Here is a 40688-nt window from a genome sequence, read left to right as displayed (position 1 = left end):
GCCCCCGCAACCGGACCCACCCCGCCTTCGACAGATTTCCGCGATCTGTCGGAACGGCATGGACCGCTGTTGGTAGGTGTCGACCTTGGTCGACACAGTAGATCCACGCCATGCGTGGATGCTTTTCGAGCTCGATTCGAAATATTCGATTCCGATGAAGATTCATCCACGCATGACGTGGATCCATCAGATCGCGAGAATCTGTCAGGGGTGGGGCGATGTCGGAGTGCGGGGTGTCAGCCGCATGGATGCGGCTGCCAAGCCTACATGGACGTACTTGCGGCGTCCCCGCACTCCGACATCGCCCCGCCACCCCGCGGAATGCGTGCTGTTGCTGTTGTTCCGGCCGTTGCTTCGGCAGGTGCAGGGCGCAGCCCTGCCGAAAAACACACATAAAAAAACAGCAGGCCGGGGCCTGCTGTTTCGGTGTAATGGTGCGCCCGGAGAGATTCGAACTCCCGACCGCCTGGTTCGTAGCCAGGTACTCTATCCAACTGAGCTACGGGCGCCAATTACATAAACTTGTTGTGCTGACTGTGTATGGTGCGCCCGGAGAGATTCGAACTCCCGACCGCCTGGTTCGTAGCCAGGTACTCTATCCAACTGAGCTACGGGCGCGCGGTACACAATCAAATTTTAAAACATTTCCAGCGGCGGATGCTGAAAACCTGTCGAGTGGTGCGCCCGGAGAGATTCGAACTCCCGACCGCCTGGTTCGTAGCCAGGTACTCTATCCAACTGAGCTACGGGCGCCCTGCGACAGGAGCGGAATTATGCGGATGTCGGCGCGAACCGTCAACAGTTTTTGTGAAAATTTTCATCCAACTGAATGAAAAAGCTGTCAGCCACGGCGTCCGGCGCCTTCAGCCACGCGAAATGATCGGCGCGCGTGCCCAGTTCCTGCGCGGACAGCACGCGCAGCTGCGCGTCCACATTCGGCAGCTTCGCCAGCAGCGTCTGCATCGATCCGGTGGGGGCCAACCAGTCGTGTTCCATCAGCACCGCCTGTGCGCTGCCATGCACGCGCGCCATCTGCGCATCGAGGTCTTCGTCCATGCCGGACGCGGCGTAGTGGTTGTTCAGGCCCACGCGCGCCCAGTCGGCAATCAGCCCGCGCGCTTCGGTGCCACCAAAGCCGAGGCGACGGCCATGCAGGACGCCCTGGCGCCGCGCGATCCACGGCAGGAAGCGGTAGACCAGTGGCAGCAGCCAGCCACGCGGTGGCGGGAACCCGCGCCAGAACGGTGAGCCACTGGCGGCCAGCCATAGCCGGTTGAAGTAGTGCGGGTTGCGGCCGGCATGCACGCAAGCCAGCTGCCCACCGAGACTGTGTCCACCGATGATCCAGGGCAGGGCGCCGGCGTCGTCATCCGCTGTGGCCAGGACCGCCTGGCTGGTTGGCAGATCCTGTTCGAGTACCTCGCGATAGCCCCAGTCCTGCGTGCGCGACGGGCGCAGTGAACTGCTGCCGTTGCCGCGCCACTCGTGCAGGTAGACCGCCACGCCCTTCGCCGCCAGCGCCAATGCCAGTGGCAGGTAGTGGCGCGCGGCCACGCCCAGTGCCGGCAGCCACAGCAGGCGCGCGACGGGATGTGCAGGCACGCAGGCGATCACTTCGTAGCGATGGCCGTCGTTGCACTGCACGGCGAGGATGCGTGGCGTCAGGCTCATGCGTGCGGTGCCGCGCCGAAATGGTCGAGCACCAGCACTTCGCTGCGGCCCGGCGCATAGCCTTGCTGCAGCCCACGTGCAACGTAGTCGATGCCGGCTTCGCAGGCATTGGCCAGGCTCAGGCCATTGCACAGCTGCGCAGCAATGGCCGAAGCCAACGTGCAGCCGGTACCGTGCGCGTCCAGTGGCAGGCGCGCATGGATGAATTCTTCGCTGCTGACGCCGTCGAAATAGCGGTCGATCACGCGATTGCCTTCCTGCAGGTGACCGCCCTTGAGCAGCACTGCGCCCGCACCGAGGTCGAGCAGGGCTGAGGCGGCCTGTTCTGCGTCTTCGCCGTTGCTGATCTTCCGGCCGACCAGCAGTTCTGCTTCCGGCGTATTGGGAGTGATCAGCGTGGCCAGCGGGATCAGGCGCTCACGCATGGCCTGCAATGCGCTGTCTTCCAGCAGGCGTGCGCCGCTGGTGGCGACCATCACCGGGTCCAGCACCACGTGGGGCGGACGATGCTTCTCCAGTGCGTCGGCGACGGCATGGATCACTTCGGCGTTGGCCAGCATGCCGAGCTTCACCGCGTGGATGTCGAAGTCGTCGAAGCAGGCGTCCAGCTGCGCGCGCAGGAAGTCGATTGGTGGCACGTGCACGGCGGTCACGCCGCGGGTGTTCTGTGCGGTCAGCGCGGCGATCGCCGAAAGGCCGTGCACACGATGCGCGGCGAAGGCCTTCAGGTCGGCCTGGATGCCGGCGCCGCCGCCGGAGTCGGAGCCGGCGATGGTGAGGGCGGAAACGGGAGTGGTCGGGCTCATCAGGCGATTGTGCCGTGGTCCTGCAGGGGAAGGTAGATCCACGCCATGCGTGGATGCCTTTGATCCGCTAGGCGGGGTCAGATCCCATTTCCGCAGGAAAAGGGATCTGACCCCCAGAGCGCGACCCTCAATGCCGCCAGCGCGCCCACTGCTGGTACAGCACATAGCCCAGCCCGGTCAGGCCGGTCAGCAGGGCGGGGGCGAGCAGGGCGTCGTACTGCCAGCGCATGAACAGCCAGGCGCCGATGATGCCGCCGGCGAGGAAGCCGCTGATGATCAGGCCGCTGAGGGTCAGGCGTCGTACCTGCAGCGGCAGCCCACGCAGCAGGTGGCCCAGGCCGATGCCGAGGTCGGTGAACATGCCGCTGAGGTGGGTGGTGCGTACCACCGCGCCACTGAAGGTGGTGGCCATCGCGTTCTGCAGGCCGCAGGCCATGGCGGCGGCCAGTGCGCCCCAGATCTGGTGCTGTTCGAACAGCGGAATGGCCACCAGCAGCAGCGCCGATTCCAGTGCCAGGGCCACGCCGTAGCGACGGCCCAGCTGCAGGGTGCTGTCCTGGATCAACAGGCCGCTGAGCATCGCGCCCAGCGAGAACGCGATCAGCAGTCCCCACAGGTGGCCGACCGCGCGCCAGTCACCCTGGGCCAGCGCCATGCCCAACTGGCTGGTGCTGCCGGTCATGTGGCTGACGGCCTGGTGTTCGAAACCGAGGAAGCCGACGACATTCACCATGCCGGCCACGCACGACAGCGCGACCGCGCCGATCCAGACCCAGGTGGGCAGGCGAATTCCCATCGGCGGGGCCCCTCAGGGCCCGCCGAAGCCGCCGTTGAACTGCAGCTCGCTGAAGGTGTTGTTGGCCGGGTCGAACACCGCGCCCCAGAACTGCGTGCCGCCGTCACAGACGCGGATCGCTTCCCGTGCCGGATTGATGCCGCTGTCGTCGGGCAGGTGGAAGGCGTTGATGTAGATCAGCCGCTTGCCGGCGCTTTCGATGCCGACGTACTGGCGGTCGAAGTCCAGCACCTTCGGTACCTGTGCCTCCAGCGATGACAGCCGCGCTTCCAGCTGGTCGACCTGCTGCCGGCTGGGCGCCCAGTAGCCGCTGACCCGCCCGGCCTCGCGGCCGGGGCTGGGCCGCGAGCAGGTGTCGAGCACCTGCGCGGCGATGATCGGGCGGGTGACCACCCAGGACTGGCCGGTGCGCTCGGCGGTCGGCACGCTGGCCGGGCCGCGCGTGGTGGTGCAGGCGCCGAGCACGGCTGCGAGGGTGATCGCAGCCGTGGGCAGCAACAGGCGGGTGCAGCGGTTCACAACACCTCCGAAGCGTAATCGGCCAGGCGCGAACGCTCGCCACGGCGCAGGGTGATGTGCGCACTATGCGGCCAGTTCTTGAAGCGGTCCACTGCGTAGGTCAGGCCCGAGGTGGTCTCGGTCAGGTACGGTGTGTCGATCTGCTCGACGTTGCCCAGGCAGACGATCTTGGTGCCGGGGCCGGCACGGGTGATCAGCGTCTTCATCTGCTTCGGGGTGAGGTTCTGCGCCTCGTCCAGGATCAGGTAGCGCGACAGGAAGGTGCGGCCGCGCATGAAGTTCATCGAGCGGATCTTGATGCGGCTGGCGAGCAGGTCGTTGGTGGCCTGGCGGCCCCAGGTGCCGCCTTCCTGGTTGTGCGTGAGCACTTCCAGGTTGTCGGTCAGCGCGCCCATCCACGGCGTCATCTTTTCTTCTTCGGTGCCGGGCAGGAAGCCGATGTCCTCGCCGACGCTGACCGTGGCGCGGGTCATGATGATCTCGCGGTAGCGCTGCTGGTCCATGGTCTGGGCCAGGCCGGCGGCCAGCGCCAGCAGGGTCTTGCCGGTACCGGCGGTACCCAGCAGGGTAACGAAGTCGATCTCCGGGTCCATCAGTGCGTTCAGTGCGAAATTCTGCTCGCGGTTGCGCGCACTGATGCCCCACACGGCGTGGCTGCCGTGGCGGAAATCATCGACCAGCGACAGCACCACCTTGCCATCGCCGACCACGCGGCTGACGCGCAGTTCGACCTCGTCTTCGCCGGGCAGGTAGACGTACTGGTTCGGGTACCATTCCTCGCCGTCCTGCGCGAGGATTTCGTAATGGGTACGACCCTTGTCGCTCCAGCTGCGCAGGTCGTCGCCGTGGCGCTTCCAGAAGTCTTCCGGCAGCTCGGTGGCGCCGGTGTAGAGCAGGCTGAAATCGTCCAGCGCGCGGTCGTTCTCGTAGTCCTCGGACACGATGCCGGCGATGGCGGCCTTGATCCGCAGGTTGATGTCCTTGGAAACGAACACCACCGGCAGATCCGGCGTCTCTTCCTTCAGGGCCAGGATCGCGCCGAGGATGGCATTGTCGGGAATGACCTTGCCAAAGCTCTTGCCCGCGTCGAAATGACTGGTCTGGAAGCGCAGCTTGCCGGCGCTCTGCTTGCCGCGCAGCTGCAGGCCGTTGGGGCGCTGCAGCGGAATGCCGTCGGCCAGGTTGTCCAGGCCGGATTCCTGCACCAGTTCGTTGAGGAAGCGGCTCACCTGGCGGGCATTGCGGCTTGCCTCGGAGGTGCCCTTCTTGCCGTTGTCCAGCTCTTCGATCACCTGCATGGGCAGGTAGACGTCGTGCTCCTCGAATTTGAACAGCGCGGTGGGATCGTGCATCAGCACGTTGGTATCCAGCACGTAGATGCGCTTGCCTCGGGTCATCGTCGATTCCTGGTTACGGACAGGGAAAAACCACCACGGCCTGCTGCGGGGCAGGGTGATGGCAGACACAGTAGGCAGTGGGACTCACTTGGACTGGGAGGCCTTCAGTTCGGCGAGAACGGCATCGGCATGGCCGGCAACCTTGACCTTGCGCCAGGACTGCACGATGCGGCTGTCGGGGGAAATCAGGAAGGTGCTGCGTTCGATGCCACGTACCTGCTTGCCGTACATGTTCTTCATCTTGATCACGTCGAAGGCGCTGCACAGCGCTTCGTCGCCATCGCTGACCAGCGGAAAGTTGAAGCCCTGCTTGGCACAGAAGTTGTCGTGCGACTTCACTGAGTCGCGCGAGACACCGAGTACCACCGCGCCTGCCTTCCTGAACTTCGGCAGCAGCGCGTTGAAGTCGATGCCTTCGGTGGTGCAGCCGGGGGTGCTGTCCTTGGGATAGAAGTACAGCACCAGCCAGTGGCCGGCGTAGTCGCCGAGAGTGGCCTGTTCGCCACCGGACAGCGCCAGCGGCAGGGAGAGGGTGGTGCTGTCCAGGGTATCGCCGTTGTTCATGAGGTCCTTCTGTCGAGCCTGGGTTCTTTCTACGACAATTGCATGAAACGCCACGCGCCCGTGAGAGGCGCGCGAAAAATCCTCACTTCCGATCAGAATTTCATCGGGTCCATGATCGCGTCCAGGTTCAGGTGGTCGCAGAACTCGAGGAAATCGTCGCGCAGCGCGGCGATGTGCATGTTGGCCGGCACGCCGATGGTGACCTGCGCGCTGAACATTTCCGCACCGGTCTGCATGGCGCGGTAGCGCGTGCTCTGCAGGTTCTCGATGGTGATGCCCTGGCGGTCGAAGAAATCGGCCAGCTGGAACAGGATGCCCGGCTTGTCGGCGGCGATCACCTCGACGATGTACGGCAGCAGGTTGGACTGCGCCTGCTTGGCGGCGGTGCGGTACCAGACCAGCTTCAGGCCTTCCTCGCGCTCGAGCCGGGTCAGCATCGCTTCCAGCTTGGCCACCGAGTCCCACGAGCCGGTGGCCAGGGCGGTGACCGAGACATCGCGGCCGACCGTGGCCAGGCGTGCGTCCACCAGATTGCAGCCGCTGTCGGCGATGCGGCGGGTGACGGACAGCAGGGGGGACTCCGGATGCGTCGTATAGGCGTTGATCAGGAGGTGGTTTTCGCTCGGCGCGGGGCGCGGGGTGGTGTCGGTCAAGGCGATTCCGGGTAATGCATGCGTTAGTCTGAATGCCCGCCAGAGGCGGGGATCCACCGGTGTCCAGCATACTTGCCCGTGCTTTCGCGCCGCAAGTAACATTCAAGTCGCCCCCGGCCTTTCGTGGCGGGCGTTTTCCCTTCCCAGCCAAGAGCAGCACGTCCTTGTCCCTTTCCGGCCTCATCACCGCGCTGGCGACCCCGTTCCGGGCCGACGGCGCCCTCGATCCCGACGGTTGGCAGCGCCTGCTGCACCTGCAACTGGAAGGTGGCGTCCATGGCGTTGTCGTAGCCGGCTCGACCGGTGAAGCGGCAACCCTCACCGATGCCGAGTACGACCTGCTGCTGGCCAGCGCGGTCGAGCGCATCGGCGGCCGCATCCCGGTCATGGCCGGTACCGGCCTTTCGGGCACCGCCAAGACCATCGAACAGACCCGCCGTGCCGCCGCGCTCGGCGCCAGCCATGCGCTGGTGGTCACCCCGCCTTACGTGCGGCCGACCCAGGCCGGCCTGATCGCGCACTACCGCGCGGTGGCCGACCAGGGCGGGCTGCCGGTCGTGCTGTACAACGTGCCCGGCCGTACCGGCTGCGACATGCAGCCGGAGACCGTGGCCGAGCTGGCCAGCCATCCCAATATCGTTGGCATCAAGGAAGCGGTGGGTGACACCGGCCGGGTGCAGGCGCTGCTGGCCCTGCGCAGCCCGAAGTTCGCGGTGCTCAGTGGCGACGACGGTACCGCCGCGCGTTCGATCCGGGCCGGCATCGATGGCCTGATCTCGGTCGGTTCCAACGTTCTGCCGGGCGCCTATCGCCGGATGTGCGAGCTGGCCGCCGCGCACGACCACGAAGCTACCGAGTCCTGGGATGCGCGCCTGCAGCCGTTCCATGATTTCTGTGGCGTCGAACCCAACCCGATCCCGGTCAAGGCGCTGCTGCGCCGCATCGGCATCGGTCACGACCTGCGCCTGCCGCTGCTGCCGCTGTCGGCAGCGCATCATCCGGCCGCCGACCATCTTGCCGGCGACATCGCCGCCCTCGAAGCCCTTTCCAGCCACTGACCTTCCGTCTTGGTCTGACCCAGGAGATTCACATGCGTCAATCCGTATCCACCGTCCGCGTGCTGTCCTACGCCCTGCTTGCGGTGGCCGTTGCCGCCGGTACCACCGGCTGCTTCAAGCGTGGCGTCAAGGGCGACTACGCCCTGGCCCCGGAAATGCGTCCGCTGGAAGTGCCGCCGGACCTGAACCTGCCGACCACCACCGGTGACAACAAGGTGCCGACGCTGGCATCGGCGACCAAGCCGGCCGCGCCTGCGGCTGCGGCCCCGGCCGTGGGCAACACCGGTTTCACCATCGCCGGTGGCAAGGACGAGGCTTTCGCCAAGGTCGGCACCGCGCTGGAAGGCGTGGAAGGTGTGACCATTGCCAGCCGCGCGCAGCTGCTGGGCTCGTATGACGTGGCCTACGAAGGCAGCAACTTCCTGGTCCGCGTGGTCGCCGTCGATGCTGGCGCCTACATCTCCGCGGTCGACCCGCGTGGCCTGCCGGCCACCGCCGAAGCGCCGGTGAAGCTGATCGCTGCGCTGAAGGCGAAGCTGGCGCAGTAAGGGCTGGTCGGGTGGGGGCGGGCCTTGGTCCGCACCCGCTCTGGTGGAGGCCGACCTTGGTCGGCGCTTCTGTGCCAACCAAGGTTGGCACCTGCCGGATCGCAAGGTTGGCATGCCGGATCTTGCGCTTGGCGTTTACCGGAAAACAGAAAAGGGCGCCCGTGGGCGCCCTTTTCGTTGCCGCCGTGGGCGCTTCTCAGCGCTCCAGCAGCTTCAGCTTGTCCGGCTTGCCGTCCCATTCGCCGGCATCGGCGGGCGGGTCCTTGCGCACGGTCAGCACCGGCCACTCCTTCGCCAGCTCGGCGTTGAGGGCCACGAAACTTTCCTGGCCGGCAGGAACATCGTCCTCCGGGAAGATCGCGTTGACCGGGCATTCCGGTTCGCAGAGGGTGCAGTCGATGCACTCATCCGGGTCGATCACCAGGAAGTTGGGGCCTTCGTGGAAGCAATCCACGGGGCACACTTCCACGCAATCGGTGTGTTTGCACTTGATGCAGTTTTCGGTGACGACAAAGGGCATGGGCTGGGGGTGGATCGATTCCTGAACCCGCCAATTCTAGAACAGGTTGGCCCCCGGTGTCGGTGCGGGGCGGAAATCGGGCGTCTGGCAGGCGCGGCCGTGGCGGTCATTGGCGGCAGGGCGAGGCCTGTGCGACGCTGCGGGTCAGCCGGCTGCGTCGGATGGCCGGACCCCTTCCCAGCAGGATCGCCCATGTCCCCAGCCCAGTCCAACATCGCCTCCCATGGCGGTGAGAACACTGCATTCATCGTCCTGATCAGCTGCGTGGCCACTCTGGGTGGATTCCTGTTCGGCTTCGACAGTGGTGTCATCAATGGCACGGTCGATGGCCTGCGCCAGGCCTTCAACTCCAGCGAGGCGGCGCTCGGTTTCGAAGTCGCCTCGATGCTGCTGGGCTGCGCGATCGGTGCCTTCCTGGCCGGCTGGCTGGGAGATCGCCTGGGCCGTCGTGGCGTGCTGATCGCCTCGGCGCTGATGTTCCTGGTTTCGGCGCTGGGTGCCGGTGCCGCACACGCCTCCTGGTTGTTCATTGCCGCACGCGTGCTCGGCGGCTTCGCGGTGGGCGCGGCCAGTGTGATGTCGCCGGCCTACATTGCCGAGGTGGCTTCGGCGCGCTATCGCGGGCGTTTGGCCACGGTGCAGCAGATGGCGATCATCTGCGGCCTGTTCGCCGCCTTCCTCAGCAATTACCTGCTGGCCCGTGCCGCTGGGGCGTCGACCGAGCCGCTATGGCTGGGCCATGAGGCCTGGCGCTGGATGTTCTGGATGCAGGCGCTGCCGTCGGGGCTGTTCCTGCTGTTGTTGCTGGTGATTCCGGAAAGCCCGCGCTTTCTGGTCGTGAAAGGGCGTCAGCAGCAGGCGAGGGCGGTACTGTCGCGGCTGTACGGCGAGGCCGCTGCGGCGGCCAAGCAGGCCGAGATCGAAGCCAGCCTGGCGCAGGACCAGCACAAGCCGCGCTTTGCCGACCTGCGCGACACGGTCAGCGGCAAGCTGCGCCCGATCCTCTGGGTGGGCATCGGCCTGGCCATGTTCCAGCAGCTGGTCGGCATCAACGTGGTGTTCTACTACGGCGCGGTGCTGTGGCAGGCGGTGGGCTTCTCGGAAAGCGATGCGCTGCTGATCAACGTGCTGTCCGGCGCGCTGAGCATCGGCGCCTGTCTGCTGACGGTGCTGTTGATCGACCGCATCGGGCGCAAGCCGCTGCTGTGGATCGGTTCGGTCGGCATGTCGGTGGCGCTGGTGCTGATGGTGGTTGCCTTCGCCAGTGGCAGCCTGGCCGACGGTCGCCTGCAGTTGTCCGACGGCATGGGCCGACTGGCGCTGGTGGCAGCCAACGTCTACGTGGTGTTCTTCAACATGTCCTGGGGCCCGGTGATGTGGGTGATGCTGGGCGAGATGTTCCCCAATCAGATCCGTGGCCCGGCGCTGGCGGTGGCCGGCGCCGCGCAATGGACCTCGAACTTCGCGATCACCGTGACCTTCCCGATGCTGCTGGCCGGCATCGGCCTGGCCGGCGCCTACGGCATCTATACGGTGGCGGCCATCCTCTCGATCTTCTTCGTGGTCCGCTACGTGCGCGAGACCAAGGGCAAGGAGCTGGAGCAGATGGAAGGCTGACGGCGACTGGCTTCGGTTGCATTCCGTTGGCGCCTGCCTGTCCAGAGTGTGAGGGGGCAGGCCGCCCTCTCCAGGACACGCAAAAGCCCATCCATGGTGCTCGATGGCGCCATCCATGGCGCCAACGGTCCTGGAGAGGGCGGCCCGCGCCCTCCTGACAGTTTCATGGTGCGTGCGGATGCGGCGAAGCGCTGGTCGGTTGTTGCCGCAGCTCGCGGGAAACCGTCCAGAGTCGGTGGGGTCACCCAGGGCAGGACCGTTGGCGCCAAGGATGGCGCCATCGAGCCCCCATGGATGGGTTCACGGCGTGTCCTGCCCTGGGTGACCCCACCGGCTCAAGCCGATTGCAGGCAGGCGCCAAAGCGACCAAGCCGATCGATGCCATTGCAAACCCCGGAAAACAGAAAAGCCCGCACAAGGCGGGCTTTTTCGGTTCCTGCTGCGGCGACTGGCGCTCCCTAGGGGACTCGAACCCCTGTTTTAGCCTTGAGAGGGCCACGTCCTAACCACTAGACGAAGGGAGCGTAACTGTGTCGCTGCCGAGGCAGGAGCGCTAGTATATGCACCTCGATGCCATTGGGCAATCCCGAAACTTCAACCGGAAGCGCCAACATCATTTCCTCTGCTACATCACCGTTCAGCCTGCGCGTCATCCCGCGCGACCAGCACACGATCTCCCGCAAGGACATCAGCCCGAACGCCCTGCGCGTGCTTTATCGCCTGCGCGATGCCGGCTTCGGCGCCTACCTTGTCGGCGGCGCGGTGCGCGATCTGCTGGTCAATGGCCAACCCAAGGATTTCGACGTGGCCACCGATGCCACGCCCGAACAGGTCAAGCAGCTGTTCCGCAACTGCCGCCTGATCGGTCGTCGGTTCCGCCTCGCCCACGTCGTGTTCGGCCGCGAGATCATCGAAGTCGCCACCTTCCGTGCCAACAGCGATGACGGCAGCGGCGACCGCGAGATGGAAAACGGCATGCTCGTGCGCGACAACGTGTACGGCACCATCGAAGACGACGCCATCCGCCGCGACTTCACCTGCAACGCCCTGTACTACGCCATCGAGGACTTCTCGGTGCGTGATTACACCGGCGGCTTCGAAGACGTCCAGGCGCGCCTGATGAAACTGATCGGCGACCCCGAGCAGCGTTATCGCGAAGACCCGGTGCGCATGCTGCGTGCGGTGCGCCTGGCGGCCAAGCTCGGCTTCCAGATCGAAGAGGGCACCGCCGCGCCGATCCCGCACCTGGCTGGCCTGCTCAACGAAGCCGCACCGGCACGCTTGTTCGAGGAGGTGCTCAAGCTGTTCCTGTCCGGGCACGGCGTGGCCAGCTTCGAAGGCCTTGAGCGTTACGGCCTGCTCGACGTGCTGTTCCCGGAAAGCGCCAAGGCATTGAAGTCCAACCGCACCGGTGCGCTGCGCCGCATGCTGGTCGAGGGCCTGGCCAACACCGATGCGCGCGTGGCCAACGACGAGCCGGTCTCGCCGGCGTTCCTGTTCGCGCTGCTGCTGTGGCCGGCGTTCTGCCGCGCGCAGGCGACCCTGCTCAAGCAGGGCGTGGCACCGGAGGAGGCACAGCGCCGTGCTGCCGACCGTGTGACCGTGCAGCAGCTGAGCACCATCGCATTGCCGCGCCGCTTTTCGCTGCCGATGCAGGAAATCTGGCTGCTGCAGTCGCGCTTCAGTTCGCGCCAGCGCAAGCGCGTGTTCCGTACCCTGACCCACCCGCGCTTCCGCGCCGCGTTCGATTTCCTCAGCCTGCGCCAGGTCGCTTCGTCCGAGCATGCAGTGGATGTCGAGTTCTGGCGCGAAGCACAGGCGCAGTCCGGTCGCGAGCTGGAGTCGTCGCTGGATGCGATGCACAGTGAAGACGGCGATGACGAGAGCGGGGCACCGCGAAAGCGCCGCCGTCGGCGTCGACGTCCCGGTGCTGCTGCGGCGGGCGAGTAAGCGATGACCCTGGCCTGGATCGGCCTCGGCGCCAACCTTGGCGACGCGGCCGCGACCGTGGGCGCGGCGATTGCCGCGCTGGACGGCCTGCCAGGAACGCGCCTGCGACAGGCCTCGCGGCTCTATGCAACCCCGGCCTGGGGCAATGAAGACCAGCCGCCGTTCGTCAACGCGGTGGCCTCGGTCGAAACCACATTGCCGGCCGATGAGCTGCTGCAGGCGATGCTGGCGCTGGAGCGGGGCTTTGGCCGCGTGCGCGATCCGGCGGTGCACTGGGGGCCGCGCGCACTGGACCTGGACCTGCTGCTGTATGGCGCGCAGGTGCTCGACCATCCCGGCCTGCAGGTACCGCATCCCTACATGCACGAGCGTGCCTTCGTGCTGGTGCCGCTGGCCGAAATCGCGCCGGATCTGGCCATTCCCGGCCATGGCCGCGTGCAGGATGCAGTGATGCGGGTGGATGCCTGCGGGATCGCGCCGATAGGGTGATAATGCCCGGGTTATCTCCCCCGGTTATCAGCACATGAGCACCCACGCAGACAGCAAGCCCTGGACCGTTCCCGCCCTGGCCGAGGCCAAGCGCAATGGCCGGAAGCTGGTCATGTTGACCGCCTACGACGCCGGCTTTGCCCGTACCTTCGATGCCAATGGCGTCGACCTGATCCTGATCGGCGATTCGCTGGGCATGGTCGTGCAGGGCCATGATTCGACCCTGCCGGTGACCGTGGCCGACATGGTCTACCACACCCGCGCCGTGGCCCGCGTGCTGCAGCGTGCGCTGCTGGTGGCCGACCTGCCGTTCGGTGCCGATGCCACCCCGGAACGCGCGCTGGATGCATCGCTGCAGCTGCTGCAGGCCGGTGCCGAGATGGTCAAGATCGAAGGTGCCGGCTTCAAGGTCGACATCATCCGTTACCTGGTCGAGCGTGAGATTCCGGTCTGCGCTCACCTGGGCCTGACCCCGCAGTCGGTGCTGCGCCTGGGCGGCTTCAAGATCCAGGGCCGTGGCGATGCCGCGCGCCAGCTGGTGGAAGATGCCAGGGCCGTGGCCGCTGCCGGCGCCAGCATCATGGTGCTCGAATGCGTGCCGACCCCGGTCGCCGCCGAAGTGACCGCGGCGGTGGATGTTCCGACCATCGGCATCGGTGCCGGCCCGCAGTGCGACGGCCAGGTGCTGGTGCTGCACGATTTCCTCGGCCTGGACAGTGGCCATCGCCGTCCCAAGTTCGTCAAGGATTTCCTTGCCGAAGGCGGTTCGGTGGCCGGTGCCACCCGCGCCTATGCCGACGCCGTGCGCGACGGCAGCTTCCCCGACGAACAGCACGCCTACGCCCAATGATCCAGACCTTCAACGAGCTCGGCGCGCTGCGCGAGCAGATCGCCCAGTGGAAGCGCGAGGGCCTGCGCGTGGCGCTGGTGCCGACCATGGGCAACCTGCATGGTGGCCACCATTCGCTGGTGACCCTGGCCCGCCAGTACGCCGACAAGGTGGTGACGAGTATCTTCGTCAACCCGACCCAGTTCGGGCCGAACGAGGACTTCAGCCGTTATCCGCGCACGCCCGAGGCTGACGTGGCCGGGCTGGAGCAGGCCGGCTGCGATGCGGTGTGGCTGCCCAGCGTCGAGGCGATGTATCCGCTGGGCGTGGACAAGACCACGCAGATGCACGCGCCGGGTGTCAGTGAAGTGCTGGAAGGCGCCAGCCGCCCGGGCCACTTCGACGGCGTGTGCACGGTGGTGGCGCGCCTGTTCCTGCAGGTGCAGCCGGATGTGGCCGTGTTCGGCCGCAAGGATTACCAGCAGCTGGCCGTGATCAGGCAGATGGTGGCCGAGCTGTCGTTCCCGATCCAGATTGTCGGTGCCGAGATCGTGCGCGACGAGGATGGCCTGGCCAAGAGTTCGCGCAACCAGTACCTCAACGCCGAACAGCGACCGGTTGCGACGACCATTCACCGCACGCTGCTGGGCATGCGCGAAGGCTACGTGGCCGGGCACACGCGGGTGCAGATCGAGGCCGACGCCACGGCGGCGCTGCAGGCGGCCGGTTTCCAGGTCGACTACGCCGTGCTGCGCACGCCCGAGCTGGCCGAGCCGACCTTCGACGGCGGCGGCCGCGTGGCGCTGATCGCCGCGCGCCTGGGCACGACGCGCCTGATCGACAACCTGGAGTTCTGAGCCGCACGCGGCTTGGGGGCGCCCGCAACGGGCGCCTCTGCACTTCCCACGGACGGGAGACCGGAAATGAAAGCGCCCAGCACTGATACCGGCCGCCTCGCCCAAGCCTCGATCCTGGCGGTGCTGGCGGCAGGCATGTTGCCGGCCCAGCTGTTTGGCGGCCTGTTGTTCGCGCTCGAATTCAGGCGTACGCCGATGCCTGCGCTCACCGGTGGTGGGCTGATGTTCGTACTGGCCGTCTGCAATGCCATCGCGGTGTTGCTGCCGATGGCGCTGATCCTGCAGTCTCAGCAGCGCCTGCGCCGGGCCGGCTTCGTGCTGGTCGGCTTCGGGCTGGGCGCGCTGGCCATGGCCACCTGCGCCTGGCCGGGAGAAAACCAGGGGCCCTGGCTGCAGCGCCTGCGCTACGTCGATACCTTCGATGTGATCAGCTATGCCTTGCAGGTGCTGGCCGCGGGAGGCTTCGGGCTGGTCGCCGGGCTGGCCTTCCATACGGTGTTCCGGCTGTCTCTGGAAGGCAGTTCCGGGCACGCAGCGCCGCCGCCGCCGGGGGAGGGCACCTGAACAGCCTTCAGCGTCCTGCTGCAGCCCCCTGACGATGGTCAAGCGGGTGCTAGAATCCGCTCTTTCCTTTGCCGTTGCAGCGCCCCCATGCACCTGTCCCTGCTCAAGACCAAGATCCACCGCGCCACCGTCACCCATTCCGAGCTGAACTACGAAGGCTCGATCGCCATCGATGACAACCTGCTGGCTGCCACCGGCATCCGCGAGTTCGAACAGGTGCACATCTGGGACGTGACCAACGGTGCGCGCTTCTCGACCTATGCCATCCGCGCCGAAGCCGGCAGCGGCGTTGTCTCGCTCAACGGTGGCGCCGCGCGCCACGTGCAGGTCGGTGACATCATCATCATCGCCGCGTTCGCCAGCATGACCGAGCAGGAAGCTGACAGCTTCAAGCCGAAGCTGGTGTACGTTGATGGCAAGAACCAGATCACCCACACCAACGACACGATCCCGACCCAGGCCGCATGACAACGAACAACGGATTCGACTCGCTGCATTCCCATGCCCAGCGCCTGAAGGGCGCAAGCATCCCCAGCCTGCTCGCCGCCGAACCCGGCCGCGTGCAGGATCTGGCGCTGCGGGTCGGTCCGTTGTACGTCAACTTCGCCCGGCAGAAATACGATGCCGCGGCGCTGCAGGCATTGCTGGCTTTGGCCGCCGAGCGTGATGTCGGCGGTGCCATCACCCGCCTGTTCCGTGGCGAGCAGGTCAATCTGACCGAAGGTCGCGCCGCGCTGCACACCGCGCTGCGTGGCGATGTGGTCGATGCGCCGGTGGCAGCCGAGGCCTATGCCACCGCGCGCACGATCCGCCAGCGCATGGGCGTGCTGGTGCGCGCGCTGGAAGACAGCGGCGTCACCGACGTGGTCAGCGTCGGCATCGGCGGTTCCGATCTCGGTCCGCGCCTGGTCGCCGATGCGCTGCGCCCGGTCAGCGGTGCGCGACTGCGCGTGCATTTCGTGTCGAACGTGGACGGCGCCGCCATGCAGCGCACGCTGGCTACGCTGGATCCGGCGAAGACCGCCGGCATCCTGATCTCCAAGACCTTCGGCACGCAGGAAACCCTGCTCAACGGCCAGATCCTGCACGACTGGCTGGGGGGCAGCGAGCGCCTGTATGCAGTCAGTGCCAATCCGGAACGTGCCGCCAAGTCCTTCGCCATCGCCGCCGATCGCGTGCTGCCGATGTGGGACTGGGTGGGTGGCCGTTATTCACTGTGGTCGGCGGTCGGTTTCCCGATCGCGCTGGCGATCGGCTTCGAGCGCTTTGAACAGTTGCTGGAAGGCGCGGCGCAGATGGATGCACATGCGCTGGATGCACCGCTGGAGCGCAACCTGCCGGTGCTGCACGGCCTGACCGACATCTGGAACCGCAACCTGCTGGGCCATGCCACGCACGCGGTGATGACCTACGACCAGCGCCTGGCGCTGCTGCCGGCCTACCTGCAGCAGCTGGTGATGGAAAGCCTGGGCAAGCGCGTGCAGCGTGACGGCCAACCTGTCACCACCGACACCGTGCCGGTGTGGTGGGGCGGGGCGGGCACCGATGTGCAGCACAGCTTCTTCCAGGCGCTGCACCAGGGCACCAGCATCGTTCCGGCAGATTTCATCGGCTGCGTGCACAACGACGATCCCTACACGATCAATCATCAGGCCTTGCTGGCCAATCTGCTGGCGCAGACCGAAGCACTGGCCAATGGCCAGAGCAGCGACGACCCGCACCGTGATTACCCGGGCGGCCGCCCGAGCACGCTGATCCTGCTCGACGCGCTGACCCCGCAGGCGCTGGGCGCACTGATCGCCATGTACGAACACGCTGTGTACGTGCAGTCGGTGATCTGGAACATCAATGCCTTCGACCAGTTCGGTGTCGAGCTTGGCAAGCAGCTGGCCAGTGGCCTGTTGCCGGCGCTGCAGGGTGAGGATGTGGCGATTGCCGATCCGATGACCCGCGAGATCCTGGCGCAGCTGAAGGGCTGACCCGGCCTGCGGATGTGCCGGCGCCGGCCGGCCATCCCATGCCTCTCCGGTTGCCTTCGATCCGGTCGCGCATGAGTGTCTGCGCGGCCACTCATTCCGTCCTGTTTCCGTGCTGCACATGCCGCGAATCCGCGTGCCTGCCGCAGCGCAGCTTGACTGCGCATCGCGTGCCAATGCAGTGTGCACGGGCGGCTGTACCTGTCATCCAGTATCGCTCGCAGCATGAAGTTGATGCCAGGGACTGGCCGTATCCGAAGGGACGTGGAATCGATCCATGTCCTCAACGCCTCATGTTGTGAATGACAGGAGATTGCGAATGGATCTGAATGACGATGTTGTGTCCGGCTGGCTCAACGGCGCGGACGATGTGGATGGATGCGCCAACCCTGCGGGTTCGCTGTTCATCTATGGCGCTGGGGCCACCGAGTCCGCGCTCACGTCGGCCTCCGACACCCTGATCACGGGTGGCGGTACCGAATGCACCACCACGATGTCGGTGGTCAATCACTGCCTGTGCTGTTGATGTAGCCCGAGCCGGCACGCAGCGGCTTGCGCTGCGTGCCGGCGACTGGAACAGACTCTGGACACTTTGCAGGGGGCGTAATGACCGCTTCTCCGGCTGCGGCCGCGTTTGCGCGCATCACCGAACATTTCCTTGCCGAGGCGCGCGCCGCGTTGGCGACTGGCCTGCATGACCCCGCCATCGATCTGCGGCCGGACGAGCGCGCGCTCCTGCATGAGCAGGGCGATGCGGCGCTGCGTGAACATGCCCAGCTCAAGCTCAACCGCGTGCTGTTGCTGGAACTGCATGCGGCCGCGCGCGGTGGTGACATCGGCCCGCTTGAGGGCGCCGGTGCGCTGGACGAATTCGTGGCCCTAGCCACCAGCGAGGGCTTCCATGAGCATCTGCAGCGACGCTACCCGGTGCTGCTGCCGCGGCTGTCGCGCATGCTCGAAGGACAATGTGCGGCCGTGGTGGAGCTGGCCGCGCGCATCGGCCGTGATCGTGCGCTGCTGACGGACCTGCTCGGCAGTCCGGCAGGATCGCTGCGTGCGGTGTCGCTGGGGCGCGGTGACCTGCACGGTGGCGGACGGACCGTGGCGCGGTTGCAGTTCGACGGCGGTACGCTGATGTACAAGCCGCGCTCGCTGCGTATCGATGCCACGCTTGATGGCCTGCTTGCCGCCGTCTTCGGCGAGGGCCCTGGCCGGGTACGCGTGCCGCACGTGGTGGATCGTGGCAGCCACGGCTGGGCCGCATTTGCCGCGCACCGCTATTGTTCCGGTGACGAGGAGCTGCGGGCCTATTACCGCGGTCTCGGCCACTGGCTGGCCATCCTGCGCCTGGTGGGCGGGACCGACATCCACCTGGAGAACCTGATCGCGGTCGGGCCGGTGCCGGTGGTGGTCGACGCCGAAAGCGTGTTCTCGCAGGTCATCGACGTCGAACCCTCCGGTCTGGGCGATGCCTACGACACAGCCGTCAAGCTGATGCGCAATTCGGTGCTGCGGACCGGTATCGTGCCGTTCCGCACCACCGGCCTCGGCATGGAAGGCGTGGACCTGTCCGCCGCCGGCGCACTGCCGGGCGAGCAGCCGCGCGTGCAGGTGCCGGTGATCATCGAAGACGGGACGGCGCCGGCGCGGCTGGGCCTGGTCGAGGCAGAGGTCGCCATCGCACAGAACCATCCAAGCCCGCAGCCGGATGTTTCGTTGTACTGGGACCACATCAGCGAGGGCTTCATCGACGCCAGTGGACGCCTGCGCGCGCTCGATGCCAAGGGCGAACTGATGCCACTCCTGGCGGCTTTCGAAGGCTGCCAGGTGCGCGACGTGCGGCGGCCGACAATGGCCTACGCAGAGCTCGGACGGATGCTCTGGCATCCAGCCTCGCTGCACAACGAAGCCCAGGCGGTTGAACGCGCGATCGATCTGCTGGTGCGCAATGCAGCGGTGTCACCGGCTGCGCCATCGGACCTGGACACCGTCCGTAGCGAAGTGGATGACCTGCGCCACGGTGACATTCCGATCTTCACTTCGCAGCTGGACGCAGCGCGCATCCGCTCCATCGCCGACAACTGGCGTGCGATGCGCATCGACCTGGAAGACGTGACCATCCGCAGCACGCTGGTGGCCACCGACCTGAACCAGCATGCGCTGGCCCGCGCCGAGGCTCGATCCGGCTACAGCTATGCCGCACAGCATCCGCGTGCGGACGACCTGGACGCGCGCCGTCGTGCGCTGGCCGCGCGCGCGGTGGAGAGCCTGCTGCGGCTGGCGGTGCATGGTGAGGACGGTTCGATGACCTGGATCACCCCCGAGGTGACCCGTACCGGATGGACCGTCCAGCCGGTGCAGCCCGACCTGTATTTCGGGCTGGGAGGTATTGCATTCGCATTGGCGGCTTACCACCGGGAAGTGGAGCAGGGGCGTGCCGACCCGGTAGCGGGGCTGGGCCCGGCCATCGATGGCGCCCTTGCGGTATTCCAGACCATGTGTGAGCAGCACCCCGCCGAGATCGATGGTGGATTCGTCGGAACCGGTTCACAGATATGGACATTGCTGGCATTGCACGACCTGTTGCAGCGACCGGCGTTGCTGGTGCTGGCGGAACGTTGTGCGGAAGCCGCAGAGCGTCGCGGCTTCCAGGAGGCGACAAAGTTCGAACTGATCGATGGCGTGTCCGGCATGATCCTGCCGTTGCTGTCGCTGGCCGCGGCTACCGGGAACGCACGCTGGCTGGAGCTGGCCGCCGCAGCGGGGCGTCGCATGCAGGAAGCGGCGATCGTCGATGCCGACGGCGCACGCTGGCCGACGCCACAGTTCCGAGAGCCGATCGGTGGCTTCGGCCACGGTGCGATGGGCATGGGCTGGGCGCTGGCACGGCTGGCGCGTTCGGATGCCGGCAGCGTGCCTGAGCGAGCGGCCTGGCGGCAGTTGGCTGAAGGAGCGTTTGCGTTCCAGGCGGCGCTGTTCGAACCGCATACCGGGCACTGGCGTGACATCCACCTGCAGGATGGGCAGAAGAACTTCCCGACCTGGTGCCATGGCAGCGTTGGTATCGGTCTGGCGGCGGCGGATCTGTATGCCCGCACCGGCGATCCCGCGCAGTTGCGTGACATGCGGCGGGCTGTGGCCGACGCGCGCGGCAAATGGGGGTTCAGCCACACCCTGTGCCACGGCGATGTGTCCACCCGGGAGCTGCTGGTGCTGGCGGCTGCGCTGGATCCGGAGGGATGTCCCTATCCGCAGGATGAGGCGGCCATCGAGATCGTTTCTTCAATCGAGGAGCACCAGGGCATGGTCGGCGGACTGACCCGCGCGGCCTTCACTCCGGGCCTGATGATCGGCCTGGCAGGTGCGATCTATGGTTTCCTGCGCATGCATCCGGCCTGCGCGCTGCCGTCGCCGTTGCTGCAGGAGACGACAGTGGCCCGGGTCGATGCACCGGCATCGCGTTCCAGTACCGCGCAGGACCGAGCGGTGCTGGCCGAGGTCTGAGCCGGGCGGGGCCGGCCGCGATCAACGGCTGGGATCGCGTTCCGGGCTCGGTCGCTTGGCCAGCTTGCGCTGCAGCGAACGCCGGTGCATGCCGAGCAGGCGCGCGGCCGCCGATACGTTGCCGCCGGTCTCATGCATCGCCTGCTGGATGTGCTCCCACTGCAGGCGGCTGATCGGCGTCATCGCGTCCGGCACTTCCATTTCGCCATCGTCGGCCGGGCCGTCATCTTCCTCACCGAGGGCGCGCAGGATCATCGGCACCGTGGCCGGCTTCGGCAGATAGTCATCGGCCCCGAGCTTGATCGCTTCGACCGCCGTGGCGATGCTGGCGTAGCCGGTCACCAGCAGGATCCGCATGTCCGCGCGCAGGGCGCGCAACGGCTGGATCAGCGCCAGGCCGGAGTCGCTGCCCAGCTTCAGGTCGATCAACGCGAAGGCGGGCGGATGCTGGCGGGCCAACGCCAGTGCGCTGGCGGCATCCTGCGCGGTCTGCGTTTCCAGCCCCTTGCGGGCCAGGCTGCGCTGCAGCGTGCGCAGGTACAGTTCGTCGTCGTCGACCAGCAGGCCGAGGGTTGAGGCGCTCATGGGGTTTCCTCGCGTAGGGCCAGCGGCAGGCGGAAGCCGACGCGGCTGCCGGCCCCTTGGGCCGGGCGCATCCACATCTCGCCGTCGAGGCGTTCGATGGTGGCATGGGACAGGGCCAGGCCGACCCCCATGCCTTCACTCTTGCTGCTGCCGAACAGCTTGCCCGGCAGCACCGCGGCGCGCGCGTTGAAGCCGTGGCCGTAGTCGCGCACCTCGCCGATCAGATCGTTGCCTTCGATGCGCAGGTCCAGGTCCACGCGCGGCCGGCCGGCCTGTTCGCCGGCATCGGCGGCATTGTTGAGCAGGACCATCAGCAGATGGCCCACGCCGGGATCCAGCGGCAGCCGCAGCGGTGCATCGTCGTTGCGGTGCAGATCGATGGTCGGACGCACCAGTCGCCACTGTTCCAGCACCTGCTGGGCCGTGGATACCGCCCGGCCCGGGCCGTCCGCCGAGGCCGGTGCGGCCAGCGCCAGCACACGCTCGCGGCACTGCACCAGCAGCTCGCGCAGGGTTTCCATGTCCTCGCGCACTTCCGGCTCTTCACTGCGCTCGGCCACGTCGTCGGCGAGCAGGGTCATGGTGGCCAGCGGTGTATTCAGTTCGTGCGCCACCGACGCGGCATGGGTCGCCAGGGCAACGATGCCCTCGTTGCGGGCGAAGCGTTCGCGCAGCGCCGACAGTTCCAGTTCGCGCTGGCGCAGCGCCAGTGCCAGGCGGGTGGAGAAGGCCAGCACCACTGCGGCGGAAATCAGGAAATTGGCGACCACGCCCCAGCGGTTGAGGTCCTGCGCACGGAAATAGCCATCCGGCAGCGATTGGCCGAAGATGCCGCTGGCGGCGTAGCCGAGCAGGCAGGCCAGCGCGACCGCCAGCGCCCAGCGCAGGGGCAGGGCGAAGGCGGCCAGTGCGATCAGGATCAGGAACAGTGAACTGAACGGGTTGGCCATGCCACCGCTCCAGCCCACCATCCAGGTCAGGATGATTACGTCCACCAGGATGTGGCCGAATGCGGTCAGCGGCGCGGTGTCGGCCGCTTCCGGGCGCAGCTGGGTATAGACGTTGAACAGGGTCAGCACGGCCACGCCGGCCCACAGCGGCAGCTGCGGCAACGGCAGGCCCAGCACCCAGGTGGCGACCAGGATGGTGGCCGCCTGGCCACCTACGGCAAGCCAGCGCAGGCTGCATAGGGTTCGGAGAAACGGGGCGTCGGGACCGGTCATTCACGCTCATCCTATGCGTTCACGCGTGACCGTGCCTGCGACAATCGGCCGCAGCCGTGCCGCCGGCTGAATGCGAGTCACCCGGAATGCGGGAGCGGGCGGTAGAATGCGCCCATGCACGACGCCGTCACCCGCCCGACTCCCCCCTCCGATGCCACCTCCTGGCCCCGCCGCCAGACCCATGCCGTGCAGATCGGCGGGGTCACCGTAGGTGGAGGCAAGCCGGTGGTGGTGCAGTCGATGACCAACACCGACACGTCCGACGTGGCCTCCAGCGTGAAGCAGGTGGCCGAGCTGTGGCGTGCCGGTTCGGAAATGGTGCGTTTGACCGTCAACACCGTTGAAGCCGCTGCGGCGATCCCGCGCATCGTCGACAAGCTGGCGATGATGGGCATCGACGTGCCGCTGATCGGTGACTTCCATTACAACGGCCACCAGTTGCTGACCGCCGAACCGGCGTGTGCCGAAGCGCTGGCCAAGTACCGCATCAACCCGGGCAACGTCGGCTTCGGCAAGAAAAAGGACCTGCAGTTCGCCCAGCTGATCGAGTTCGCGATCCGCTACAACAAGCCGGTGCGCATCGGCGCCAACTGGGGCTCGCTGGACCAGGCCCTGGCGGCGAAGCTGATGGACGAGAACAACCTGCGCGAACAGCCCTGGGACGCCGGTCGCGTGCTGCGCGAGGCGCTGATCCGCTCGGCGCTGGATTCGGCCGAGCAGGCAGTGGAACTTGGCCTGCCGCGCGACCGCATCGTGCTGTCGGCCAAGGTCAGCGGCGTGCAGGAACTGATCGCGGTGTATCGCGACCTGGCCCAGCGCTCGGACTTCGCCCTGCACCTGGGCCTGACCGAGGCCGGCATCGGCAGCAAGGGCATCGTCGCCTCGTCCGCGGCGCTGAGCGTGCTGCTGCAGGAAGGCATCGGAGACACCATCCGCATCTCGCTGACCCCGGAACCGGGCCAGTCGCGCACGCAGGAAGTGATCGTCGCCCAGGAACTGCTGCAGACCACCGGCCAGCGTGCCTTCACGCCGCTGGTCACGGCCTGCCCGGGCTGCGGCCGCACCACCTCCGAGTTCTTCCAGGAGCTGGCCAAGGTGGTGCAGAACCACGTGCGCGAGAAGATGCCGCTGTGGAAGATCCACCACCCGGGGGCGGAGAACATGACCCTGGCGGTGATGGGCTGCATCGTCAACGGGCCGGGTGAGTCGCGCCATGCCAACATCGGCATCTCGCTGCCGGGCACGGGTGAAACGCCTGCAGCGCCGGTGTTCGTCGATGGCGAGAAGAAGGTGACCCTGCGTGGCGACAACATCGCCCAGGAGTTCGTCGCCCTGATCGACGATTACGTCGAACACAAGTATGTCCGAAGCGCCGGATAAGCCTGCGATCCTCGCTGCACCGGAGTCCGCCTCCGGCTTCCGCCACTGGATGGCGCGCAACGCCTGGCGCCTGGTCCTGCTGTTCGGCGGTGTGTTGCTGCCGCTGGCCGGCTTCGTCGCCCTGGCTGACGAGGTGCACGAGTTTGAATCGTTCCATTTCGACGCGCCGCTGCTGTGGCAGATGCATGGCCTGCATTCGCCGCTGCTGGACCGCTTCTTCGTGCTCATCTCCAAACTGGGCTACGAATGGTTCCTGATCCCGGCCGACGTGCTGATCATCGGCGCGCTCCTGGGCTACCGGCGTTGGCGCGAGGCCACCTTCGTGGCGGTCAGCTTCGTCGGCTCGGCGCTGCTGAACATGGGCAGCAAGCACTTCTTCCAGCGCCAGCGCCCCAGCCTGTGGGAATCGATCGCGCCGGAATCGACGTTCAGCTTCCCCAGCGGCCACGCGATGGGCTCGATGACCCTGGCGGTGACCCTGGTACTGCTGGCCTGGAACACCCGCTGGCGCTGGCCGGTGCTGCTGCTGGCGCCGGCATTCAGCCTGCTGGTCAGCGTGTCCCGGGTCTATCTGGGAGTGCATTACCCCTCCGATATCCTGGCCGGATGGTGTGCCGCGCTGGTTTGGGTGGTAGGGTGCTATCTGGTCATGTTCAGTCGCCGGCACCCTTGGCGACGTCACGGCCCGCCGCCAGCGAAGGCCAGCGAAGCATCATCACAGGGGGATTGACGTGGATGGCCCTTGAGGGACGTCTACGTGATAGATCAGTTGTTTCGTTGCAGCAGGTTCTGCAAGACAGGGGGCAAGCACAACGCGCGGTACTGTGATGCGCAGGGCAGATTGCCGGGGTCGCATTCCGAACGCGCTTGCAGGGGTATCGGCACCCCACCTAGCTTGACCTGCAATGGCCGCATTCGAAGAGGTACGTGAATGACGATTCGAGTCTACCTGGTGGATGACCACGCACTGGTCCGCACCGGTATGAAGATGATTCTGTCGGGGGAAACCGACATCGAGGTGGTGGGCGAAGCCGAGACCGGCGAGGACGCGCTGCGCGAGGTCCGCCAGCTGCTGCCGGACGTAGTGCTGTGCGACCTGCATCTGCCGGGTGTGAGCGGCATGGAAGTGACTGAGCGCATCGTGCGCAGCCACCGCAATACCCGCGTGGTGATCGTGTCGGTGCTGGAAGATGGCCCGCTGCCGAAGCGGCTGCTCGAAGCTGGTGCTGCCGGCTACATCGGCAAGGGCTGCGATGCGCAGGAACTGCTGCGCGCGGTGCGCGACGTGGCCGGTGGCCGTCGCTACCTGGGTACCAGCATCGCGCAGAACCTGGCGCTATCGACGGTGGAAGGCAACGGTTCGCCGTTCGACAGCCTGTCGCCGCGCGAGCTGGAAGTGGCGTTGCTGCTGACCCAGGGCCTGCGCCAGGAAGACATCGCCCGCCGTCTGAGCCTGAGCGCGAAGACGGTGAACACGCATAAGGCGCGGTTGTTCGAGAAGATGGGGATCCACGACAACATCGCGTTGGCGCGGATGGCCAGCCAATACGGGCGGGTGGATCCGGCACGGCCGCTGTAAGGGATTCGGCCTTCTGTAGAGCCGAGCCCATGCTCGGCTGCGCTTCATTCCGCTGGAGTGGAGCCGAGCGTGGGCTCGGCTCTACAGCTGCGTTCGGCTCAGTGGCCGCGAACGCGCTGGATGATCTTCGCGGCGTCAGCGGCGCTGGCGCGCACCTTGTCCCATTCGCCGCCGGCGATCCAGTTGCCCGGCACCATCCACGAACCACCAATGCAGACCACGTTCTTCTGTTCGAGGTACTCGGCGGCGGTGTTTTCGGTGATGCCGCCGGTCGGGCACAGCTTCAGGTCGGCGACCGGGCCGGCCAGGCCCTTGATCATCGCCAGGCCACCCACGGCCGTGGCCGGGAACAGCTTGCACACGCGGAAGCCGCGCGCATAGAGCGACAGAAGCTCGGTCGGCGTGGCCGCACCCGGCACCACCGGTAGCGGCGCAGCGGCCAATGCATCGGCCAGCGCCGGCGGCGTACCAGGCGTCACCAGGAAGTCCGCGCCCGCATCGATCGACTGCTGCATCTGCTCCACGGTCAGCACCGTGCCCGCGCCCACCACCACATCCGGCAGCTCGCGCTTGAGCATCGCCAGCGCTTCCATCGCCACCGGTGTCCGCAGCGTCAGCTCGATGGCCGGCAGGCCACCTTCCAGCAGCGCCGCACTGACCGCCCGCGCCTGGTCCAGCGTATGAATCGTCACCACCGGCAGGATGCCCGCCGCATGCAACAGCTCCGCCGCCTTCACCTGATGTTGTTCGATACCCATGCTTTTGCCCTTGCCTTTGCTCTTCTTGATTCAGTGGCCGCAGCGCAGATGACGCGCCGGGAATTGTCCAAGGGCAGTAGAGCGCCCTGGCCGGGACCGTGAGCGGCATGGATGCCGCGATCGAGCCCCCATGGATGGGTTTACGGCGTGTCCCGGCCAGGGCGCTCTACTGCCCAGGCCGGGAAGCCTGCCGCGGCTTTTCGCTTCAGGCGTCCTTCGCCTCATGCGGTGCCGCCGCCGCCGCGGCATCATGCCCCAGCTCGTACTCCGCGTCGTAATCCCACGGCCCACCATCGGCCGCCGCCGGCCCACACGAAATCGAAATCGCCCCCTGGTCGGCCGGCCCCACCATGCGACGGTTGATCGCAAACAGATTGCGGCCCAGGTCATGCGCGGCCGGCGCGGTGTTCGGCGCCAGCGGACGTGCTGCCCATTCCGCCGCATCCACCAGCACTTCCAGCGTGCCGGCCTCGCCATCCAGGCGGATCATGTCGCCTTCGCGCACTTTGGCCAGCGGGCCACCGCGCGCCGCTTCCGGCGTCACGTGGATCGCCGCCGGAATCTTGCCCGAGGCGCCGGACAGGCGGCCGTCGGTGACCAGTGCCACACGCCGGCCCTGGTTCTGCAGCAGGCCCAGCAGCGGCGCCAGCGAATGCAGTTCGGGCATGCCGTTCGCACGCGGGCCCTGGTATCGCACCACCGCCACAAAATCCTGCGGCAGCAGGCCACCGGCGTGCAGCTTGTTCAAAACCTGTGGTGCATCCACCACCACCGCCGGTGCTTCGATCGTGCGGTACTGCGGCTTCACCGCCGACAGCTTGATCAGCGACTTGCCCAGGTTGCCGCGCAGCAGGCGCAGGCCGCCCTGGTGTTCGAACGGGTTGTCGACACCGCGCACTACATCGTCATCGGCGCTGCGTTCCAGGCCCGGCAGATAGACCAGCTGGCCGTCGCGCAGCTGCGGCTCGCGCGCATAGTCGGCCATGCCGCCACGCGCGACGCTCACGAGGTCGCCGTGCATCAGGCCCGCCTTGATCAGCTCGCCGAACACGAACGCCGGGCCGCCGGCCGCAGCGAAGCGGTTCACGTCGGCGTCGCCGTTCGGATAGACGCGGGCCAGCAGCGGGATCAGCTGCGACAGCTCGTCGAAGTCGTCCCAGGTCAGCACGATGCCGGCGGCGCGTGCCACGGCGATCCAATGGATGGTGTGATTGGTCGACCCACCGGTTGCCATCAGCGCGATGACCGCGTTGATGATCGCGCGCTCGTCGATGATCCGGCCCAGCGGACGGAAGTCATCGCCCAGCGCGGTGATGTCCAGCGCACGTTCGGTGGCTTCGCGGGTCAGTGCATCACGCAGCGGCGTGCCCGGGTTGACGAACGACGCACCCGGCAGCTGCACGCCCATCGCTTCCAGCAGCACCTGGTTGGAATTGGCGGTGCCGTAGAAGGTGCAGGTGCCAGCGCCGTGGTACGACGCGGACTCGGCTTCCAGAAGCTCTTCGCGGGTAGCTTCGCCGGCGGCGTAGCGTTCGCGCACTTCGGCCTTCTGCTTGTTCGGAATGCCCGGGGTCATCGGGCCGGCCGGCACGAACACCGCCGGCAGGTGGCCGAAGGCCAGTGCACCGATCAGCAGGCCCGGCACGATCTTGTCGCACACACCGAGGTAGACGGTGGTGTCGAACATGTCGTGGCTGAGCCCGATGGCGGTCGCCTGTGCGATCACATCGCGCGAGAACAGCGACAGTTCCATGCCGCCTCGGCCCTGGGTGACGCCGTCGCACATCGCCGGCACGCCGCCGGCCACCTGTGCGGTGGCGCCCAGCTCGCGGGCGATCTCGCGGATCTGCTCGGGATAGGTCTCGAACGGCTGGTGCGCCGACAGCATGTCGTTGTAGGCGGTGATGATGCCCAGGTTCGGCGTCACGCCACCGCGCAGGCGGCTCTTGTCGGTGCCGCCACAGGCGGCGAATCCGTGGGCGAGGTTGCCGCAGCTCAGGCGGCTGCGGAACGGGCCATCACGCAGGGAGGCATCGATCGCGGCCAGATAGGCGGCACGCGAGGCGGCGCTGCGGCGGATGACACGCTCAGTGATGGCTTGCAGTTGCGGATGGAGGCTCATTGGCTACCGGCGTTCGTGGTGGCGAGAGGCAAGCGGCGGCGCGGCGCCGCCGCCGACATCAATCAGCCCAGTGCACGCGCAGGCGCGCGCCGTCCAGGTTGATTGCATTGAGGATCGGGTACTGCTGGGCGTCGTTGCTGTCCAGCGCCTGGCGCAGCACCTGCAGCTTCTGCTTGCCGCGCAGCAGCAGCAGGCGCTGGCGGCACTGGCCCAGCCCGTGCGGGGTCAGCGTGATGCGCAGCGGCCACTGGTTCGCGCCCGGGCAGCCGGTGGCGTCCAGTGCCGCGTAGGGCAGGGTGCTTTCCAGTGCGCGGGCCAGGTCCTTCGAGCCCGGGAACAGCGAGGCGGTGTGGCCGTCGTTGCCCATGCCCAGTGCCACCAGGCTCGGCGGCTGGCTGTGCTGGGCCTGCAGGTTGGCGGTGTAAACGCATTCCGGCAGCGGCTTTCCGATCCGTACCAGCGGATCGAAATGCGCACCTTCGGCGCGCTTGAGCAGGTGCTCGCGCACCAGCCAGGCGTTGCTGTCGCGATCCTGCGGCGACAGCCAGCGCTCGTCGGCCAGGCTCACTTCCACCCGGTCCCAGTGCACGTCCAACTCGGCCAGCGCCTGGTAGACCGGCGCCGGCGTGGTGCCGCCGGACAACAGGATGCGGGCGCGGCCCACTTCGTTGATGTCGTGGTTGAGGGTCTGCGCCATCTCGGCGGCCACTGCCTCGATCCAGCCGTCGGCATCGCCGTGGCTGATGAACTCGATGCGGTCGTCGTGGAAGGTGGGACTCATGCGGCAACTCCAGGTGCGTCACGTTCGGCGTCGGCTGCATAGGCGGCGGCGCCCAGCAATCCTGCGTGGGGATGCATCACGGCCAACGAGGGAACGCGCGCCATGATCGAAGAGAACCGCCCCTTGTGTTCGAAGCGCTGGCGGAAACCAGAGTGCTGCAGCGAATCGAGCATCTTCGGAGTCAGACCACCGGTCAGGAACACGCCATCCCAGGCACCCTGGGTCAGTACCAGGTCGCCGGCAATGGCGCCGAACACCGCGCAGAACACGTCCACGGTGCGCATTGCCTGCGGATCGCCATGCAGGGCACGGGCGGTCACGTCCACCGGCTGCAGCTGGCCGGGATCGATACCGGCCATCTCGCACACCGCGCGATGGATGTTGACCAGGCCGGGGCCGCAGATCAGTCGCTCGTTGGAGACGCGGCCGAACTGCTCGGACAGGATTTCCAGGATGCGGATCTCCTCCGGGGTTCCCGGCGGGAAGCTGACATGGCCGCCTTCGGTTTCCAGCGGATAGCAGCGTCCGTGGCGCAGGATCAGGCCACCGACACCCAGGCCGGTGCCCGGACCGATCACCGCGTAGTTGCGCGGCTGGCCCGGCTTGCCCGGCACCCAGGCGGCACCACCGACCTGGACCACGTCATCGGGCTGCAGCAGTGAAATCGCCATCGCCTGTGCGGCGAAATCGTTGATCAGGTGCAGTTCGTCGAACCCGAGCATCGCTGCGGTGCGGCTGCGCGAGATCACCCACGGATGGTTGGTGATGCGCGCTTCGTCACCATCAACGCGACCGGCCACTGCGAACACGCCGCGGCTGGCGGTGGCGCCGATCTGTTCCAGATGGTGGCGCGCGGCATCACCCAGCGATGGGAACTCCGCCACCGCGTACTCGCGGATGCTGTCCTTCTGCAGCGGTGCGTCCTGCGAGGTGTCGGCCAGGGCGAAGCGGGCGTTGGTGCCGCCGATGTCGGCGACCAGCACCGGCTGCGAGCTGGCACTCATGCCGAGGCGCCGCTGTCCGGCGCGTCCACGCCCTGCGGCAGGAACTCGCCCGCATTGCTCGGGCCCCATTGGCCGGCGGGGTAGGGCTCCAGCGGCAGCTTGGCGTCCTTCCAGGCATCGGCCACGCTGTCGATCCACGCCCAGGCGGCGCGCACTTCGTCATCGCGCACGAACAGCGTGTGGTTGCCGTTGAACGCATCCAGGAACAGGCGCTCGTACGCGATGCGGCGGTGCAGGCCGGTCGGCACCGACAGCTCCAGCTCCAGCGGGTGCAGTTCCAGCGCGCCCCATTCCGGGCCGGCCAGGCTGCTCATCAGGCCCAGTTCGATGTTTTCCTGCGGCTGCAGCTGGAACACCAGGCGGTTTGGTGCGGCCTGCGCGCGCTGCGGGCGCTCGAACAGCCAGTGGGTGACCGGCTTCAGCGTGACCACCACGCGGGTGGTGCGCTCGGGCAGGCGCTTGCCGGTGACCAGGTGGAACGGCACGCCGCTCCAGCGCCAGTTGTCGATGTGCGCAGTGACACCGGCGAAGGTCTCCACGTCGCTGCCTTCCGGCGGCTGGTAGGCCTGTGCCGGCTGGCCGTTGATGGTGCCGGCGGTGTAGCGGCCGCGGATGCTGTCACGCGCGGCGTGCTTGGCATCAAGCGGACGCAGGGCGCGCAGCACCTTGACCTTCTCGTCGCGGATGCGGTCGGCTTCCAGCGACGCCGGCGGTTCCATCGCCACCATGCACAGCAGCTGCAGGATGTGGCTCTGCACCATGTCGCGCAGCGCGCCGGAGCGGGCGTAGTAGGCGTCGCGGCCATCCACGCCTTCGCTCTCGGCCACCAGGATGTGCACCGATTCGATGTAGTTGCGGTTCCACACTGCCTCCAGCAGCGTATTGCCGAAGCGCAGCGCGATCAGGTTCTGCACTGCCGCCTTGCCCAGGTAGTGGTCGAGGCGGAACACACGGTCCTCGTCGATCCACTGGCCGATAGTGCTGATGATTTCCTCAGCGCTCTCGCTGTCGCTGCCGATCGGCTTTTCCAGCATCAGGCGTGCCGGCGATGCCAGCGCACCGCCCTTGGCCAGGCCTTCGCAGGTGGAAATGTACAGGCCCGGCGGGATGGCCAGGTAGCTGACGCACTTGCGGTGCACCAGGTCGGAGACCGCGGCGGCAACCGAGTCGACGTCGCGCAGGTCCACCGAACGGTAGTCGATGCGGCGCAGCAGGGCACTGATGTCGTCCTGCGAGGCCATCGGCATGGCCTGCTGCAGGCGCGGGCGCAGGATGTCATGGAAGGCTTCGGTGTCATGCCCGGACAGGGCCAGCGCACGGATACGGAAGTCCTCCGGCAGCAGGCCGTCGCCAAGCAGGCGAAGCAGCGAAGGGAACAGGTAGCGCTGGGCCAGATCACCTGTGGCACCGAACAGGAAGAGGGTGTCGTGCATCGCTCGAGTTTCAGATCCGGGTGACATCGTTGTCAATCGCTTCATGGCTGGGTTCGGGGGACATCCGCGCAACTGCCTGTCCGAGGTTCGTCAGGGGCGATCTCCGGGGTAGCGGGAGACCGTTCCATTCGAAACCACTGCCCCGGCGGAAGCTTCGTTCCACCGCCGACGCAGATCGGTGCGCACCGATCATCGGATAGTGCCACGTGAAAACGTTTACATGGCAGAATGGGCAACTGTATTCGATTGCAGTGCTCGCCGTCATGCCGCAAGCGCGCAATCATCACTGCCATCGGGAGGGCCGAGGCAGTCCCAAAAGACAGCCCGGCTTCGGGCGGACCGGATAGGTGATATGGCAAAAGTGCAGTTGCAGGGTGTGCGCAAGGTCTATGACAACGGCCAGGTTGCGGTGAAGGACGCCAGCTTCGAGGTCGCCGATGGCGAGCTGATGGTGCTGGTCGGTCCGTCCGGCTGTGGCAAGTCGACCCTGCTGCGGATGGTGGCTGGCCTTGAAGAAATCAGCGGCGGCACGCTGACCATCGGTGATCGCGTGGTCAACGACGTGGCGCCGAAGGATCGCGACATCGCGATGGTGTTCCAGAGCTACGCGCTGTATCCGCACATGACCGTGGCCGAGAACCTGGCCTTCGGCCTGAAGCTGCGCGGGCATGACAAGGCGACCATCGACAAGCGCATCGCCGAAGCGGCGCAGACGCTGGGCCTGACGGAGATGATGGACAAGCTCCCCAAGGCGATGTCCGGCGGCCAGCGCCAGCGTGTTGCGCTGGGCCGGGCGCTGGTGCGCGAGCCGGCGGTGTTCCTGCTCGACGAACCGCTGTCCAATCTGGATGCCAAGCTGCGCCACAGCGTGCGCACCGAAATCGCGCAGCTGCATCGCAAGCTGGGCACCACCATGATCTACGTGACGCACGACCAGGTTGAAGCGATGACCCTGGGCCAGCGCATCGTGGTGCTGAAGGACGGCATCATCCAGCAGATCGATACGCCGATGGCGCTGTACGACCGCCCGGCCAACCTGTTCGTGGCTGGTTTCCTCGGCAGCCCGGCGATGAACGTGCTGCGTGGCACGCTGCAGGGCGATGCCGGTGGCGTGACCGTGGTCGACGGCGAATGGCGTGCACCGCTGGGTCAGGCCACGATCGATCCGGCGTGGTTGCAGAAGCCGATCGCGGTGGGCGTGCGGCCGGAGCACCTGCAGCCGGCGGCCGCCGATGATGCGCATGCGTTCACTGCGCGCATCGAAGGCATTGAGCCGGTCGGCAACGAGATCTTCGTCAACCTCAGCAGTGGCCAGCATGCGCTGACCATGCGCGTGGCGCCGCAGGCGCTGCCGGCGGTGGGCGAACAGATCCGCGTGGCGATCCACCCGCAGGGGTTGCATTTCTTCAACCCGGAAACCGGCGAGCGGCTCTGACTCTGTAGAGCCGAACCCACGCTCGGCTGCTTCGTTGCGGTGCGGACCAACGGTCCGCACCCACCATGGCGGCGGTAGCGCCGGGCCGTGCCCGGCGTGAACCTCAGCGCGCCAATCCATCCAGTAGCGGCACACGCTGCGCCACCGCACCACCCACCTGCAGCTCGGCGTCGCTGGCCTCCAGCGGCAGCACCGCCAGCGCCAGTTCACCGGCCACGCTGGCAATCGTGCCCAGCGCTGCGCCGTCCTGTTGCACGCCATCGCCGGCCTGCGCCGGTGCTGCGGCATGCAGCAGCTGCACCGCGCGCTTGGCCTTGCCGAGGAAGTGGGTGCGCGCGACGATTTCCTGGCCGGGATAGCAGCCCTTCTTCACGCTGTAGCCGTTCAGGCGGTCCAGGCCCAGCTGCTGGGGGGTCCACACTTCGCGCTGGCTTTCTTCCAGTCGCGGCAACCCGTAGCGCAGGTCGGCCTGGCGCCAGGCCAGGGCGAAAGCGGCCTCATCGGTTTCGCTGCCGGCGGCAAATGCATCAGCTGCGCCAATGCGCAGGGTGCGCGGCAGCGCATCGCTGCCCAGGTCAAGTTCCCAGCCGCCCGCTGCGGCGTGCGCAATCGCGGCGTTGCTGGCGGCTTCGGGCGCGGTGAAGGCGCCGGCCACCGCCAGATCGCTGCGCACCTGCACCTTCACCTTGCGACGGAACACGAAGCGCTGCAGTTGCGACGCAGTCGCATCGGCATCGCCGTCGGCCAGCACCAGCATCACGTGGTCGTCGGCCAGCCGAAGCAGCTGGAACACCGCCAGGGTGCGGCCTTTTGCGCTCAGCCAGGCGCTCCACTGCCAGTGCAGCAGGGGCAGGGCAGTGACGTCGCCGCTGAACTGGGCGTGGGCGAAAACGGCCGCATCCGTGCCCTGCAGGCTCAGCAACTGGTGGCCGGGCAGGCGCGGATATCCGACGAAAGCAGGGGGCAGGTTGTCAGGCACGTGAACGAGGTCTAAAATTTGTGCGTTGCGAGACCGAACATGATAGGCCAAACAACCCCCACTCCCGACGACGAATCTGAAGCCCCGCTGGTCCCCGCGGCACCCGTGCCCGTGGAACAGGAAAAAGCAGAGGAATTCGGCGGCCGCGGCGGACTTGATCCGGTGCGGTATGGCGATTGGGAGAAAAACGGACGCTGCATCGATTTCTGATCAGCATTGAGCCAACGCGGCCGTGTGCCGCCCAGCCGAGACAACGAGCCCAGCGAATGGCGACCAGACAACGCCCACTTTCCCCGCACCTTCAGGTGTATCGCTGGCAGATTCAGATGGCCACCTCGATCCTGCATCGAGCCACTGGCGTCTTTCTGTCTGTTGGTGCCCTCATCATCGCCGCCGGCCTGCTGGCCCTGATGATGGGGCCCGAGTCCTGGAACTGCTTCACCGGCCATGCCGGGGCCTGGTATGGCCGCGTGTTCCTGTTCGCGTGGACATGGTCGTTCGCCTATCACCTGTGCAATGGCATCCGCCACGTGGTGCAGGACTTCGCCATCGGCTTCAGCATCTCCGCCTTCATCCGCAGCAGCTGGCTGTCGGTCACCGGCAGCCTGGTGATCACCCTGCTGGTGTGGGCCTATGTGATGTTCGGAGGTGCCGCGTGAGCAAGTTCCGTACCCCGCTGAAGAACGTGCGCGGCCTTGGCTCGGCCAAGACCGGCACCGAGCACTTCGTGCACCAGCGCCTGACCGCCGCCGCGCTCGTGGTGCTGGGCATCTGGTTCCTGGTCTTCGTGCTGGGCCTGCTGGGCTCGGACTACGCGACCGCCGCCGCCGCCGTGGCCAAGCCGTGGAACGCAGTGCCGCTGATCGGCCTGCTGATCGCCATGTTCTGGCACGCGCAGCTCGGCATGCAGGTCGTGCTGGAAGACTACATCCACGAATCGCTGCTGGCCCTGGTGCTGCAGACCGCGGTGAAGTTCGTCGCCGTGCTCGGCATGATCGTCAGTGTGTTTGCGGTGGGCCGCATCGCCCTCGGCGTTGCCTGAGCCCAGGCACCAACACAGGAATCCAGATTAGATGTCCGCTTACAAGATCACCGAACACAAGTACGACATGGTCGTGGTCGGCGCCGGCGGCGCCGGCCTGCGCGCCACGTTCGGCCTGGCCGCCAAGGGCCTGCAGACCGTGTGCCTGACCAAGGTCTTCCCGACCCGTTCGCACACCGTTGCCGCCCAGGGCGGTATCTCGGCCGCACTCGCCAACATGGGCGAGGACGACTGGCGTTACCACTTCTTCGATACCATCAAGGGTTCGGACTGGCTGGGCGACCAGGACGCCATCGAATACATGTGCCGTGAGGCCATCCCGGCCATCATCGAGCTCGAACACTACGGCGTGCCGTTCTCGCGCACCGCCGAAGGCAAGATCTACCAGCGTCCGTTCGGTGGCATGACCACCAAGTACGGTGAAGGCCCGGCGGCGCAGCGTACCTGCGCGGCGGCCGACCGTACCGGTCATGCGATGCTGCACACCCTGTACCAGCAGTCGCTGAAGCACGACGCGCGCTTCATGATCGAGTACTTCGCGCTCGACCTGATCTTCGACGACGAAGGCGCCTGCCGCGGCGTGCTGGCCCTGGACATGTCCGACGGCACGCTGCACCTGTTCCGCGCCCAGGGCGTGGTGCTGGCCACCGGCGGCTACGGCCGTGCCTACTTCAGCGCCACCTCGGCGCACACCTGCACCGGCGACGGTGGCGGCCTGGCCATGCGTGCCGGCATCGCCATGCAGGACATGGAGTTCGTGCAGTTCCACCCGACCGGCATCTACGGCGCCGGCTGCCTGATCACCGAGGGTGTCCGCGGTGAAGGTGGCATCCTGCGCAACAGCAGTGGCGAGCGCTTCATGGAGCGCTATGCACCGCACTACAAGGATCTGGCCTCGCGCGACGTGGTCAGCCGTTCGATGACCATCGAGATCCGCGAAGGCCGCGGCGTCGGCGAGCACAAGGATCACATCCTGCTCGACCTGACCCACCTCGGCCCGGGCGTGATCGACGACAAGCTGCCGGGCATCGCCGAAAGCGCCCGCATCTTCGCCGGCGTCGACGTGCACAAGCAGCCGATCCCGGTCATCCCGACCGTGCACTACAACATGGGCGGCATCCCGACCAACTACCACGGCGAAGTGGTGCAGAAGGTCGGCGACAACGACAATGCCGTAGTGCCGGGCCTGTACGCGATCGGTGAAGCGGCCTGCGTCTCCGTGCACGGCGCCAACCGACTGGGCTCGAACTCGCTGCTGGACCTGGTGGTGTTCGGCCGTGCGGTGGCCAACCGCTGCGCCGAGACCATCAAGCCGGGCGCGTCGCACAAGCCGCTGGCGTCTGATGCCTGCGACAAGGCGCTGGGCCTGCTGGACAAGCTGCGCCACGCCAACGGCGATACCCCGACCTCGGTCATCCGCGATCGCATGCAGCGCACCATGCAGGCCGACGCCGCCGTCTTCCGCACCAGCCAGACGCTGAAGGAAGGCTGCGAGAAGATGGACAAGATCTTCGACTCGTTCCAGGACGTGAAGGTCTCCGACCGTTCGCTGGTGTGGAACTCGGACCTGATCGAGACCTACGAGCTGAACAACCTACTGCTCAACGCGGTGGCGACGATCAACTCGGCCGAACAGCGCAAGGAAAGCCGCGGCGCGCATGCGCACGAGGACTTCCCGGACCGCGACGACGTCAACTGGCAGAAGCACACCCTGGTCAGCGTCGACGAGAAGGGCAAGTGCAGCTTCGACTACCGTCCGGTGCACATGTACACGTTGACCGACGACGTGTCCGTGGTGCCGCCGAAGCCGCGCGTGTACTGATCCGACCCCGCCTACCATGCAATCCGCGCCCAAGGGCGCGGGCCGCCTGAGCCAACGAGAGCAGCCATGGCCGAGTTTTCACTCCCCAAGAATTCCAAGATCACGAAGGGCAAGCACTTCCCCGTCAAGAACGGCGGCAAGAACGTGCGCACCTTCAAGATCTACCGCTGGAGTCCGGACGACGACAGCAACCCGCGCACCGATACCTATGAAGTCGATCTGGACGCCTGTGGCCCGATGGTCCTGGACGCCCTGATCAAGATCAAGAATGAGATCGACCCGACCCTGACCTTCCGCCGCTCCTGCCGCGAAGGTATCTGTGGTTCGTGCGCGATGAACATCGACGGCACCAACACCCTGGCCTGCACCCGAGCCATCTCGGACTGCGGCAAGAAGGAAGTGCCGATCTACCCGCTGCCGCACATGAACGTGGTCAAGGATCTGGTTCCGGACCTGACCCACTTCTACGCGCAGTACGCCTCGATCAAGCCGTGGATCCGCACCCAGACCCCGGCACCGCCGGACCGCGAGCGCCTGCAGTCGCCGGAAGACCGCAAGAAGCTGGACGGCCTGTACGAGTGCATCCTGTGCGCCTGCTGCTCGACCAGCTGCCCGAGCTACTGGTGGAACGGCGAGCGTTACCTGGGCCCGGCGATCCTGCTGCAGGCCTACCGCTGGATCATCGATTCGCGCGATGAGGACACCGGTGCGCGCCTGGACGACCTGGAAGATCCGTTCAAGCTGTACCGCTGCCACACCATCATGAACTGCGCCCGGACCTGCCCGAAGGGCCTGAACCCGGCGTTGGCGATCGCCGAGATCAAGAAGCTGATGATGGAACGCCGCGCCTGATACGGTCCGGCTGTACCCGGTAGAGCCACGCCGTGCGTGGCTGCACCTCCCAGCAGAGCCACGCCATGCGTGGCTTTGCTGTATCTGGAGAAACACGATGGAAGAAGATGTTCTGCTGAAGAAGCTGCGCTGGCGCTGCCGCCGCGGCATGCGCGAGCTGGACCAGCTGTTCGGCCGTTACCTCGACCACGAATGGAGCACTGCGCCGACCGAAGAGCGCGAGGTTTTCCTGTTCCTGCTCGACTGCGAGGACGATAAGTTGTGGCGCTGGTTCATGGGTTATGAGGCCTGCCCGCATGCGCACGCAATCCCCCTCATGCAGAAGATCCTCGCCCTCAAGCCTTGAGTGGCGGCCCTCACGGCTGCAGGCCGCCGCCCAGCTGGCGGTGCTGCTGGCCGCACCCTGGCTGCTGCGCGCATCGGATCTGCCGCCGCGGCTGTTGATGCCCGCGGTGTTGCTGGCCTGGGGCATCGGGTTGGCCGAACTGGCCTGGCGCCAGCGCAGGCCACGCGTGCAGGTGCTTCTGCCGGTACCGTCCGAGCCGCTGCAGGTGGCCGGGCAGGACGTCGATGCGCCACAACTGGTCGTGCGCGGCCCCTGGCTGCTGTTGCTGTGGCGTGAGGATCGGCGCCGCCGGCGCCTGCTGTTCTGGCCGGATGTGCTCGATTCCGGGCAGCGACGTGAACTGCGACTGGCCGTCGCCGCACGCAGCGTTTCCCGTCGGCCCCGGTCGATGGCACCATAAGCTGAATTGACCGGCGTGCCTGCATGTTCAAACCCATTCCCGTGGCCATCGGCCTGCGCTACCTGCGCGCCAAGCGCCGCAACGGCTTCATCTCCTTCATCTCGATGGCATCGATCCTGGGCATCGCGCTCGGCGTCACGGTGCTGATCACCACCCTGGCGGTGATGAGCGGTTTCCAGAAGGAAATCCGCAGCCGCCTGCTGCAGATGACCGCGCACACCACCATCAGCCGTGACGGCGAGCCGATGCCGGACTGGATGCGGGTGGTCGACGTGGCCAACAAGGATCCGCGCGTGGCCGGTGCCGCGCCGTACATCGAGATCCAGTCGATGATCAGCGGTCCGCGCGTGCAGGGTGCGATCATCCAGGGCATCGATCCGGCGCTGGAGCCGAAGGTGTCGGTGATCGACAAGAAGATCACCAAGGGCAGCTATGACAGCCTCACGCCGGGCAGCTTCAACGTGCTGCTGGGCAAGGAGCTGGCGCTCTGGCTGGGCGTGGACGTCGGCGACCAGGTGCTGGTGACCTTTGCAGAAGTGCAGGGCACGCCTGCCGGCGCGGTGCCACGGATGAAGCGCTTCACCGTCAGCGGCATCTTCGAGGCCGGTTACAACGAAGTCGACCGTGGCGTGGGCTTCGCCAACATGCAGGACCTGGAGCGCGTACTGCGCAGCGACGGTGCCACCGGCGTGCGCCTGAAACTGCACGACATGGACCGCTCGCTGGAAGTGGGCGTGGACCTGGCGCAGAACCTCGGCGGTGCCTACCGCGTGAGTGACTGGACCCAGCAGAACGCCAACCTCTACCACTCGCTGCGCATGGAGAAGGTGGTGATGGGCATCCTGCTGTCGCTGATCATCGCCATGGGCGCCTTCAACCTGGTGTCCTCGCAGGTGATGCTGGTGACCGACAAGCAGGCCGACATCGCCATCCTGCGCACCCTCGGCCTGACCCCGGGTGGCGTGATGCAGGTGTTCATGGTGCAGGGCTCGCTGATCGGCATCTTCGGCACGCTGGCCGGCCTGATCGGTGGCATTACCCTGACCCTCAACCTGGAGCGCATCCTCGGCGCCATCGAGAGCGTGTTCAACGTCAAGCTGATGCCGGAGGATGTCTACTACATCACCGGCCTGCCGACCGACATGCAGACCGGCGACGTGGTGGCGATCACCGTGGTCGCACTGCTGATGAGCTTCCTGGCCACCCTGTACCCCGCCTGGCGGGCAGCACGCACCCAGCCGGCGGAGGCCCTGCGTTATGAATAAGGTCTTCAACCGCGGCGATGAAGTGATCCGCGCCGAAGCACTGGGCAAGACCTACGCCGAAGGGCGCATGCAGACCCCGGTGTTCGATGGCCTGGACCTGACCGTGACCGCCGGCGAAACCGTGGCGATCATCGGTGCCTCCGGCGCCGGCAAGAGTACGCTGCTGCACCTGCTGGGTGGCCTCGACATTCCGACCGCGGGCGAGGTCTATGTGACCGGCCAGCGCATGTCGGCGCTGTCGGACACCGCGCGCGGCCTGCTGCGCAACCAGGCGCTGGGCTTCGTCTACCAGTTCCATCACCTGCTGCCGGAGTTCACCGCGCTGGAAAACGTGATGATGCCGGTGCTGCTGGCTGGCACCGCGGTGTCCGAAGCGAGCAGCCGCGCCACCACGCTGCTGGAAGCGGTTGGCCTCGGCCATCGCCTGGACCACAAGCCGGGCGAGCTGTCCGGCGGCGAGCGCCAGCGTGCTGCGGTGGCGCGAGCACTGGTCAATCATCCGGCCTGCGTGCTCGGTGACGAGCCGACCGGCAACCTGGATGACCGCACCGCTGCAACGGTGTTCGAGCTGATGCTGGAGCTGAATCGTGCACGTCACACCAGCCTGGTGCTGGTAACCCATGACCGCAGCCTGGCGCGTCGCCTGGACCGGGTGCTGGAACTGCGCGAAGGGCGCCTGCACGCACTGGCCCACGCCGACGTCTGAGCGGTCGGACGGACTCTGGTAGAAGCCGACCTTGGTCGGCTGCTCCTGCAGGGCAAGCGCCAACCAAGGTTGGCGACTACCGGAATCCGACGTTCTGGACCCGCTTTGTCAGAGGTCGACTTTGGTCGACCGCCGACCGGCGCCTGAATGGGGCCGTCGGCCGTCGCGCCGGCATTGCCAGGCCAGGCGCATGATGGCGACAGTTCCCCGAGGAGATCGCCATGAAGACCCCGCTTCTGCTGGCCGGCCTCTGCCTGGCCCTGGCCGCCTGTGCCACCACCGGCCGGCTCAGCAGCGCCGAGAAGCTTGACCTATACCGTGCCCACGCCGGTGCGCCGCAGAACGACATGCAGTTCTTCGGCACCCTCAATGGCTGGACCGAGCTGGGTGACAGCGCGCTGGCGGTGTGGACGCGTCCCAGCGAGGCCTACCTGCTGGAGCTGAGAGGCCCCTGCCAGGACCTGCCGTATGCCACCGCCATCGGCCTGACCAGCCAGATGAACCGTGTCTCGGCGCGCTTTGACAAGGTGCTGGTGCGCGACCCCACCGGCGGCCCGCGCATGCCGTGCTTCATCAACAGCATCCGCAAGCTGGACGTGAAGACGCTGCGTGCTTCCGAACAGGAGCTGCGCCAGGCGCAGGTGCAGGAGCGCGAGGA

41 protein-coding genes, 4 tRNA genes and 1 pseudogene are annotated in these 40688 nt (G+C 66.8%); 26 read left to right on the top strand and 20 right to left on the bottom strand.

The window, feature by feature from the left end:
- Window positions 1-432: 432 nt before the first annotated feature.
- The 10 genes and pseudogenes from N5D45_RS19735 to N5D45_RS19690 all read right to left on the bottom strand — a co-directional run bounded on the left by N5D45_RS19735 (window position 433) and on the right by N5D45_RS19690 (window position 6406).
- Window positions 433-509, bottom strand: a tRNA-Arg gene (locus N5D45_RS19735).
- A 32-nt stretch (window positions 510-541) separates the two neighbouring features.
- A tRNA-Arg gene (locus N5D45_RS19730) sits at window positions 542-618 on the bottom strand.
- 58 nt (window positions 619-676) lie between these two features.
- Window positions 677-753, bottom strand: a tRNA-Arg gene (locus N5D45_RS19725).
- A pseudogene (locus N5D45_RS19720) lies at window positions 744-1671 on the bottom strand (alpha/beta fold hydrolase). The gene N5D45_RS19725 and the pseudogene N5D45_RS19720 overlap by 10 nt, the downstream one beginning before the upstream one ends.
- A complete protein-coding gene (gene thiD / locus N5D45_RS19715) occupies window positions 1668-2477 on the bottom strand; it encodes a bifunctional hydroxymethylpyrimidine kinase/phosphomethylpyrimidine kinase (protein ID WP_010484282.1) in 810 nt (269 codons plus the stop codon). The pseudogene N5D45_RS19720 and the gene thiD overlap by 4 nt, the downstream one beginning before the upstream one ends.
- Before the next feature lie 127 nt (window positions 2478-2604).
- Window positions 2605-3273, bottom strand: a complete 669-nt coding sequence (locus N5D45_RS19710; RefSeq protein ID WP_010484284.1) for a YoaK family protein — start codon at window positions 3271-3273, stop codon at window positions 2605-2607.
- Window positions 3274-3285: 12 nt separating this feature from the next.
- Complete coding sequence (locus N5D45_RS19705; RefSeq protein ID WP_164192152.1) at window positions 3286-3792, bottom strand: hypothetical protein; 507 nt, start codon at window positions 3790-3792, stop codon at window positions 3286-3288.
- Complete coding sequence (locus tag N5D45_RS19700) at window positions 3789-5189, bottom strand: PhoH family protein (RefSeq protein ID WP_010484287.1); 1401 nt, start codon at window positions 5187-5189, stop codon at window positions 3789-3791. Before N5D45_RS19700 ends, N5D45_RS19705 begins: the two co-directional genes overlap by 4 nt.
- 84 nt (window positions 5190-5273) lie before the next feature.
- A complete protein-coding gene (locus N5D45_RS19695; RefSeq protein WP_010484289.1) occupies window positions 5274-5753 on the bottom strand; it encodes a peroxiredoxin in 480 nt (159 codons plus the stop codon).
- A 92-nt stretch (window positions 5754-5845) separates the two neighbouring features.
- The gene (locus N5D45_RS19690; RefSeq protein WP_005409051.1) at window positions 5846-6406 is read right to left on the bottom strand and encodes a glycine cleavage system protein R; all 561 of its coding nucleotides are present in this window, start codon (window positions 6404-6406) and stop codon (window positions 5846-5848) included.
- Between the two features lie 164 nt (window positions 6407-6570).
- Here N5D45_RS19690 and dapA point away from each other — a divergent pair, with 164 nt between their 5' ends.
- Together dapA and N5D45_RS19680 are read left to right on the top strand one after the other, a co-directional pair.
- The gene (gene dapA / locus N5D45_RS19685) at window positions 6571-7464 is read left to right on the top strand and encodes a 4-hydroxy-tetrahydrodipicolinate synthase (protein WP_043403360.1); all 894 of its coding nucleotides are present in this window, start codon (window positions 6571-6573) and stop codon (window positions 7462-7464) included.
- A gap of 32 nt (window positions 7465-7496) precedes the next feature.
- The gene (locus N5D45_RS19680) at window positions 7497-8012 is read left to right on the top strand and encodes a hypothetical protein (protein ID WP_010484296.1); all 516 of its coding nucleotides are present in this window, start codon (window positions 7497-7499) and stop codon (window positions 8010-8012) included.
- Between the two features lie 196 nt (window positions 8013-8208).
- On the opposite strand, the gene fdxA is transcribed toward N5D45_RS19680, so the two are convergent.
- A complete protein-coding gene (gene fdxA, locus N5D45_RS19675; RefSeq protein WP_004153066.1) occupies window positions 8209-8532 on the bottom strand; it encodes a ferredoxin FdxA in 324 nt (107 codons plus the stop codon).
- A 192-nt stretch (window positions 8533-8724) separates the two neighbouring features.
- On the opposite strand from fdxA, the gene N5D45_RS19670 reads away from it, so the two are divergent.
- Window positions 8725-10149 carry a sugar porter family MFS transporter gene (locus tag N5D45_RS19670; protein WP_279939491.1) on the top strand — a complete coding sequence of 475 codons (1425 nt, stop codon included), beginning with the start codon at window positions 8725-8727 and terminating at the stop codon, window positions 10147-10149.
- A gap of 449 nt (window positions 10150-10598) precedes the next feature.
- Here the strand turns inward: N5D45_RS19670 and N5D45_RS19665 are convergent.
- Window positions 10599-10673 (bottom strand) — tRNA-Glu (locus tag N5D45_RS19665).
- Window positions 10674-10725: 52 nt separating this feature from the next.
- On the opposite strand from N5D45_RS19665, the gene pcnB reads away from it, so the two are divergent.
- The 9 genes from pcnB (at window position 10726) to N5D45_RS19620 (ending at window position 20318) form a co-directional block, all read left to right on the top strand.
- A complete protein-coding gene (gene pcnB, locus N5D45_RS19660) occupies window positions 10726-12099 on the top strand; it encodes a polynucleotide adenylyltransferase PcnB (protein ID WP_029550838.1) in 1374 nt (457 codons plus the stop codon).
- A gap of 3 nt (window positions 12100-12102) precedes the next feature.
- On the top strand, window positions 12103-12588 hold the full coding sequence (gene folK / locus N5D45_RS19655) for a 2-amino-4-hydroxy-6-hydroxymethyldihydropteridine diphosphokinase (RefSeq protein WP_019338321.1): 486 nt from the start codon (window positions 12103-12105) through the stop codon (window positions 12586-12588).
- Between the two features lie 34 nt (window positions 12589-12622).
- A complete protein-coding gene (gene panB, locus N5D45_RS19650; RefSeq protein WP_134958494.1) occupies window positions 12623-13438 on the top strand; it encodes a 3-methyl-2-oxobutanoate hydroxymethyltransferase in 816 nt (271 codons plus the stop codon).
- Window positions 13435-14274 carry a pantoate--beta-alanine ligase gene (gene panC, locus N5D45_RS19645; protein WP_043402539.1) on the top strand — a complete coding sequence of 280 codons (840 nt, stop codon included), beginning with the start codon at window positions 13435-13437 and terminating at the stop codon, window positions 14272-14274. Before panB ends, panC begins: the two co-directional genes overlap by 4 nt.
- A 66-nt stretch (window positions 14275-14340) precedes the next feature.
- A complete protein-coding gene (locus tag N5D45_RS19640; RefSeq protein ID WP_049453343.1) occupies window positions 14341-14838 on the top strand; it encodes a hypothetical protein in 498 nt (165 codons plus the stop codon).
- A gap of 87 nt (window positions 14839-14925) precedes the next feature.
- The gene (gene panD, locus N5D45_RS19635) at window positions 14926-15306 is read left to right on the top strand and encodes an aspartate 1-decarboxylase (protein ID WP_005409061.1); all 381 of its coding nucleotides are present in this window, start codon (window positions 14926-14928) and stop codon (window positions 15304-15306) included.
- Complete coding sequence (gene pgi / locus N5D45_RS19630) at window positions 15303-16817, top strand: glucose-6-phosphate isomerase (RefSeq protein ID WP_164192148.1); 1515 nt, start codon at window positions 15303-15305, stop codon at window positions 16815-16817. Before panD ends, pgi begins: the two co-directional genes overlap by 4 nt.
- A gap of 316 nt (window positions 16818-17133) precedes the next feature.
- Window positions 17134-17340: a DUF6229 family protein gene (locus N5D45_RS19625; protein ID WP_049483047.1), complete on the top strand. Its 207-nt coding sequence runs from the start codon at window positions 17134-17136 to the stop codon at window positions 17338-17340.
- A gap of 80 nt (window positions 17341-17420) precedes the next feature.
- The gene (locus N5D45_RS19620) at window positions 17421-20318 is read left to right on the top strand and encodes a type 2 lanthipeptide synthetase LanM family protein (protein WP_164192146.1); all 2898 of its coding nucleotides are present in this window, start codon (window positions 17421-17423) and stop codon (window positions 20316-20318) included.
- A gap of 21 nt (window positions 20319-20339) precedes the next feature.
- On the opposite strand, the gene N5D45_RS19615 is transcribed toward N5D45_RS19620, so the two are convergent.
- Together N5D45_RS19615 and N5D45_RS19610 are read right to left on the bottom strand one after the other, a co-directional pair.
- Window positions 20340-20903 (bottom strand): response regulator transcription factor, encoded by a 564-nt coding sequence (locus N5D45_RS19615; RefSeq protein WP_005409063.1) that lies wholly within the window; start codon window positions 20901-20903, stop codon window positions 20340-20342.
- Window positions 20900-22126 (bottom strand): ATP-binding protein, encoded by a 1227-nt coding sequence (locus N5D45_RS19610; protein WP_049453348.1) that lies wholly within the window; start codon window positions 22124-22126, stop codon window positions 20900-20902. The genes N5D45_RS19615 and N5D45_RS19610 overlap by 4 nt, the downstream gene beginning before the upstream one ends.
- A 114-nt stretch (window positions 22127-22240) precedes the next feature.
- Here N5D45_RS19610 and ispG point away from each other — a divergent pair, with 114 nt between their 5' ends.
- The 3 genes from ispG to N5D45_RS19595 all read left to right on the top strand — a co-directional run bounded on the left by ispG (window position 22241) and on the right by N5D45_RS19595 (window position 25085).
- Complete coding sequence (gene ispG, locus N5D45_RS19605; protein ID WP_014036794.1) at window positions 22241-23506, top strand: flavodoxin-dependent (E)-4-hydroxy-3-methylbut-2-enyl-diphosphate synthase; 1266 nt, start codon at window positions 22241-22243, stop codon at window positions 23504-23506.
- A complete protein-coding gene (locus N5D45_RS19600) occupies window positions 23487-24236 on the top strand; it encodes a phosphatase PAP2 family protein (RefSeq protein WP_010484323.1) in 750 nt (249 codons plus the stop codon). Before ispG ends, N5D45_RS19600 begins: the two co-directional genes overlap by 20 nt.
- A gap of 201 nt (window positions 24237-24437) precedes the next feature.
- Window positions 24438-25085 (top strand): response regulator, encoded by a 648-nt coding sequence (locus N5D45_RS19595; RefSeq protein ID WP_279939490.1) that lies wholly within the window; start codon window positions 24438-24440, stop codon window positions 25083-25085.
- 98 nt (window positions 25086-25183) lie between these two features.
- Here N5D45_RS19595 and eda read toward each other — a convergent pair whose 3' ends face one another.
- From eda to zwf, 5 genes are all read right to left on the bottom strand, one after another.
- Entirely contained in the window at window positions 25184-25843 is a 660-nt protein-coding gene (eda, locus tag N5D45_RS19590) for a bifunctional 4-hydroxy-2-oxoglutarate aldolase/2-dehydro-3-deoxy-phosphogluconate aldolase (RefSeq protein WP_053442823.1), read from the bottom strand.
- Between the two features lie 205 nt (window positions 25844-26048).
- Window positions 26049-27965, bottom strand: coding sequence for a phosphogluconate dehydratase (gene edd / locus N5D45_RS19585; RefSeq protein WP_164192144.1), 1917 nt, complete (start codon window positions 27963-27965; stop codon window positions 26049-26051).
- A 58-nt stretch (window positions 27966-28023) separates the two neighbouring features.
- The gene (gene pgl / locus N5D45_RS19580; RefSeq protein ID WP_010484329.1) at window positions 28024-28746 is read right to left on the bottom strand and encodes a 6-phosphogluconolactonase; all 723 of its coding nucleotides are present in this window, start codon (window positions 28744-28746) and stop codon (window positions 28024-28026) included.
- On the bottom strand, window positions 28743-29750 hold the full coding sequence (gene glk, locus N5D45_RS19575) for a glucokinase (protein ID WP_010484331.1): 1008 nt from the start codon (window positions 29748-29750) through the stop codon (window positions 28743-28745). Before glk ends, pgl begins: the two co-directional genes overlap by 4 nt.
- Complete coding sequence (gene zwf / locus N5D45_RS19570) at window positions 29747-31183, bottom strand: glucose-6-phosphate dehydrogenase (RefSeq protein WP_345782137.1); 1437 nt, start codon at window positions 31181-31183, stop codon at window positions 29747-29749. Before zwf ends, glk begins: the two co-directional genes overlap by 4 nt.
- 352 nt (window positions 31184-31535) lie before the next feature.
- Here zwf and ugpC point away from each other — a divergent pair, with 352 nt between their 5' ends.
- The gene (gene ugpC, locus N5D45_RS19565; RefSeq protein ID WP_010484335.1) at window positions 31536-32618 is read left to right on the top strand and encodes a sn-glycerol-3-phosphate ABC transporter ATP-binding protein UgpC; all 1083 of its coding nucleotides are present in this window, start codon (window positions 31536-31538) and stop codon (window positions 32616-32618) included.
- A gap of 103 nt (window positions 32619-32721) precedes the next feature.
- On the opposite strand, the gene N5D45_RS19560 is transcribed toward ugpC, so the two are convergent.
- Window positions 32722-33597, bottom strand: coding sequence for a folate-binding protein (locus N5D45_RS19560; protein WP_279939488.1), 876 nt, complete (start codon window positions 33595-33597; stop codon window positions 32722-32724).
- Between the two features lie 39 nt (window positions 33598-33636).
- Here N5D45_RS19560 and N5D45_RS19555 point away from each other — a divergent pair, with 39 nt between their 5' ends.
- From N5D45_RS19555 to N5D45_RS19510, 10 genes are all read left to right on the top strand, one after another.
- Window positions 33637-33807 carry a DUF1674 domain-containing protein gene (locus tag N5D45_RS19555; protein WP_005409075.1) on the top strand — a complete coding sequence of 57 codons (171 nt, stop codon included), beginning with the start codon at window positions 33637-33639 and terminating at the stop codon, window positions 33805-33807.
- Between the two features lie 56 nt (window positions 33808-33863).
- Window positions 33864-34256 (top strand): succinate dehydrogenase, cytochrome b556 subunit, encoded by a 393-nt coding sequence (gene sdhC / locus N5D45_RS19550; RefSeq protein WP_279939487.1) that lies wholly within the window; start codon window positions 33864-33866, stop codon window positions 34254-34256.
- Entirely contained in the window at window positions 34253-34639 is a 387-nt protein-coding gene (gene sdhD / locus N5D45_RS19545; RefSeq protein WP_005409077.1) for a succinate dehydrogenase, hydrophobic membrane anchor protein, read from the top strand. The genes sdhC and sdhD overlap by 4 nt, the downstream gene beginning before the upstream one ends.
- A gap of 31 nt (window positions 34640-34670) precedes the next feature.
- Complete coding sequence (gene sdhA, locus N5D45_RS19540) at window positions 34671-36461, top strand: succinate dehydrogenase flavoprotein subunit (protein WP_279939486.1); 1791 nt, start codon at window positions 34671-34673, stop codon at window positions 36459-36461.
- Between the two features lie 66 nt (window positions 36462-36527).
- Window positions 36528-37313 (top strand): succinate dehydrogenase iron-sulfur subunit, encoded by a 786-nt coding sequence (locus N5D45_RS19535; RefSeq protein WP_005409079.1) that lies wholly within the window; start codon window positions 36528-36530, stop codon window positions 37311-37313.
- Between the two features lie 97 nt (window positions 37314-37410).
- Window positions 37411-37659 (top strand): succinate dehydrogenase assembly factor 2, encoded by a 249-nt coding sequence (locus tag N5D45_RS19530; RefSeq protein WP_005409080.1) that lies wholly within the window; start codon window positions 37411-37413, stop codon window positions 37657-37659.
- On the top strand, window positions 37610-38059 hold the full coding sequence (locus tag N5D45_RS19525) for a hypothetical protein (RefSeq protein ID WP_029379940.1): 450 nt from the start codon (window positions 37610-37612) through the stop codon (window positions 38057-38059). The genes N5D45_RS19530 and N5D45_RS19525 overlap by 50 nt, the downstream gene beginning before the upstream one ends.
- A gap of 23 nt (window positions 38060-38082) precedes the next feature.
- Window positions 38083-39324, top strand: a complete 1242-nt coding sequence (locus tag N5D45_RS19520; protein ID WP_019338333.1) for a lipoprotein-releasing ABC transporter permease subunit — start codon at window positions 38083-38085, stop codon at window positions 39322-39324.
- On the top strand, window positions 39317-40030 hold the full coding sequence (lolD, locus tag N5D45_RS19515) for a lipoprotein-releasing ABC transporter ATP-binding protein LolD (protein WP_164192142.1): 714 nt from the start codon (window positions 39317-39319) through the stop codon (window positions 40028-40030). Before N5D45_RS19520 ends, lolD begins: the two co-directional genes overlap by 8 nt.
- Before the next feature lie 221 nt (window positions 40031-40251).
- Window positions 40252-40688, top strand: a 437-nt coding sequence (locus tag N5D45_RS19510; protein ID WP_279939485.1) for a DUF6491 family protein, incomplete at its 3' end; no start/stop codon positions are given.

The sequence above is a fragment of the Stenotrophomonas sp. GD03819 genome, assembly GCF_029841665.1.
Classification (GTDB): domain Bacteria; phylum Pseudomonadota; class Gammaproteobacteria; order Xanthomonadales; family Xanthomonadaceae; genus Stenotrophomonas; species Stenotrophomonas geniculata.
This window is presented reverse-complemented; position numbering and strand designations above follow the sequence as displayed.

What these genes read in the sequence shown, in the direction of transcription:
- thiD (WP_010484282.1), bottom strand. Translation starts at nt 2,477, where the DNA reads ATGAGCCCGACCACTCCCGTTTCCGCCCTCACCATCGCCGGCTCCGAC.
- N5D45_RS19710 (WP_010484284.1), bottom strand. Translation starts at nt 3,273, where the DNA reads ATGGGAATTCGCCTGCCCACCTGGGTCTGGATCGGCGCGGTCGCGCTG.
- N5D45_RS19700 (WP_010484287.1), bottom strand. Translation starts at nt 5,189, where the DNA reads ATGACCCGAGGCAAGCGCATCTACGTGCTGGATACCAACGTGCTGATG.
- N5D45_RS19695 (WP_010484289.1), bottom strand. Translation starts at nt 5,753, where the DNA reads ATGAACAACGGCGATACCCTGGACAGCACCACCCTCTCCCTGCCGCTG.
- N5D45_RS19680 (WP_010484296.1), top strand. Translation starts at nt 7,497, where the DNA reads ATGCGTCAATCCGTATCCACCGTCCGCGTGCTGTCCTACGCCCTGCTT.
- fdxA (WP_004153066.1), bottom strand. Translation starts at nt 8,532, where the DNA reads ATGCCCTTTGTCGTCACCGAAAACTGCATCAAGTGCAAACACACCGAT.
- N5D45_RS19670 (WP_279939491.1), top strand. Translation starts at nt 8,725, where the DNA reads ATGTCCCCAGCCCAGTCCAACATCGCCTCCCATGGCGGTGAGAACACT.
- folK (WP_019338321.1), top strand. Translation starts at nt 12,103, where the DNA reads ATGACCCTGGCCTGGATCGGCCTCGGCGCCAACCTTGGCGACGCGGCC.
- panB (WP_134958494.1), top strand. Translation starts at nt 12,623, where the DNA reads ATGAGCACCCACGCAGACAGCAAGCCCTGGACCGTTCCCGCCCTGGCC.
- panC (WP_043402539.1), top strand. Translation starts at nt 13,435, where the DNA reads ATGATCCAGACCTTCAACGAGCTCGGCGCGCTGCGCGAGCAGATCGCC.
- N5D45_RS19640 (WP_049453343.1), top strand. Translation starts at nt 14,341, where the DNA reads ATGAAAGCGCCCAGCACTGATACCGGCCGCCTCGCCCAAGCCTCGATC.
- panD (WP_005409061.1), top strand. Translation starts at nt 14,926, where the DNA reads ATGCACCTGTCCCTGCTCAAGACCAAGATCCACCGCGCCACCGTCACC.
- pgi (WP_164192148.1), top strand. Translation starts at nt 15,303, where the DNA reads ATGACAACGAACAACGGATTCGACTCGCTGCATTCCCATGCCCAGCGC.
- N5D45_RS19625 (WP_049483047.1), top strand. Translation starts at nt 17,134, where the DNA reads ATGGATCTGAATGACGATGTTGTGTCCGGCTGGCTCAACGGCGCGGAC.
- N5D45_RS19620 (WP_164192146.1), top strand. Translation starts at nt 17,421, where the DNA reads ATGACCGCTTCTCCGGCTGCGGCCGCGTTTGCGCGCATCACCGAACAT.
- N5D45_RS19615 (WP_005409063.1), bottom strand. Translation starts at nt 20,903, where the DNA reads ATGAGCGCCTCAACCCTCGGCCTGCTGGTCGACGACGACGAACTGTAC.
- N5D45_RS19610 (WP_049453348.1), bottom strand. Translation starts at nt 22,126, where the DNA reads ATGACCGGTCCCGACGCCCCGTTTCTCCGAACCCTATGCAGCCTGCGC.
- ispG (WP_014036794.1), top strand. Translation starts at nt 22,241, where the DNA reads ATGCACGACGCCGTCACCCGCCCGACTCCCCCCTCCGATGCCACCTCC.
- N5D45_RS19600 (WP_010484323.1), top strand. Translation starts at nt 23,487, where the DNA reads ATGTCCGAAGCGCCGGATAAGCCTGCGATCCTCGCTGCACCGGAGTCC.
- N5D45_RS19595 (WP_279939490.1), top strand. Translation starts at nt 24,438, where the DNA reads ATGACGATTCGAGTCTACCTGGTGGATGACCACGCACTGGTCCGCACC.
- eda (WP_053442823.1), bottom strand. Translation starts at nt 25,843, where the DNA reads ATGGGTATCGAACAACATCAGGTGAAGGCGGCGGAGCTGTTGCATGCG.
- edd (WP_164192144.1), bottom strand. Translation starts at nt 27,965, where the DNA reads ATGAGCCTCCATCCGCAACTGCAAGCCATCACTGAGCGTGTCATCCGC.
- pgl (WP_010484329.1), bottom strand. Translation starts at nt 28,746, where the DNA reads ATGAGTCCCACCTTCCACGACGACCGCATCGAGTTCATCAGCCACGGC.
- glk (WP_010484331.1), bottom strand. Translation starts at nt 29,750, where the DNA reads ATGAGTGCCAGCTCGCAGCCGGTGCTGGTCGCCGACATCGGCGGCACC.
- zwf (WP_345782137.1), bottom strand. Translation starts at nt 31,183, where the DNA reads ATGCACGACACCCTCTTCCTGTTCGGTGCCACAGGTGATCTGGCCCAG.
- ugpC (WP_010484335.1), top strand. Translation starts at nt 31,536, where the DNA reads ATGGCAAAAGTGCAGTTGCAGGGTGTGCGCAAGGTCTATGACAACGGC.
- N5D45_RS19555 (WP_005409075.1), top strand. Translation starts at nt 33,637, where the DNA reads ATGATAGGCCAAACAACCCCCACTCCCGACGACGAATCTGAAGCCCCG.
- sdhC (WP_279939487.1), top strand. Translation starts at nt 33,864, where the DNA reads ATGGCGACCAGACAACGCCCACTTTCCCCGCACCTTCAGGTGTATCGC.
- sdhA (WP_279939486.1), top strand. Translation starts at nt 34,671, where the DNA reads ATGTCCGCTTACAAGATCACCGAACACAAGTACGACATGGTCGTGGTC.
- N5D45_RS19535 (WP_005409079.1), top strand. Translation starts at nt 36,528, where the DNA reads ATGGCCGAGTTTTCACTCCCCAAGAATTCCAAGATCACGAAGGGCAAG.
- N5D45_RS19530 (WP_005409080.1), top strand. Translation starts at nt 37,411, where the DNA reads ATGGAAGAAGATGTTCTGCTGAAGAAGCTGCGCTGGCGCTGCCGCCGC.
- N5D45_RS19525 (WP_029379940.1), top strand. Translation starts at nt 37,610, where the DNA reads ATGCGCACGCAATCCCCCTCATGCAGAAGATCCTCGCCCTCAAGCCTT.
- N5D45_RS19520 (WP_019338333.1), top strand. Translation starts at nt 38,083, where the DNA reads ATGTTCAAACCCATTCCCGTGGCCATCGGCCTGCGCTACCTGCGCGCC.
- lolD (WP_164192142.1), top strand. Translation starts at nt 39,317, where the DNA reads ATGAATAAGGTCTTCAACCGCGGCGATGAAGTGATCCGCGCCGAAGCA.